51 protein-coding genes and 1 riboswitch (1 of these 52 running past the window's edge) are annotated in these 57,671 nt (G+C 72.1%); of the genes, 41 read left to right on the top strand and 10 right to left on the bottom strand.

Annotated elements, in window-relative coordinates:
- The 3 genes from ACZ4VW_RS00255 to ACZ4VW_RS00245 all read left to right on the top strand — a co-directional run.
- On the top strand, positions 1-279 hold the 3' portion of the coding sequence (locus ACZ4VW_RS00255) for an ATP-binding protein (protein WP_467956795.1). Its footprint begins 225 nt before the window's first position; the window shows 279 of its 504 coding nt (coding positions 226-504); its start codon lies off the left edge, out of view; it ends in the stop codon at positions 277-279.
- Positions 280-634: 355 nt separating this feature from the next.
- Positions 635-1,387 carry a polysaccharide deacetylase family protein gene (locus ACZ4VW_RS00250; protein ID WP_467956793.1) on the top strand — a complete coding sequence of 251 codons (753 nt, stop codon included), beginning with the start codon at positions 635-637 and terminating at the stop codon, positions 1,385-1,387.
- Positions 1,387-2,574 (top strand): YncE family protein, encoded by a 1,188-nt coding sequence (locus ACZ4VW_RS00245; RefSeq protein ID WP_467956791.1) that lies wholly within the window; start codon positions 1,387-1,389, stop codon positions 2,572-2,574. The genes ACZ4VW_RS00250 and ACZ4VW_RS00245 overlap by 1 nt, the downstream gene beginning before the upstream one ends.
- Positions 2,575-2,755: 181 nt before the next feature.
- Here ACZ4VW_RS00245 and ACZ4VW_RS00240 read toward each other — a convergent pair whose 3' ends face one another.
- Entirely contained in the window at positions 2,756-3,394 is a 639-nt protein-coding gene (locus tag ACZ4VW_RS00240; RefSeq protein WP_467956789.1) for a GNAT family N-acetyltransferase, read from the bottom strand.
- 94 nt (positions 3,395-3,488) lie between these two features.
- On the opposite strand from ACZ4VW_RS00240, the gene ACZ4VW_RS00235 reads away from it, so the two are divergent.
- The 10 genes from ACZ4VW_RS00235 (at position 3,489) to ACZ4VW_RS00190 (ending at position 13,753) form a co-directional block, all read left to right on the top strand.
- On the top strand, positions 3,489-3,704 hold the full coding sequence (locus tag ACZ4VW_RS00235; protein WP_355107727.1) for an EF-hand domain-containing protein: 216 nt from the start codon (positions 3,489-3,491) through the stop codon (positions 3,702-3,704).
- A 99-nt stretch (positions 3,705-3,803) separates the two neighbouring features.
- Positions 3,804-4,730, top strand: a complete 927-nt coding sequence (locus ACZ4VW_RS00230; protein ID WP_467956787.1) for a CopD family protein — start codon at positions 3,804-3,806, stop codon at positions 4,728-4,730.
- Positions 4,731-4,900: 170 nt separating this feature from the next.
- Positions 4,901-5,569 carry a GTP cyclohydrolase II gene (locus ACZ4VW_RS00225; RefSeq protein WP_467956785.1) on the top strand — a complete coding sequence of 223 codons (669 nt, stop codon included), beginning with the start codon at positions 4,901-4,903 and terminating at the stop codon, positions 5,567-5,569.
- Positions 5,566-7,251, top strand: a complete 1,686-nt coding sequence (locus ACZ4VW_RS00220) for a WD40 repeat domain-containing protein (RefSeq protein WP_467956783.1) — start codon at positions 5,566-5,568, stop codon at positions 7,249-7,251. The genes ACZ4VW_RS00225 and ACZ4VW_RS00220 overlap by 4 nt, the downstream gene beginning before the upstream one ends.
- A 154-nt stretch (positions 7,252-7,405) precedes the next feature.
- A complete protein-coding gene (locus tag ACZ4VW_RS00215; RefSeq protein WP_467956781.1) occupies positions 7,406-8,107 on the top strand; it encodes an SAM-dependent methyltransferase in 702 nt (233 codons plus the stop codon).
- Entirely contained in the window at positions 8,104-9,537 is a 1,434-nt protein-coding gene (locus ACZ4VW_RS00210) for an SGNH/GDSL hydrolase family protein (protein WP_467956779.1), read from the top strand. Before ACZ4VW_RS00215 ends, ACZ4VW_RS00210 begins: the two co-directional genes overlap by 4 nt.
- A 35-nt stretch (positions 9,538-9,572) precedes the next feature.
- On the top strand, positions 9,573-10,538 hold the full coding sequence (locus ACZ4VW_RS00205) for a formylglycine-generating enzyme family protein (RefSeq protein ID WP_467958109.1): 966 nt from the start codon (positions 9,573-9,575) through the stop codon (positions 10,536-10,538).
- 86 nt (positions 10,539-10,624) lie between these two features.
- Complete coding sequence (gene ribD, locus ACZ4VW_RS00200) at positions 10,625-11,701, top strand: bifunctional diaminohydroxyphosphoribosylaminopyrimidine deaminase/5-amino-6-(5-phosphoribosylamino)uracil reductase RibD (RefSeq protein WP_467958106.1); 1,077 nt, start codon at positions 10,625-10,627, stop codon at positions 11,699-11,701.
- Positions 11,698-12,987: a flavodoxin family protein gene (locus tag ACZ4VW_RS00195; protein WP_467956778.1), complete on the top strand. Its 1,290-nt coding sequence runs from the start codon at positions 11,698-11,700 to the stop codon at positions 12,985-12,987. Before ribD ends, ACZ4VW_RS00195 begins: the two co-directional genes overlap by 4 nt.
- Before the next feature lie 88 nt (positions 12,988-13,075).
- Positions 13,076-13,753: a class I SAM-dependent methyltransferase gene (locus tag ACZ4VW_RS00190; protein WP_467958104.1), complete on the top strand. Its 678-nt coding sequence runs from the start codon at positions 13,076-13,078 to the stop codon at positions 13,751-13,753.
- 69 nt (positions 13,754-13,822) lie between these two features.
- Here ACZ4VW_RS00190 and ACZ4VW_RS00185 read toward each other — a convergent pair whose 3' ends face one another.
- On the bottom strand, positions 13,823-15,157 hold the full coding sequence (locus ACZ4VW_RS00185; protein WP_467956776.1) for an MFS transporter: 1,335 nt from the start codon (positions 15,155-15,157) through the stop codon (positions 13,823-13,825).
- A 221-nt stretch (positions 15,158-15,378) separates the two neighbouring features.
- Here ACZ4VW_RS00185 and ACZ4VW_RS00180 point away from each other — a divergent pair, with 221 nt between their 5' ends.
- A complete protein-coding gene (locus ACZ4VW_RS00180) occupies positions 15,379-16,038 on the top strand; it encodes a TetR/AcrR family transcriptional regulator (RefSeq protein WP_467956774.1) in 660 nt (219 codons plus the stop codon).
- Positions 16,039-16,096: 58 nt separating this feature from the next.
- A complete protein-coding gene (locus ACZ4VW_RS00175; protein ID WP_467956772.1) occupies positions 16,097-19,030 on the top strand; it encodes a BREX system ATP-binding domain-containing protein in 2,934 nt (977 codons plus the stop codon).
- A 34-nt stretch (positions 19,031-19,064) separates the two neighbouring features.
- Here ACZ4VW_RS00175 and ACZ4VW_RS00170 read toward each other — a convergent pair whose 3' ends face one another.
- The 4 genes from ACZ4VW_RS00170 to gcvT all read right to left on the bottom strand — a co-directional run bounded on the left by ACZ4VW_RS00170 (position 19,065) and on the right by gcvT (position 23,469).
- On the bottom strand, positions 19,065-20,435 hold the full coding sequence (locus tag ACZ4VW_RS00170) for an L-serine ammonia-lyase (protein ID WP_467956770.1): 1,371 nt from the start codon (positions 20,433-20,435) through the stop codon (positions 19,065-19,067).
- A 152-nt stretch (positions 20,436-20,587) separates the two neighbouring features.
- Complete coding sequence (locus tag ACZ4VW_RS00165; protein ID WP_467956768.1) at positions 20,588-21,847, bottom strand: serine hydroxymethyltransferase; 1,260 nt, start codon at positions 21,845-21,847, stop codon at positions 20,588-20,590.
- Between the two features lie 24 nt (positions 21,848-21,871).
- Entirely contained in the window at positions 21,872-22,249 is a 378-nt protein-coding gene (gene gcvH, locus ACZ4VW_RS00160; protein ID WP_361850051.1) for a glycine cleavage system protein GcvH, read from the bottom strand.
- Between the two features lie 95 nt (positions 22,250-22,344).
- Entirely contained in the window at positions 22,345-23,469 is a 1,125-nt protein-coding gene (gcvT, locus tag ACZ4VW_RS00155) for a glycine cleavage system aminomethyltransferase GcvT (protein ID WP_467956766.1), read from the bottom strand.
- Between the two features lie 159 nt (positions 23,470-23,628).
- Positions 23,629-23,731: riboswitch (glycine riboswitch) on the bottom strand.
- A gap of 140 nt (positions 23,732-23,871) precedes the next feature.
- Between gcvT and ACZ4VW_RS00150 the strand changes: the two genes are divergently transcribed.
- From ACZ4VW_RS00150 to ACZ4VW_RS00100, 11 genes are all read left to right on the top strand, one after another.
- A complete protein-coding gene (locus tag ACZ4VW_RS00150; protein WP_467956764.1) occupies positions 23,872-24,543 on the top strand; it encodes an AAA family ATPase in 672 nt (223 codons plus the stop codon).
- Between the two features lie 185 nt (positions 24,544-24,728).
- Positions 24,729-25,472, top strand: coding sequence for an enhanced serine sensitivity protein SseB (locus tag ACZ4VW_RS00145; RefSeq protein WP_467956762.1), 744 nt, complete (start codon positions 24,729-24,731; stop codon positions 25,470-25,472).
- A 37-nt stretch (positions 25,473-25,509) separates the two neighbouring features.
- The gene (locus ACZ4VW_RS00140) at positions 25,510-26,253 is read left to right on the top strand and encodes an enhanced serine sensitivity protein SseB C-terminal domain-containing protein (protein ID WP_467956760.1); all 744 of its coding nucleotides are present in this window, start codon (positions 25,510-25,512) and stop codon (positions 26,251-26,253) included.
- 465 nt (positions 26,254-26,718) lie between these two features.
- Positions 26,719-27,708, top strand: coding sequence for an ABC transporter permease (locus ACZ4VW_RS00135; protein WP_467956758.1), 990 nt, complete (start codon positions 26,719-26,721; stop codon positions 27,706-27,708).
- Positions 27,709-27,757: 49 nt separating this feature from the next.
- Positions 27,758-29,521, top strand: a complete 1,764-nt coding sequence (locus ACZ4VW_RS00130) for an ABC transporter substrate-binding protein (RefSeq protein WP_467956756.1) — start codon at positions 27,758-27,760, stop codon at positions 29,519-29,521.
- Positions 29,522-29,639: 118 nt separating this feature from the next.
- On the top strand, positions 29,640-30,641 hold the full coding sequence (locus ACZ4VW_RS00125; protein WP_467956754.1) for an ABC transporter permease: 1,002 nt from the start codon (positions 29,640-29,642) through the stop codon (positions 30,639-30,641).
- Positions 30,638-31,771 (top strand): ABC transporter ATP-binding protein, encoded by a 1,134-nt coding sequence (locus ACZ4VW_RS00120; protein WP_467956753.1) that lies wholly within the window; start codon positions 30,638-30,640, stop codon positions 31,769-31,771. Before ACZ4VW_RS00125 ends, ACZ4VW_RS00120 begins: the two co-directional genes overlap by 4 nt.
- A complete protein-coding gene (locus ACZ4VW_RS00115; RefSeq protein WP_467956751.1) occupies positions 31,768-32,898 on the top strand; it encodes an ABC transporter ATP-binding protein in 1,131 nt (376 codons plus the stop codon). Before ACZ4VW_RS00120 ends, ACZ4VW_RS00115 begins: the two co-directional genes overlap by 4 nt.
- A gap of 370 nt (positions 32,899-33,268) precedes the next feature.
- Positions 33,269-33,943, top strand: coding sequence for a trimeric intracellular cation channel family protein (locus tag ACZ4VW_RS00110; protein WP_467956749.1), 675 nt, complete (start codon positions 33,269-33,271; stop codon positions 33,941-33,943).
- A 26-nt stretch (positions 33,944-33,969) separates the two neighbouring features.
- Positions 33,970-34,818, top strand: coding sequence for a thioesterase family protein (locus tag ACZ4VW_RS00105; protein ID WP_467956747.1), 849 nt, complete (start codon positions 33,970-33,972; stop codon positions 34,816-34,818).
- A gap of 432 nt (positions 34,819-35,250) precedes the next feature.
- Positions 35,251-36,414, top strand: coding sequence for a cysteine desulfurase family protein (locus ACZ4VW_RS00100; RefSeq protein ID WP_467956745.1), 1,164 nt, complete (start codon positions 35,251-35,253; stop codon positions 36,412-36,414).
- Here ACZ4VW_RS00100 and ACZ4VW_RS00095 read toward each other — a convergent pair.
- A complete protein-coding gene (locus tag ACZ4VW_RS00095; RefSeq protein ID WP_467958101.1) occupies positions 36,407-37,057 on the bottom strand; it encodes an N-acetylmuramoyl-L-alanine amidase in 651 nt (216 codons plus the stop codon). The genes ACZ4VW_RS00100 and ACZ4VW_RS00095 overlap by 8 nt on opposite strands.
- Before the next feature lie 61 nt (positions 37,058-37,118).
- On the opposite strand from ACZ4VW_RS00095, the gene mnmA reads away from it, so the two are divergent.
- A complete protein-coding gene (gene mnmA / locus ACZ4VW_RS00090) occupies positions 37,119-38,243 on the top strand; it encodes a tRNA 2-thiouridine(34) synthase MnmA (RefSeq protein ID WP_467956743.1) in 1,125 nt (374 codons plus the stop codon).
- Between the two features lie 149 nt (positions 38,244-38,392).
- On the opposite strand, the gene ACZ4VW_RS00085 is transcribed toward mnmA, so the two are convergent.
- Positions 38,393-39,202 carry an alpha/beta fold hydrolase gene (locus ACZ4VW_RS00085; RefSeq protein WP_467956741.1) on the bottom strand — a complete coding sequence of 270 codons (810 nt, stop codon included), beginning with the start codon at positions 39,200-39,202 and terminating at the stop codon, positions 38,393-38,395.
- Positions 39,203-39,299: 97 nt separating this feature from the next.
- Between ACZ4VW_RS00085 and ACZ4VW_RS00080 the strand changes: the two genes are divergently transcribed.
- The 10 genes from ACZ4VW_RS00080 (at position 39,300) to ACZ4VW_RS00035 (ending at position 50,537) form a co-directional block, all read left to right on the top strand.
- Entirely contained in the window at positions 39,300-39,839 is a 540-nt protein-coding gene (locus tag ACZ4VW_RS00080; protein WP_467956739.1) for an LOG family protein, read from the top strand.
- Between the two features lie 7 nt (positions 39,840-39,846).
- Positions 39,847-40,545 carry an SDR family oxidoreductase gene (locus tag ACZ4VW_RS00075; protein ID WP_467956737.1) on the top strand — a complete coding sequence of 233 codons (699 nt, stop codon included), beginning with the start codon at positions 39,847-39,849 and terminating at the stop codon, positions 40,543-40,545.
- Positions 40,546-40,753: 208 nt separating this feature from the next.
- Positions 40,754-41,752 carry a methionine synthase gene (locus ACZ4VW_RS00070; RefSeq protein WP_467956735.1) on the top strand — a complete coding sequence of 333 codons (999 nt, stop codon included), beginning with the start codon at positions 40,754-40,756 and terminating at the stop codon, positions 41,750-41,752.
- 33 nt (positions 41,753-41,785) lie between these two features.
- The gene (gene ligA, locus ACZ4VW_RS00065; protein WP_467956733.1) at positions 41,786-43,966 is read left to right on the top strand and encodes an NAD-dependent DNA ligase LigA; all 2,181 of its coding nucleotides are present in this window, start codon (positions 41,786-41,788) and stop codon (positions 43,964-43,966) included.
- A gap of 217 nt (positions 43,967-44,183) precedes the next feature.
- Positions 44,184-46,286 (top strand): putative bifunctional diguanylate cyclase/phosphodiesterase, encoded by a 2,103-nt coding sequence (locus ACZ4VW_RS00060; RefSeq protein WP_467956731.1) that lies wholly within the window; start codon positions 44,184-44,186, stop codon positions 46,284-46,286.
- 102 nt (positions 46,287-46,388) lie between these two features.
- On the top strand, positions 46,389-46,685 hold the full coding sequence (gene gatC, locus ACZ4VW_RS00055) for an Asp-tRNA(Asn)/Glu-tRNA(Gln) amidotransferase subunit GatC (RefSeq protein WP_015036350.1): 297 nt from the start codon (positions 46,389-46,391) through the stop codon (positions 46,683-46,685).
- A gap of 4 nt (positions 46,686-46,689) precedes the next feature.
- Positions 46,690-48,189: an Asp-tRNA(Asn)/Glu-tRNA(Gln) amidotransferase subunit GatA gene (gene gatA, locus ACZ4VW_RS00050; RefSeq protein WP_467956729.1), complete on the top strand. Its 1,500-nt coding sequence runs from the start codon at positions 46,690-46,692 to the stop codon at positions 48,187-48,189.
- Positions 48,190-48,194: 5 nt separating this feature from the next.
- Positions 48,195-48,428 (top strand): hypothetical protein, encoded by a 234-nt coding sequence (locus tag ACZ4VW_RS00045; RefSeq protein WP_467958099.1) that lies wholly within the window; start codon positions 48,195-48,197, stop codon positions 48,426-48,428.
- A gap of 16 nt (positions 48,429-48,444) precedes the next feature.
- Complete coding sequence (gatB, locus tag ACZ4VW_RS00040; RefSeq protein WP_467956727.1) at positions 48,445-49,956, top strand: Asp-tRNA(Asn)/Glu-tRNA(Gln) amidotransferase subunit GatB; 1,512 nt, start codon at positions 48,445-48,447, stop codon at positions 49,954-49,956.
- Between the two features lie 203 nt (positions 49,957-50,159).
- On the top strand, positions 50,160-50,537 hold the full coding sequence (locus tag ACZ4VW_RS00035; protein WP_467956725.1) for a DUF1304 domain-containing protein: 378 nt from the start codon (positions 50,160-50,162) through the stop codon (positions 50,535-50,537).
- A gap of 31 nt (positions 50,538-50,568) precedes the next feature.
- Here ACZ4VW_RS00035 and ACZ4VW_RS00030 read toward each other — a convergent pair whose 3' ends face one another.
- The gene (locus ACZ4VW_RS00030) at positions 50,569-51,039 is read right to left on the bottom strand and encodes a DUF4265 domain-containing protein (RefSeq protein ID WP_467956723.1); all 471 of its coding nucleotides are present in this window, start codon (positions 51,037-51,039) and stop codon (positions 50,569-50,571) included.
- A gap of 345 nt (positions 51,040-51,384) precedes the next feature.
- On the opposite strand from ACZ4VW_RS00030, the gene ACZ4VW_RS00025 reads away from it, so the two are divergent.
- The 4 genes from ACZ4VW_RS00025 (at position 51,385) to ACZ4VW_RS00010 (ending at position 57,081) form a co-directional block, all read left to right on the top strand.
- Positions 51,385-53,475 (top strand): phosphocholine-specific phospholipase C, encoded by a 2,091-nt coding sequence (locus tag ACZ4VW_RS00025; protein ID WP_467956721.1) that lies wholly within the window; start codon positions 51,385-51,387, stop codon positions 53,473-53,475.
- A gap of 188 nt (positions 53,476-53,663) precedes the next feature.
- Positions 53,664-55,910: an MMPL family transporter gene (locus tag ACZ4VW_RS00020; protein ID WP_467956719.1), complete on the top strand. Its 2,247-nt coding sequence runs from the start codon at positions 53,664-53,666 to the stop codon at positions 55,908-55,910.
- The gene (locus ACZ4VW_RS00015) at positions 55,888-56,457 is read left to right on the top strand and encodes a GNAT family N-acetyltransferase (RefSeq protein ID WP_467956717.1); all 570 of its coding nucleotides are present in this window, start codon (positions 55,888-55,890) and stop codon (positions 56,455-56,457) included. The genes ACZ4VW_RS00020 and ACZ4VW_RS00015 overlap by 23 nt, the downstream gene beginning before the upstream one ends.
- 39 nt (positions 56,458-56,496) lie before the next feature.
- The gene (locus tag ACZ4VW_RS00010; protein WP_467956715.1) at positions 56,497-57,081 is read left to right on the top strand and encodes a hypothetical protein; all 585 of its coding nucleotides are present in this window, start codon (positions 56,497-56,499) and stop codon (positions 57,079-57,081) included.
- On the opposite strand, the gene ACZ4VW_RS00005 is transcribed toward ACZ4VW_RS00010, so the two are convergent.
- Positions 57,078-57,671 (bottom strand): integrase core domain-containing protein (locus ACZ4VW_RS00005; protein ID WP_467956713.1); only part of this gene is annotated, 594 nt, incomplete at its 5' end. The two genes, ACZ4VW_RS00010 and ACZ4VW_RS00005, sit on opposite strands and share 4 nt — an antisense overlap.

Below are 57,671 nucleotides of genomic sequence, written 5' to 3'. Positions count from 1 at the left end.
GCCGAGCACGCCGTCCTGCTCGTCTCCGAACTCGTCGGCAACGCCGTGCGCCACACCGGGGCCCGGGTCTTCGGGCTGCGCATGCTGCGCCGCCGTGGCTGGATCCGGATCGAGGTCAAGGACCCCTCGCGCGGGCTGCCGTGCCTCATGCCCGTCCATGAGCTGGACGTCAGCGGGCGCGGGCTCTTCCTCGTGGACAAGCTCTCCGACCGCTGGGGCGTCGATCTGCAGCCGCGCGGCAAGACGACCTGGTTCGAGATGCGCGTCGCGGACCGCTGACGCACAAAAGCCCCCGTGCGGGGGCTTCCGTGGGTGGAGCGTCGTGGATCGGGGGGGTGTATCCACGGTGCTCGGACGACCTGGCCCGGGTCAATGGGGGTCGTGTCTCCGACTATGGCAGACAAGACACCATCCCGCCAAAAGGTCCTACTAGGGCAAATTTGGACAGATAGGGATCGATCTCCAGTGAATCGTTGGTGACGTGAAGCACTCGCCTTGCAAATGATGAATAGGTATCGAGTTAACCGGTTGTTTCCTCGCCTCGTCCGCATGATGGACAGCGTCTCCTGGCTTGTAAACGTCCTGGATTGGCCCAATCGTTAGATTTCGGTCATAACCGCTCTTGAATGGTCGAGTGACCTTGACCGACCGCCGTGACGCGCTGCGGGCGGGTGCGGCAGCCGTCGTCGCCGGCGCGCTCACCACCGCCTGCGGTACGCAGCGCCGCCCCGCACCTCGCGGCCCGGCCGCCGCGCCCGCCGCCCCGGCCCCTCGCCGCTTCCCCGGCCACCCCGTCGAGATCGCGCACGGACCCCGCGACCGCCCCCGGGTCGCCCTCACCTTCCACGGCCAGGGCGACCCCGCCCTCGCCCGCTCCGTGCTCGCCGAGGCCGAGAAGGGCGGCGCCCGGGTCACCGTCCTCGCCGTCGGCGACTGGCTCGACGCCCATCCCGCCCTCGCCCGCCGGATCCTCGACGGCGGCCACGACCTCGGCAACCACACCCAGCGCCACCTCGACATCACCACGATGGGCGACGAGGAGGCGTACGCGGAGATCAGCGCCTGCGCCACGCGGCTGCGCCGGCTCACCGGCTCCATCGGCAGCTGGTTCCGGCCCTCCAGGACCCGGCACGCCACCCCGGCCGTCCAGCGGGCCGCCCGCCGCGCCGGCTACCCGCACGTCCTCTCGTACGACGTCGACTCCCTCGACTTCACCTCGCCCGGCGCCGCGGCCGTCGTCCGCAACGTCACCGGACCGATCCGCAACGGATCGGTGGTGAGCCTGCACTTCGGCCACGCGGACACCGTCGCCGCGCTGCCGCCCCTCCTCGCCGACCTCGACCGCCGCGGACTGCGCGCGGTGACGACCACGGAGCTGCTGAGCTGATGCTGCCTCTCACCACGCGTACGAAGAGCCTCCTCGCCGCCGCGCTGCTCGCCGCGCTCGCCGGGTGCGGCACCGCGGACGACGGGGCCGAGCCCCGCGGTGGCGCCGGGAAGGAGGCCGCCGCGGCCCCGGCCGTACCGAAGGAAGCCGCCCCGGACGGCCTGCCCGGCATGCCGCCCGTCCTCGACCCCAAGGACGTCTACGCGGCCGACCGGCCGAACAAGCTCTCACCCGTGGTCAAGGACTTCCCGTCCCGGGTGTACGTGCCCAACACCAACTCCAACACCGTCTCCGTGATCGACCCGGCGACGTACCAGGTCATCGAGACCATCCCGGTCGGCATCCAGCCGCAGCACGTCGTCCCCTCCTGGGACATGAAGACGCTCTGGGTCAACAACAACCGCGGCCACACGCTCACCCCGATCGACCCGGCCACCGGGGCCCCGGGCAAGCCCGTCGAGGTCCACGACCCGTACAACCTCTACTTCACGCCCAACGGCAAGTACGCCGTCGTCATGGCCTCCCTGGACCGCGAGCTCGTCTTCCGCGACCCGCACACCATGGAACGGAAGAAGACCGTCCCCGTCTCCTGCTACGGCGTGAACCACGCCGACTTCTCCGCCGACGGCCGGTACTTCGTCGTCTCCTGCGAGTTCTCCGGCGAGCTCCTGAAGGTCGACACCGAGAAGATGGAGGTCATCGGCCAGCAGAGGCTGCCGTTCGAGGGCGCGATGCCGCAGGACGTGAAGATCTCGCCGGACGGCAAGACCTTCTACATCGCCGACATGATGGCCCACGGGATGTGGGTCCTGGACGGCGAGAAGTTCACCACCCCGCGGCTGATGCCGACCGGCAAGGGCTGCCACGGCCTCTACATCTCCCGCGACTCCAAGGAGATGTACGTGCCCAACCGCGGTGAGGGCTCCATCTCGGTCTTCGACTTCGCCAAGAACAAGCTGACGAAGAAGTGGTGGCTCCCGGACGGCGGCTCCCCGGACATGGGCGGGGTGTCGGCCGACGGCAAGGTGCTGTGGCTCTCCGGACGCTACGACTCCGAGGTCTACGCGATCGACACGGCCACCGGCAAGCAGCTCGCGCGCATCCCCGTCGGCGGCGGCCCCCACGGCCTCGCGGTCTACCCCCAGCCCGGCCGCTACTCGCTCGGCCACACGGGCATCTTCCGCTAGCCTCCGGGGCTCGGTTCGCCTTCGGACGCCCTGTTGCGTGCGTCGACGGTCGTTCGCCCCCTACGCCCCGGGGGCGTGGGAGGTACCCCCGCGCGGTCCCGCGTTCCTCGGGGCCTGTGCGCGTTCTCCCTTTCGACGCCCGCGGCGTCCTTCGGCTCACTCGCCAGGGGGCTTGTGGGTATCACCCGGCGATGAGGAGGGCCTCCGAGGCCACCGGACGGTAGCCCGCCGCCTGGAAGGTGCGGACGCTGCGGGCGTTGCCGGGAGACTGCTGGGCCCAGACCACGCCGTCCGGCGTCAGATGCCGGGCGGCGAGGGCCAGCGCCCGGCCGAGCCCCTGGTGCCTCACCTCCTCGTCGACCTCGATCGCCGCCTCCCAGCGGCCGGCCACGCCCCGCCCCAGGATCAGCACACCGCCGTCGGCCGCCCACACCCGTACGTCGTCCCGGAACTTCAGCGCCCGCGCCACCCGGGGGTGCCCCGTGTCCCGGATCTCCCGCAGCGGCAGCTCGGGGGCGCCGGGCAGCGCGGGCGCGACCGTCAGCAGATCGACCGTGTTCATGCGCAGCCCCGTACGGCGCATGAGGGCGATGAGGAACTCCGGGTTCATGGAGGCGGCCAGCGGATCGCTCGACACCGCCGCCAGCTCCGCCCGTACCCACTCCGGGTCCTCGTCGGTGAAGACGACCGAGTGCGCGGTGAAGGCGAGGACTCCGGCGTCCCGGGGGCTGGGCTGCGGGACCACCGTCGTCGAGCCGTCCGGCGGCGGGAACTGCCCGCGCGCCGCCGCCGCCAGGATCCGTGCCACGTCATCGCTCATGCCTCCATGATCGGCCATGGCCCGGCGCCCCGGCCCGACGGGCCGCCCGATAATCTGACCCCCGTCATCGAAGGACCAAGAAGGGGCGGAAGCTGTGGCGGACATCGAGTCGGCGCGCAAGGCATTCGATCGGTACGACGTGGACGGGGACGGATTCATCACCGCCGCCGAGTACAAGAGCGTCATGGCGCAGCTGGGTGACTTCCACGTCACCGAGACGGTCGCGGAGGCCCTGATCGCCCCGCGCGACGGCAACGCCGACGGCAAGCTGTCCTGGGACGAGTTCTGGGCCGGCCTCAACAAGGCCTGACCCGCCGGGCGAGGACGGGCGGCGCCGTACTCCGTACGGCCCATCGCGTGCGCGTGTACGTGAGTTGCCGCCCGTCCGGCCCTCGGTGACGATCGACCGGTGACGCTTCCCGGTCCCGCAGGCACCCCGATACGTCGGACGACAGCCGCGCTCGTCGCGATCGGAGCCCTCGCGGCCCTCGCTCTCGCCCTCGTCGGCGCCGGACTGGCCCAGACGGGCACCGGCGAACTCCCCATCCCCGCGGCCGGGACCACCAGCGTGCTCCGGGTCCTCCTCCTGGCCGCACTCGCCGTCCATCTCGGCGAACTCACCGGCGCCCGCCTGGCCCGCGCGGGCCCGCTGCCCCGCCGCTGGTCCGCGCCCGCCGCCCTGCTCGGCGCGGCCGCCTCGGCCGGACTCCTCCTGCTCCTCGCCGCGGTCAGCGGACTGGGCCTCACCACGGCGTACGGCCTGCGGGAAGGCCGCCTGCTCCTCGTGACGGCCAACGCCTTCGCCCTCGCGGCCCTGTGCGCCGCCTCCCGCCGCCCCGCCCTCGCGCTGCTCCCGCTCACCGCGGTCGTCGTCGCCGAGGCCCTGCGCGCGCATCCGGAGACGTACAGCCCGGCGGTCGGCGTCACGCTCACCGTCGTCCACCTGGCGGCGGCATCCCTCTGGTTCGGCTCCCTGCTGTACGTCCTGCGGACCATGCGGCTGCGCGGGGGCGGGCGGGACGTGCTGGGCCGTTACGCCCGCGCGGCGGCCTGGATCTTCGCCGCGCTCGTCGTCACGGGCACCTGCTCCAGTCTGCGCCGCCTTCCCCTGGAGGCCGTCCTCAGCACGGCGTACGGCAGGGTCCTGCTGGCCAAGCTCGCCCTGGTCGGCGTGGCGAGCCTGCTCGCGCTGACCGCCCGGCACCGGATGCTGCGGGGCGGGGACGCCGAGGCGCCCGCCCGGATCGAGCTGGGAGTCCTCGCGGCGGTCGTGGTGATCTCGGCCCTGCTGACGGTGGTGCCCGACCCGCACTGGCTCGTGTGGAGCCGCGGCTGAGCCACCGGCCACCCCCAGGGCCGCCGCCCGGTGTCAGCGGCGTCTCGTGGTTCGGTACTGAACCTCAAATGTCTCGGTGCCGATACCGGTCCACCCCTGCTGTGCGCGGCCCCGCGGTTGCAGATGCTGGGTCCATTACATGCACAGGATCCAACGGGAGGGACGATCACGTGCGCAACACGTTCAAGGGTGCGGAGCCGCCGGTGACCTCCGTACTGACGAATCCCACGAGCCGGACCCGGGCCCGTGTCGAAGTGCCCGTGCGACTGGCCGACGGAGGCTGGAAGACCGCCGAGATGGTCACCTTCTCCGAACTCGGTGACGGGCAGGAGCACATCGCCGTCACCTTCGCGCCGACCACGGACGTCCCGCTGGTGCGGCTCCACTCGGAGTGCCTGACCGGAGACGTCTTCGGGTCCGCCCGCTGCGACTGCGGACCGCAGCTCGAGGAGTCGATGCAGCTGCTCGCGGAGTCCGGCGGCATCCTGCTCTATCTCCGCCAGGAAGGCCGGGGCATCGGGCTCTACAACAAGTTGGACGCCTACCGCGTCCAGGACGAGCTCGGCCTCGACACCTTCGCCGCCAACCGCGAGCTGAACTTCTCCGACGACCTCCGCGACTACCGTCCCGCCGCCGAGATGCTCCGCGCCCTCGACGCCCCGCGGATCAGACTGCACACCAACAACCCCGACAAGGCCGCGCAACTGACCTCGTACGGCATCGTCATCGACGAAGTGATCCCGACCGGGATCTTCCAGACCGAGCGCAACCGGCACTACCTGCGCGCCAAGGTCGAGCGGAGCGGCCACACCATTCGACTCGCGGGGGAGTCCATATGATCCAGCACCGGGGCCCCATCAGCGGCATCGCCGCCTGGCGGGACGCGTACGTCGCCACCGCCGGTTACGACAACCAGGTCATCTGCTGGGACCAGCGCACCGGCCGGGCGCTGGCGCGCTCCTTCCACGACCACCTGGCCAACCAGTGCGCGTTCTCGCCCGACGGCCGGCACCTGCTCACCTCGTCCAGCGACTACACGGCCCGCCTGTGGACGGTGCCCGACCTGCGGCTGGTCGCGGTCTTCGCCGAGCAGGAGGACGACGTCGAGATGTCGGTCTTCCACCCGTCGAAGGAACTGATCGCCACCGCCTCCCGCGACCACAGGGTGCGCGTGTACGACTTCACCGGGCGGCTCGTCGCCGTCTTCGCCGGCCACACCGCCGACGTCATCTCCGTCGAATGGAACCGCGACGCCGACGAGGTGATCTCCTCCAGCGACGACGGCACCATCAAGCGCTGGTCCCTGGAGACCGGCGGGATGATCGCCAACCTCGACATGGGCGGGGTCGAGACGGACACCATCGCCATCTCCTCCGGCGGCACCATCTTCGCGGGCAACGACGAGGGCCGCATCGTGGTCGTCGGACCCACCGGGCAGAAGGACGTGCCGGCCCACGACGCGGGTATCAAGCGCCTCGTCCTCGACGACTCCCGCCACCTCCTGGTCAGCCTCAGCTACGACCGGACCATGCGGCTGTGGGACGTCTCCTCCGGCCGGCCCGAGCTGCGCGACACCAGCGGTCTGCCCGACGACGTGTGGCCCCGCTCGTGCGCGTTCGCCGGCGACTCGCGTCTGGTCTTCGCCACCTTCGGGGCCGGCTACCGGGGCTACGACTACGAGGAGCGGGTCTGGGACACCGCCGAGGTGCCGCCCACCGGCGGGGTCAACGCCGTGCTGCCCGCTCCCGAGGGCCCGCTGACGGTCGGTGACGCCGGACTGGTGCGCCGGGACGGTGTCCAGGTGGCGGAGACCGGCAGCCTGTGCAACTTCCTCACGCCGCTGGGCGCAGTGGTGCTCTCCGGCGGACAGCTCGGCAAGGTCTTCGACGCGCTCACGGGGCGCGAGCTGTACCAGCACCGCTCCCCGCTCAACTGCGGCGCCGCCTTCGAGCGGGACGGCGAACGGTACGCCGTCGTGGGGGCGTACACCGGCGAGGGCCTGCTGCTCCGGCTGCGCGGCACGGACCGCGTCGAGCACGTCGCGGACCTGCCCCTGCACGTGAACGCCGTCAAGGGCGTCGCCGTCTCCGGGGACTTCGTCTTCTCCGTGGCGGCCGACGCCTCGGCCACCTGGTACCGGATCTCCACCCTGGAGAAGGTCGCCACCGTCGAGGACGCCCACGACAAGATCGCCAACGGCTGCGCGGGCCTGGAGGACGGCTGGTTCGCGAGCGTGAGCCGTGACCTGAAGCTGCGGCTGTGGAACCCCGAGCGGCGGGCCGAGGTCCTGCCGACGCCGCACACCCACTCCATCAAGTGCGTCGCGGCGTCCGACGACGGCAGGTTCGTGGCGACCGGCAGCTACAACGGCCGCGTCGCGGTCTACGACCGGGTGGAGCGCGGCTGGACCGAGGTGGTCCGGCCCACCACGGCGGGCATCTCCTCGCTCGCGTACGACGCCGGGCGCAAGGTCTTCGCCGCCGCGTCCTACGACGGCCAGGTGTACACGATCGGCGGCTGAGTCGCCGTCGTCCCGTACGGCGCCGGGGGAGGTGAGGGGGACCCCGCCTCCCCCGGCGCCGTGCCACGGCCCCTGGGACCGCTTGGCTCCCCTCGGGACCTCTCCCGGGGGCTTCTCCCTGCTTCCCCTCCTCTCCGAGAGGACTCCACACCCCATGGACAGCCATCCCATAGCCGACCGCTACACGATCACTCCCGCCCGTACGCCGCAGCTCGACGAGGCGGCGTACGCGGCCGTGCTCCACTCCGACTTCCAGGACCACTACGCCACCGGGCGCGACCTGTGGACCGGCGAAGAGGCGATGCGGGAGGCGCCGCGCCTGCTGTCGAGCGCGCTCGGTGACACCCAGGACGCGCACATCCTCGACATCGGCACCGGTCATGGCCGCGACGCCGAGATGCTGCTGGCCGACGGGCACCGCGTCACCGGCATCGACCTCATCGCCTCCCCCGAGTGGGACGCCCTCGTGGCTCGCCGGCCCGGCCGGGCCCGCTTCCTCGTGACCCCCCTGACGGAGCTGGCGGGCACGGCGGAGTACCAGGCCGTGCTGGACAACGGCTGCCTGCACCACCAGCACCCGGACAGCTATCCCCGCCATCTGCGGCGCGTCCGTGAACTGCTCGTCCCCGGCGGCCTGTTCACCGTCTCCGTCTTCCAGGCGGCGGGCGACGCGGGCAGCCTCTACGTCAACGCGGGCAAGCGCCTCTACCGCGAGTTCACCCCCGGCGAGCTCCACTCCCTCGTCACCGCCCACGGCTTCGAGCCGGTGGACGTGCGCCGGGTGCCGCGCGGCACGGCGGGGCTCACGTACCTTCTGGGGACCTTCCGGCGCACGGCGGACGGCGAGCCGCGATGAGGCGGTGCGTCACCCTGCTGACGGCGGTCTCCGCGGCGGTCTGGGCGACGGGGTTGCTCGTCGAAACTCCCACCTCTCCCGCCTCTCCGGCTTCCCCCGCCGGCGCGTCCTCCCCCGCCGGCGCGTCCTCCCGGGCCGAGGTGTCCGGCTGGGCCGGCTCCTGGGGTACGGCTCCGGCGCCCGCCGCGCCCGAGGGCATCTCCCGGGACGGGCTGGACGACCGGACGGTACGCATGGTCGTGCGCATGTCGATCGGCGGCGACCAGGTACGGCTGCGGTTCTCGAACGCGTACGGCACACGGCCGTTGACCCTGGGCCGGACGACCGTCGCGCTGCCGCTGCCGGGCTCCCCGGCGGCGGCCGTACCCGGCAGCACCCGGGCGGTCACCTTCGACGGCGGCGCGGCCCGAACGACCCTGCCGACGGGATCGGAGGCGCTCAGCGACCCGGTCGCCTTCGACGCGCCGGCCGGGGCGGACCTGATGGTCGGCGTCCATCTCCCGGAGCCCACCGGACCCACCACCTGGCACTGGCTGGCGCAGCAGCGCAGCCATGTCTCCGAAGCGGGCGACCACACCGCCGACGCGACCGGGGCCGCGTTCCCCCGCACCGAGACCTCGTGGTTCTTCCTCACGGGCGTGGACGTGCGCGGGACCGACGCGCGCGGGACACGGGCGCGCGGCGCGGTGGTCGCGATCGGCGACTCGCAGACCGATGGGGTGGGCTCCACCCTGGACGGCAACGGCCGCTGGACCGACGCCCTGGCGCGCCGCCTCGCCGCCGATCCGGCGACCCGCGGCCTGGGCGTGCTCAACAAGGGCATCGGCGGCAACCGCGTGCTGCGCGACGGCACCGAGACCGACCGGCCGCAGCGCGGCACCAGCGCCCTGGGACGGCTCGACCGGGACGCGCTCGCCCAGGCGGGGGTACGGACCGTCGTGCTGTACGAGGGCATCAACGACCTCCAACTGCCGCCGCACGCAGGCGCGGACGAGGTCCTGAACGGACTGCGCACGATGGCCCAGCGCCTGCGCGAACGAGGCATCCGCGTGCTGGTGGGCACCCTGACACCGTTCAAGGACTCGCCGTTCTGGACCGAGGACGCCGAGCGCGCCCGTACGGAACTCAACACGGTGCTGCGCACGGCACCTGAGTTCGACGCGGTCGTGGACTTCGACGCGGCGGTCCGCGACCCCGCCGACCCCCGGCGCGTGCGCGCCGGCTTCGACAGCGGCGACCACATCCACCTCAACGACGCGGGCTACCGCGCCCTGTCCGACGCGGTGCCGACGACGGAGCTGACCGAGACGCCGGTCCGCTCCGGGGCCGCGGCTCCCGCCCGAGCCGCAGGCCCCGTCCCGGCCGCGGCCCGAGGCTCAGGCACCGGCACCGCGGACCGCGCTCCCACGACCGACCGGAGGCTTCCTTGACCAGCACCACGCCTCCCGCCGCCCCGCCGGCGGTCATGGCCAACCCCAACACCCTCTCCGACCGGGCGGCCATGGGCCTGCCCGACTCCTTCACCGCCCGCACGGGACCCTGGGCCCTGCAGGCCCACCCCGATCTCCTCGGCGCTCCCGCCGTGACCCTCGTCTCCGTCGCGGAGGACCCCGGCCGGCCCTTCTCCCGGCGCTACGCCGCCGGCACGGTCCTCGGCCTCGTCGGGGACCCGCGCATCCGGCCCGACGATCCTCCGATGGCCGACGTCCCGGGGGCCCGGGTCCGGCTCGGCCTCGAACCGGAGGAGGTCGGGCCGGTCACCGCCCGCTGGCGGCACGCGGGGGTGGAGGAGGAGTGGATCGCGAAGGAGTGCCCCGCGTACGAGACGGACATCGCGGCCTTCCGGATCGCGCTCCACCCGGTGACCAACGCCGAGTACCGCCGCTTCCTGGAGGACACCGGCAACACGTGGCTGCCGACCTCCTGGCGGTTCGGCGTCTACCCCGAGACGCTCGGCAACCACCCGGTGTGGACCGTTCCGCCCGAGGCAGCCGACGCGTACGCCGCCTGGCTCGCGGACCGTACGGGCCGGGCGTTCCGGCTGCCCACGGAGGCCGAGTGGGAGTACGCGGCCTCCGGCGGCGACGGCCGGGAGTTCCCGTGGGGCGGGGAAAGCGCCACCGACCGCGCCAACACCGTGGAGCACGGCCCGCTGACCACCACCCCCATCGGGGTGTACCCCGGCGGGCGTTCGCCGTTCGGGGCGCACGACATGGCGGGCAACGTGGAGGAGTACACGGCGGACGAGTACCGCCCGTACCCCGGCGGAACGGACGTCGCCGACGACCTCGCGCGCACCCGCGGCGCCTATCGCATCGCCCGGGGCGGCAGCTTCACCCGCTTCGGCGACCTCGCCCGCTGCCGACGGCGGCACGGCTGGTACGCGCGGGACATCTACGCCATGGGCTTCCGGCTCGCGGAGACGCCGTGACGGCCGGCATCCCGGCGGCGGCGTCCGGCACGCCGGAGGCCCGGAACGCACCCCCCTCGTCCGTGCGTCCGGCCGAGGAAGCCGCCATGCGCCGCGCGATCGGCCTCGCCGCCACCGCGCTGGGCGAGACCAGCCCCAACCCCGTCGTCGGCTGTGTCCTGCTCGCCCCGGACGGCACCCCGGTGGGCGAGGGGTACCACCGGGGAGCGGGACACCCGCACGCGGAGGTCGAAGCCCTCGCCGTCGCGGGAGACCGGGCTCGGGGAGCGACCGCCGTGGTCACCCTGGAGCCCTGCGCGCACCAGGGCCGTACGGGACCGTGCGCGGACGCGCTGCCGCGCGCGGGCGTCGCCCGGGTCGTCTACGCCGTGCCCGATCCGAACCCGCACGCGGCGGGCGGTGCCCGGCGGCTGCGCGCGGCCGGTGTGGAGGTGGTCCCGGGCGTCCTGCGCGCGGAGGCCGAGCGCGGCAACGAACTGTGGCTCACCGCGGTCCGCGCCGCCCGGCCCTGCGTGACGTGGAAGTTCGGCGGCAGCCTCGACGGGCGGTCGGCGGCGCCCGACGGGACCTCACGGTGGATCACCGGACAGCGGGCGCGCGAGGACGTGCACGCCCTGCGCGCCGCGCACGACGCCGTACTGGTCGGCTCGGGGACCCTGCGTGCCGACGATCCGCACCTCGGGCTGCGGCACGCGGTGTCCGGCCGGCCGCCGCTGCGCGTGGTCCTCGACCGGGCCGGTGACGCCGTCCCGTCCGGCGCGCGCGTGCTCGACGACGCCGCCCCCACGCTGGTCGTCATCGGCCGGGGCGCGCCGAGACCCCGGCTGCCGCGGGGCCACGAGGTGCTGGACGTGCCCGTCGTGGACGGCGGTCTCGACATCCGGGCGCTGGCCGGCGAGCTGTACGCGCGGGACGTGCGCTCCGTGCTGCTCGAGGGCGGCGCCCGGCTGGCCGCGGCCTTCGCCGCCGCCGGCCTCCTCGACCGGGTCGTCGCCTATGTGGCGCCGCTGCTGCTCGGGGCGGGAGGACGACCGGTCCTGGACGACCTCGGGATCCGGACACTCGGCGACGGGGTCCGGCTGCGCCTCGACGAGGTGAGCCGGGTCGGTGAGGACGTACGGCTCGTGCTGCGTGCCCGGCCGCTGCCCGGGGAGGCACCGTGAGGCCCCGGGTCGCCGTCGTCTACCACAGCCGCCGGGGGACGATGCGCGCCCTCGCCCTGGCGGCGGCCGAGGGCGCGAGGGCCGGCGGTGCCCGTGTGCGGGTGGTGCGGGTGGCGGACGAGGGTGGGGGCGGCGGCCGCTGGCCGGAGCCCCTCGCGGCCCCCGACGACGTGCTGTGGGCGGACGGCCTGGTCCTCGCGACGCCCACGTACTTCGGCAACGTGTCCGCCTCCTTCAAGCGGTTCCTGGAGACGACCAGCCCGCTGTGGCGCCAAGGTCTGCTCGCGGACCGGCTGGTGACCGGGATGACCGCATCCACCTGCACGAACGGGGGCCGCGAGGCGACGCTGCTGTCACTCCATCAGACGCTGTACCACTGGGGCTCCTGGGTGGTCGGCGCCGATCCGGCGGACCCCGCGGCCCGCGCGGCGGGCGGCAATCCGTACGGCCTGTCGGTCGAGCCCCGGCCGCGCGGCACGGACGGGACGGACACCGTCCCCGGCGATGCGGCCGGCACCGGCACGCGGACCGTCGTGGGCGCGGCCGAGCGGGAGGCGGCCCGGGCGCTGGGCCACCGGCTCGCCGAGCTGACGGCGCGGGCGCGTCCGGCGCCCGCCGCGCCCACCGGCCCGGGCCCGGTCAAGGTGACCGTCGTGCACGCCGCCGACAGCGGGCCCGCCCGCCTCCTGGCGCAGGAGTGCGCGGCGGGTGCCCGCTCGGTGGGGGCGCGGGTCCGGCTGCGCAGGGTCGTCGGCACCGGCGGCCGGGCGCGCGCGGACGCGGCCGGCCGGCACGGGCCCCCGGCGGCGCTCGCCACGCCGGAGGACATCGCCTGGGCGGACGCGGTCGTGTTCGGAGGGCAGGCGCGGTTGGGCGCCATGGCCCCGGCGCTGCTGGAGTTCGTCCAGTCGCTGGAACCGGCCGTCGGCCCGGGCCCCCTGTCCGGCAAGCCCGCGAGCGGCTTCGTCGTGACGGAGCGCCCGCACGCCGGCAGCGAGTCGGCGCTGCTCGCCTTCCACCACGTGCTGCTCCACAGCGGGGCGGTGGTGGTGCCGCCCGGCTACACCGACCCGGCGGTCTTCGCGGCCGGCGGGAACCCGTACGGCACCTCGCATCCGCTGACGGCGGGCGACGTGCCGACGCCGGCCGTACGCGAGGCCGCCCGCCATCAGGGGCGGCGCGCGGCGCTCAGCGGCGACCTGCTGCGCCGGGCCGCGAGCGCGAGCACCGACAGCGCCGCCGGCCAAGGCGCCCGGGGCACCGAGAACACCCGAGAGATCGCATGACGAGGAGGTCGGCCAGGTGAGTGCGCAGCGCGATGCACTGCAGTACGACGACATAGGGGAGGCGTACGAGGGGTTCAAGGCGCTGCCCATGGCGCGCTACCCCGAACGGGCCAGTTTTCTGCGGCTGCTCGGAGACGTCCGGGGCAGGTCCGTCCTCGACCTGGCCTGCGGCACGGGCTTCTACACCCGGCGGATCAAGCGCCTCGGCGCCGCTGACGCGCTCGGGGTCGACATCTCCGGCGAGATGGTGGCCGCCGCCCGGCGCATCGAGGAGCGGAACCCGCTGGGCGTGCGCTACACCGTGGGTGACGCCGCCGAACTCGCGCTCTCCGAAGCTCCCTTCGACGTGGCGACCGCGGTGTACCTGCTCAACTACGCCGATGACGCGGCCGCCATGGAGCGCATGTGCCGCGGCGTGCACCGGAGCCTGGCGCCGGGCGGCGAGTTCCTCGTCCTCACCCAGGCGCCCGGCTTCCGGTTCGACGGGCCGTCCACCGCCAAGTACGGCTTCCTCTACGTGCCGGTGGGGGAGGGGGCCACCGGGCCGCGCGTCCGCATCACGGCGCTGCTCGACCCACCGGTCGAGTTCGTCACGAACTATCCGCGCCGCGAGGTGTACGAACAGAGCCTCCGGGCCGCCGGTTTCGGCGAGGTGACCTGGGTGCCGCTGGAGGTGCCCGCCGAGGGCGTCCGGGCCATGGGTGAGTCGTTCTGGGCTGACTTCCTGGCCAATCCGCCGCTGGTGATGCTGCGTTGCCGCGCCTGAGGGGCGCCGTCGGTCACGCATGAGGGGGCTCCGCGGATCGCCGCGGAGCCCCCTTCGTATGGCCGACGGTCACTTCGCCGCGGCCGCGGGGCGGAGCCGCCGGGAGAGGAGGATGCCGATCAGGGCGAGCGCGGCGGTGAGCGCGAAGACACCGAACAGCGCGGTACGGGTGGTGGAGTCGTAGTGCTGCGCGATCGCGATCGCCGCGCCGCCGAGTCCCGCGATCAGCGCCGTCGCGAGGGTCTGGGCGAGCTGGAGCGCGCTGCTGACCTCGCCCTGACGCTCGGCCGGCGTCTGCTCCAGGGTGTCGGTGGTGGCGGCGTTGAACGCGACACCCATGCCGAGGCCGCCGATCGCCCAGCCCAGTACGGCGATCCAGGCGGGGACCGACTCGGTCAGGATCGCAAGGGCCATGACGGCCACACCGGCCAGCAGTACGACGAAGCCGAGCGCGACGCCGGCGGTGCGGCCGGCCCCGTTCCGGCCGTCCCGCTTCGCCTGCCACGCGGACCCCAGTACCCAGGTGATCGCGCCCGCGGACAGGCCGAGACCCGCCTCGGTGGCGCTGGAGCCGCGCAGTTCCTGCAGGCCGAGCGGCAGGAACGCCTCGCTGCCGAAGTACACGCCACAGAGCAGGCCGCGGATCACGACACCGGCGCCGAGGCCGGCCCGGGCGCTCAGGGTGCCCTCCGGCGTCACCTGGCGCAGCGCCGGTACGGCGATGGCCACGCCCACCAGGGCGAGGACGACGAGAAGGGCGAGGTTCTCGAGCAGCAGCGCCTGCAGCAGCAGACCCGTGCCCACGGTGAGCAGGACGGCGCCGGCCAACGGGCTCTTCCACCAGGGCAGCTGCGCGGCGGGGGCTCCGGAGTCCGCCGGGCCCGCCGTGTCGCGCGTGCGGTCCAGGCGGCGCAGGCCGGGGAGGGTCAGGACGGCCGCGATCACGATGAGCGGGAGCATGAGCAGGAAGACCGCGCGCCAGTCGGTCAGGTCCGACAGGGTGCCGGCGACGACGGGGCCGATCAGCGAGGGGATGGTCCACGCCGAGGACAGCAGGGCGAACATGCGCGCCCGCAGATGCTCCGGGTAGGCCAGACCGATCACGGTGTACGCCATGGCCATGACGGCGCCGACGCCGAGCCCCTGGGTGAACCGGCCGAGGAGGAACAGGGGCCAGGACGAGGCCGCGCCCGCCACCGCGCAGCCCACGGCGAAGACGGCCAGGCCCACCGCCATCGGCCGCCACGGACCGCTCCGGTCGGCGGACCGGCCGGCGAGCACCGTACCGATGATGTTGGCGAGCATGAGCGCGGACAGGCCCCACCCGTAGGCGCCGAGGCCGTCCAGCTTCCGTGCGATGTCGGGCAGCACGGTGGCCACCCCGAGCGATTCGAACGCGACCATGCTGACCGAAAGGATCACGCCTAAGGTGAGCGCCCGGTAGCGCCCCGCGAAGACGCTCTCCGCGGGCGCGGCCCGCGTGGCGGCGGCTGGGCTCGGCGACCCGCCCGATCCGCTCGACCCCTCGGCCACTTCGTCGACACCGTGAGACATGGAGTCACTCCTTGAGCCATTTTCGTTTCGTACCGGAACGGAACGGTGGTGAGCATACCTATACTGGCGCCATGGTGAACACCCCGAACGCCGCCGAGACCGACGTGCGGACCCCCGGTGGGCAGCGCACCGGGCGGCCCCGCGACAGCCGTATCGACGTCGCCGTGCCCAGCGCGGTGATGGAGATCCTCAACGAGGCGGGCTACGGGAAACTGACCATGGAGGCGGTCGCCGCCCGGGCCGGCACGAGCAAGCCGGCCCTGCGCCGCCGCTGGCGGTCGCGGCAGCACCTCGTGGTGGACACGCTCGCCGCGGCGATCGGCACCACGCCCACCCCGGACACCGGCTGCACGCACTGCGACCTCATCGCCGGGATCGGCACGCTCAGTCAGGCGTTCACCCACACGGTCGGGCGGCGGGTCCTGCCCGCCCTCGTCGCGGACCTGGCCGACGACCCGGAGCTGGAGTCGGAGTTCCTGGAGAAGTTCTTCCACGTGCGCCGGGCCTCGACGGCCGAGGCGCTGCGGCGCGGGATCCAGCGGGGGGACATCCGCCGGGACGCGGACATCGACCTGCTCCTGGACATGCTGGCGTCCACCACCTACTACCGGGCCCTGTTCGGGCACCTGCCGGTCACCGCGGCGCTGGCCGAGGACGTGGTCGAGGTCGTGCTCGCGGGAGTGGCCACCGACCGGTGGCGCAGCCTGCACAGGGGGCCGGACGGCGTCTGAATCGCACCTTCACGCACCACGAGCGACAACGAAACCCTGGGGCGAAAAGGGAGTTGCTGTGCTCAGTCGAGATGGCGAAGTGTCCGCCCTGGAAGAGGCGCTGGCCGCGGCGGCCGGCGGGATGGGGGCCAGCCTCCTCCTGGAGGGCGGCATCGGCACCGGAAAGTCCTATCTGGCGAGGGCCGCCCTGAGGACGGCTCGGGCCAGGGGCTTCGCGGTGGTGTCGGCCCGCGCCCGGCAGGCGGAACGAACACTTCCGTACGGCGTGCTGCACCAGGTGCGCGACCAGCTCCTGGGCGCGCACGACGTACCCGCCGCACACACCGCGCACGACGGCCGCCGACCGGGCGAACCGCTCGCGCCGCCCGGGTCTCTCGTGCCGCCCGGGTCTCCCGGACCGTCCGCCGTCGCCCCGGCCTCCCCGCCCGAGGCCGCCGCGGCCCAGCTGCACCGCCTCCTCACCGGACACACCACCCGGCAACCGCTGCTGCTCGTCGTCGACGACCTGCAGTGGACGGACGCCCGGTCGCTCCACTGGCTCGGCCACCTCATGGCCCGCCTCGAAGGGCTCCCGGTCGCCCTGCTCGGCACCCTGGCACGGGACCACACGGAACCGGGCGACGAGGAGCCGCAGGGGCCCGACACGACCTCGGTGGCCGCGGTCGCCGCCGAGTTCCACCGTCGCGTGGTGCTGCGCGGACTGAACGTCGACGCCGTCGGCTACCTGCTGTCGTCCTCCTTCGGTGTACCGATGGACACCGGCCTCGCCCGCGCCTGCCACGCCGTCACGGGCGGCAACCCGCTGCTGGTGCAGGCCCTGCTGCGGGAGTTGCAGCGCGTCGGCGTCGGCCCGGGGGAGCTGTCCGCCGAGCGGATCGCCGAACTGGGGTCGGCGGAGGTGGCGGAGACGTTCGTCGCCCGCTTCGAGAGCTGGTTCCCGGGCATCGGCCGGGCCCTCGGCACCGTCGCGATCCTGAGCCGGGCGCACTCCGCCGAACTCGTCGCCGAACTGGCCGGTCTCGACCCCGGGGAGACCGCCGACGCCCTCCACACCCTCGTCCGCTCCGGCGTCCTGGACGCGACCGAGGAAGGCGTCAGGTTCAGCCGCCCCATGGTCCGTACCTCGTTCCTCGCCGCCCTCCCGCCCAGCGAACGCGCGCGTCTGCACGCGGAGGCGGCCAAGGCCCTCCACGCCGCGGCCGCCCCGCGCGAGGAGATCACCGCCCACCTCCTGCACTCCGACCCCGTCTGCGCCCCCTGGGCCTGCCAGATCCTCGTCGACGCGGCCGACGCGGCCCTCGCCGCCGGCGCCCTGAAGGAGGCCCGGGCCTGTCTGGAACGCGGCATGGAGGAGTGCGGGGCGGAACGCGAACCGGAGCTGCTGCGGCGGCTCGGGCACGTCGAGCTCGCCGACGACCTCGACGCGGCCGTGCCCCGGCTGCGCTGCACGCTCGACCTCATACCCCAGGCCGGCGACCGGCGGTCCGCCGCGCTCGCCGACCTCGTGCAGGCCGTCGTGCTGACCGGCGACATCCCCGAGGCCCTGCGGATCATGGAGGCCGAGGTCGCCGCCCTCGAACGGCAGGACACCGAGAAGGAGTTACGCACCGGGACCGGCGCCCTGCTGGAGCTCCTGCGCCTGATGGACGGCCGAAGCACCCGGTCGGGGCCTCCGGCGTCCCGGGCGGCGCTCGCCGAGGTCGCCCGCACCCCCTGGGTCCGGCGGGCCGAGGCGGCGGTGCCCGCCCTGCACGCCCAGTGGCGGGGCAGGCGACGGGAGGAGGCCGTGCAGCTGGCCCGCCTGGCGCTCGGCGAACCGGTGGGGACCGTCAACGAGGACGCGGCGCTGCGGATCGCCCTCCTCCTCGCCCTGGCGCGCGCCGGTGAGCACGAGGAAGCGCTGGAGACCGGCCGGGCCCTGCTCGCCCAGGCGACGGCGGAGGGCTCGCACACCGTGGCCGCACTGGCCAGGGCCGCGCTCGCGGAGTGCGCGTTCCGGATGGGCCGCCTCCAGGAGTCGGTCCAGGCGGCGTACGCGGCACTGGACCACAATCCGGTCGTGCCCGGCCGCGAGTGGCTGGGGTCCGCCCAGGCCCGCTGCTGGCTGGGAGCGGCGCTCCTCGAGTCCGGCGACCTCGAACAGGCTCAGCGGGTCCTCCTCGACGACGGGCTCCCGAGCTGCCCGCCCGGGATCACCCTGCCGGGCCTGCTGTTCCACCGCGGCCGGCTGCACCTCGCGCTCGGCCACGCCAGGGCGGGCCTGGCCGACCTGGAGGAGTGCGGCCGTCGGCTGAGGCTGCGCGGCTGGGCGGACTCCGTCGTGTACCCCTGGCGCTCCGAGGCCGCCCTCGCCCACAGCCGCCTCGGCAACGCCGCCCTCGCGGACCGCCTCGCCCGCGAGGAGCTGGACCTGGCCCGCGCCTGGGGCGCGCCGCACGCCGTCGGAGCCGCCCTGCGCGCCCTCGGCCTGCTGGCCGGCGGCGACCGACGGGTCACCCTCCTCGCCGAGGCGGCCGCGATCCTCCGGGTCTCCGGCGCGGCCCTCACGGAGGCGCGGACCCTGGGCGACCTCGGCCGCGCCTCCATGCGCACCCGCAAGATCCGCAAGGCGCGGGAGCAGCTGCGCGCGGCCATGGCCCTGGCCGAGAAGTGCGGCGCCGCGGCGCTCGTCCGGGAGCTGCGTCAGGACCTGATCGAGACGGGCGCCAGGCCACGCCGGGACCGCGAGACCGGGCCGGCCTCGCTCACCCCGGCCGAACGCCGCACCGCCCTGCTCGCCGCCGGCGGACTGACCAACCAGGAGATCGCGAACCGGCTGTACGTCACGCGCCGCACGGTGGAGATCCACCTGAGCAGGGCGTACCGGAAACTGTCGATCTCGGACCGGCGCGAGCTGAACGGCATGATCCAGGACGACACGCCCCCGCCCCAGCCCCCCACCCCGCGCCGGCCGCCGGCCACCGCCTCCGCCCCGACCCGGTCCTGTGCCTGAGGCGCCGACGGCGCCTGAGCCGGGTCGTCGAACCTCAGCACTCGATGATGTTCACCGCGAGCCCGCCCCGGGCGGTCTCCTTGTACTTGACCGACATGTCCGCGCCGGTCTCCTTCATCGTCTTGATGACCTTGTCGAGGGAGACCAGGTGGCTGCCGTCGCCGCGCATCGCCATCTTCGCCGCGGTGACGGCCTTGACCGCCGCCATGCCGTTGCGCTCGATGCACGGGATCTGGACCAGTCCGCCGACCGGGTCGCAGGTCAGGCCCAGGTTGTGCTCCATGCCGATCTCGGCCGCGTTCTCGACCTGCTCCGGGGTGCCGCCCAGGACCTCCGCGAGGGCGCCGGCCGCCATCGAGCAGGCCGAGCCGACCTCGCCCTGGCAGCCGACCTCGGCGCCGGAGATGGAGGCGTTCTCCTTGAAGAGCATGCCGACCGCGCCCGCCGCCAGCAGGAAGCGCACCACGCCGTCCTCGTCCGCTCCCGGCACGAAGTTCATGTAGTAGTGCAGCACCGCCGGGATGATGCCCGCCGCGCCGTTCGTGGGGGCGGTGACCACACGGCCGCCCGCCGCGTTCTCCTCGTTCACGGCCATCGCGTAGAGGGTGATCCACTCCATCGCGAGCGCCTGCGGGTCGCCCTCGGAGCGCAGCTTGCGCGCGGTGTTCGCGGCGCGACGGCGGACCTTCAGGCCGCCCGGCAGGATGCCCTCGCGGGACATGCCGCGCGCGACGCACGCCTGCATGACGCGCCAGATCTCCAGGAGCCCCTCGCGGATCTCCTCCTCGGTGCGCCAGGCCTTCTCGTTCTCCAGCATCATCGCGGAGATCGACAGGCCGGTCTCCTTCGCCAGGCGCAGCAGCTCGTCACCCGTGCGGAAGGGGTACTTCAGGACCGTGTCGTCCGGCACGATCGGGTTCTCGCCCTGGACGGCGTCCTCGTCGACGACGAAGCCGCCGCCCACCGAGTAGTACGTCTTCTCCAGGACGAGGGCGCCCTCGGCGTCGTACGCGAAGATCGTCATGCCGTTCGCGTGGTACGGGAGCGCCTTGCGGCGGTGCAGGATCAGGTCCTCGTCGAAGTCGAAGGGGATCTCGTGCGCGCCGACCAGGTTGATCCGGCCGCTCGCCTTGATCCGCTCGAACTCCTCGTCCGCCGACTCGACGTCGACCGTGCGCGGAGAGTTGCCCTCCAGGCCGAGGAGAACGGCCTTCGGGGTGCCGTGGCCGTGCCCCGTCGCGCCGAGCGAGCCGTACAGCTCGGCCCGTATCGCGGCGGTGTGGGCCAGCAGGCCCTCGTTCTTCAGCCGGCGGGCGAACATCCGGGCCGCCCGCATGGGGCCCACCGTGTGGGAGCTCGACGGACCGATACCGATCGAGAACAGGTCGAAGACCGAGATGGCCACGGGAGACTCCTTGTGGGGGTGGTAGACGCCGTTGTCTGCCGGGGTGGAGCAGAAAAGCGCTGGAACACGGGGTGGGGCACCGCGCTCACTGTCCAGTGTGCGCGGTGCCCCGGAGCTTCGTACGAACGAAACTGGAACTAAAGCGTACGAAATTACTTCAGGCCGGGGTACAGCGGGTGCTTCTCGGCGAGAGCGGTCACCCGGGCCGCCAGCGACTCGGCGTCGAAGCCGGGCTTCAGGGTCTCCGCGATGATGTCGGCGACCTCGGCGAAGTCCTCGGTGGTGAAACCGCGGGTCGCGAGCGCCGGCGTGCCGATGCGCAGACCCGAGGTGACCATCGGCGGACGCGGGTCGTTCGGGATCGCGTTCCGGTTGACCGTGATGCCGACCTCGTGGAGACGGTCCTCGGCCTGCCGGCCGTCGAGCTCGCTGTTGCGCAGGTCGACGAGGACCAGGTGCACGTCCGTGCCGCCGGACAGGACCGAGACACCGTGCGCGGTGACGTCGTCCTGGACCAGGCGCTCGGCCAGGATGCGGGCGCCGTCCAGGGTGCGCTGCTGGCGCTCCTTGAACTCCTCCGAGGCCGCGATCTTGAACGAGACGGCCTTGGCCGCGATCACGTGCTCCAGCGGGCCGCCCTGGAAACCGGGGAAGACCGAGGAGTTCAGCTTCTTCGCGAACTCCTTCTTGGCGAGGATGATGCCGCCGCGCGGGCCGCCGAGGGTCTTGTGCGTGGTGGAGGTCACCACGTCCGCGTACTCGACCGGGTTCGGGTGCAGACCGGCCGCGACGAGCCCGGCGAAGTGGGCCATGTCGACCCACAGGTACGCCTCGACCTCGTCGGCGATCCGGCGGAACTCGGCGAAGTCCAGCTGACGCGGGTAGGCGGACCAGCCCGCGATGATCACCTTGGGGCGGTGCTCCTTGGCGAGGCGCTCCACCTCGGCCATGTCGACCAGACCGGCGTCGTCGACGTGGTACGCGACCACGTTGAACTGCTTGCCCGAGAAGTTCAGGCGCATGCCGTGGGTCAGGTGGCCGCCGTGGGCCAGGTCCAGACCGAGGATCGTGTCGCCGGGCTGGGCGATCGCGAAGAGCGCGGCCTGGTTCGCCGAGGCGCCGGAGTGCGGCTGGACGTTGGCGTACTCGGCGCCGAACAGGTCCTTGATCCGGTCGATGGCGATCTGCTCGGCCACGTCGACGTGCTCGCAGCCGCCGTAGTAGCGGCGGCCCGGGTAGCCCTCGGCGTACTTGTTGGTGAGGACCGAGCCCTGGGCCTCCATGACCGCGACCGGAGCGAAGTTCTCCGAGGCGATCATCTCGAGGGTGGACTGCTGGCGGTGGAGCTCGGCGTCGACAGCGGCGGCGACGTCGGGGTCCAGCTCATGGAGAGGGGTGTTCAGAAGCGACATGAATCGATCCCTAGGGGGTCTCGGTTAGCCGGCGGTGAATGCGGTGTACTCGTCGGCGGTGAGCAGGTCCTCCGGCTCGCCCTCGAGGCGCACCTTGAACAGCCAGCCACCCTCGAACGGTGCGGTGTTCACCAGGGAGGGGTCGTCCACGACGTCCTGGTTGGCCTCGACGACCTCGCCGGTCACCGGCGCGTACAGGTCGCTGACGGACTTGGTGGACTCCAGCTCGCCACAGGACTCGCCCGCGGTCACCGTGTCACCGACCTCCGGGAGCTGCACGAACACGACGTCGCCGAGGGCGTTCGCCGCGTGCTCGGTGATGCCGACCGTCGCGACGCCGTCGACGACGTCCGACAGCCACTCGTGCTCCTTGCTGTAGCGAAGCTGCTGGGGGTTGCTCATGGCGTGATTCTCCTGGATCGGGGGAGTGCTGGTGTACGCGGGTCTTACGAGATGAGACGAGAGATGAGACGAGGGGTGAGAAGCCGTGAGACGCGTCACTTCTGGCGCTTGTAGAAGGGCAGCGCCACGACCTCGTACGGCTCATGCGTGCCACGGATGTCCACACCTACACCCTGCGCGCCGGGCTCGGCGTGCGCCGCGTCCACGTACGCCATGGCGATCGGCTTTCCGAGGGTCGGGGACGGGGCGCCGGAGGTGACCTCGCCGATGACCCGGCCGTCCGCGACGACCGCCATGCCGGCGCGCGGGACCCGGCGGCCCTCGGCGATCAGGCCGACGAGCTTGCGCGGCGGGTTGGAGGCGGCGCGCTCGGCGGCGGCCTCCAGGGCCTTGCGGCCCACGAAGTCGCCGTCGTTCGTCGTCTTCTCGAACTTCACGACCCGGCCGAGGCCCGCGTCGAAGGGGGTGAGGGAGGTCGTCAGCTCGTGCCCGTACAGCGGCATGCCCGCCTCCAGGCGGAGCGTGTCACGGCACGACAGGCCGCACGGGATCAAGCCGACCGGCGCGCCCGCCTCGGTCAGCGCCGTCCAGACGCCCTCGGCGTGCTCGGGCTTCAGGAACAGCTCGAAGCCGTCCTCGCCGGTGTAGCCGGTACGGGCGATCAGCGCCGGGACCCCGGCGACTGTGCCGGGCAGGCCGGCGTAGTACTTGAGCCCGTCCAGATCGGCGTCGGTGAGCGACTTCAGGATGCCGGGGGACTCCGGGCCCTGGACGGCGATCAGGGCGTACGCGTCACGGTCGTCGCGCACCTCGGCGTCGAAGCCGGCCGCGCGCTCGCTCAGCGCGTCGAGGACGGTCTGCGCGTTGGAGGCGTTGGCGACGACCATGTACTCGGTCTCGCCGAGCCGGTACACGATCAGGTCGTCGAGGATGCCGCCGTCCTCCTGGCAGATCATCGTGTAGCGCGCGCGGCCGAGGCCCACCGTGGAGATGTTGCCGACCAGCGCGAAGTCGAGGAGCTCGACGGCCTGGGCACCGGTGACCGTGATCTCGCCCATGTGGGAGAGGTCGAAGAGGCCCGCCTTGGTGCGGACGGCGTTGTGCTCGTCGCGCTCGCTGCCGTAGCGCAGCGGCATGTCCCAGCCGGCGAAGTCGGTCATGGTCGCGCCCAGGGAGCGATGCAGCGCATCGAGGGCAGTCAGACGGGGGGCAGTGCTCATGGGTGTGGCTCCCGGGTCCCAGGGCAAAAAATCATGACGGACGAGGACGATCCTCCCCATCTGTCATGGAACCTGAGAGGTTCACCGAGGGCATCCTCGGCTTGCACCTTGGGTGGAGCCGCGCCGGGCACGCCGGGACGGTTCACTTTTCAGATCTGCCTCATCCACGCGGTACGGGGCCTGAGAGATTCAAGGGAGGGTCTTGCTCCTTCGGCGCCCGGGGCCCACCGTGGTGGTTCCGGGACTCTCCCGCGCGGATTCGAGCGGCCGGTATGAGGTTGTGTGCGCTTGGCGCGCACATCATTGCATGGCGGGTCTGATCGGCAAATCGCTTGTGCCTTATTACCGCTTCTTTACACTTCATGGGCAAGGGGTCCTCGGAACCCGACTGGGGGAGAAGCGATGACGTTCCAGCACACCGGCGCCTACGCCACGGGCACGGGCATAGCGGCCCAGCGTGCCCGGGCCAGGACCAGGAGACGCCGCTCCGCCACCCCCCTCCTGCGTGATCTGCGCGAGCGCGGCGGCCGGGGCCCCCGCGTGCTCTCCTTCGCCACCGGTGACCTCGTCGTCGTCTCCGGGCTGCCCGGCAGCGGCAAGTCGACGCTCATGCGGCGCGCGGCCGAGGGCCTGGGCATCGATTCGCAGGACGCCCGCGAGCGGTGGGAAGCGCGTCTCCCCCGCTTCCTGCCGTACGCCGTCTACCGTCCGCTGGCCCGCGTCGCGCACTACGCGGGGCTGCGCCGCGCGCTGCGCGCCGGCCGGAGCGTGGTCGTCCACGACTGCGGCACCCAGTCCTGGGTGCGCAACTGGCTCGCCCGGGAGGCCCGCCGCCGGGGCAGCTCCCTGCACCTCATCCTGCTCGACGTCACCCCGGCCGCCGCCCGCGAGGGTCAGCGCGAGCGCGGCCGCGGCGTGTCGGGCTACGCCTTCGCCCGGCACCGCCGGGCGGTCGGCCGGCTGCTGCGCGCCGTCGAGTCCGGCCGCCTGCCGCGCGGCTGCGCCTCGGCGACCCTTCTGGACCGGGACGCGGCAGGCGCCCTGCGCACCATCGGATTCCGTGACGCGGAGTGACGCGTCACCGTGCGGAGTGACGCCGGGAGGCGTCCGGCCGCCGCCGGACGCTGATGCGGACCGGCATACTCCGTACGCTTTTGGCCACGACGGCACCGGGGCGGCGTTAGGGTTCTGCCCCGAGGGCGCCGTGACCAGGGCGTGCAGGATGCGACCAGGGCGCGCGAGAAGGGGAACCGAGAACCGTGGACGTCACATGGCCGGGCAATGAGCTCGAAGAGGTGCTGGCAGCCTCGCTCGGCAACCCCGCCGCCGGAGGCCGGCTCGTCGAGGTGCTCGGACGGAGCCCCGTCTGGGTGCCCCTCCCCAACGGCGGCAGCCCCGAGAGCCGCGACCTGGACCTGCCCACGATGGAGATCGACGGACTGCCCTACGTCCCGGTCTTCAGCTCCGAGCAGCAGTTCCTGGCCTGCGTCGGCTCCCACATGTCCTTCACCGTCGCCCCGGCCCGCGACTTCGCCCGCGGTCTGCCGCCGCAGCTCGGCATCGCCGTGAACCCCGGCGGCACGGTCGGCGCCCCCCTGCCCCCGCCGGCCGTCGCCGAGCTGTGCCGGGTCGGCCGCACCCCGCTGGACGGCCCCGCGACCGGCGGCCGGGTCCGGCTGTTCGAGCCCGACTGGCAGGACGACCCCGTCGATTTCCTCGCCGCCGCGTCCGCCGAGTTCGAGGCCACCGGAGTCGTCGTCAGCGCGCGCCGCGCCCTGGCCAGTGTCGAGGGCACGGAACCCGCGCTCTTCGTCGGTGTCCAGCTCGCCACCTGGGACGGCGTCGACCGCAACGCGCCGCTCGACGCGCTCGGCCGCGCACTGGGCCGGGTCGAGGTGGCCTGGCCGGTCAATCTCATCCTGCTGGATGTCGCGCAGGACCCGGTCGGCGACTGGATGCTGGAGCAGGTGCGCCCCTTCTACCAGCGGGGCTCCGCGTCATGAAGCGTGATCGGTGGACGGAAGAGGGGCGGGACCAAGGGTGAGCGCGTCAGGCACCGCTGCGGCCGGACAGATCGAGCACATGCTGCGGCAGGTGGCACCCGGACGCTACGACGCGTACGAACAGCTGCTGCACGCCCTCGCCGACGGCACGGTGTGGATGCTGCTCTGGCAGGGCGCCCCCGGCTCGCCGGACGCCCAGTACGGGAACATGGAGGTCGACGGCTTCGGGTACGCCCCCTGCGTCACCTCCGCCCAGGAGCTCGCCGCCTCCGGCTGGAACCGCGCCCACGAGGTGGTCACCGGCGGCGACATCGCCCGCACGCTCTACCCCGACCGCTGGGGCATCTGGCTGAACCCGCACGACCCGGGCGGCGGCGTCGGCATCCCCTGGGCCGATCTCCGGCGGATCGCCACCGGTCTCGACCGGATGCCCGCCGGGCCCCTGCGGCTGTCCGAACCCGCCCTGGAGATCCCGCAGTTCTACGCGCTCCTGACCCAGAACGCCCACCGCACCCCGGCCGTACGGGCGTTGCGCCGCGCCTGGGTGCAACCCGCGCTGGGATCCCCGTACCTCGCCATCGGGCTCGACCTGTACGACACCTCCGCCGCCTCGGTCGAGGCGGTGCGGGCGATGATGCGTCAGTCCGTCTCCGCGGTCCCCGACGGGCTGCCCGTCTCCACGGTCGCGATGTCCGACGAGTACGACCCGGTGGCGATGTGGCTGCGGGCCAACGCCCGGCCGTTCTACGACCGCGACGCGCACGTCCCGGTCTACCGCTGAGACCTCCGCGAGACCTGACCTCGCGTCCGTATCGCGAGACGACTGTCCGAAAAGGCCGCACCGAGAACACTCGGTGCGGCCTTCGTCGTCCTCGGCGAATCCACCCAAAAAGCAGCCCGGAAGGCCCTGTTGGCCGTGATGTCCGTTCCGTGCCGAAGGGGTGGTGTTGCTTCGCTCAGCAGAGCTGCCGGTCCGGATAACGGAAGGCTTCGGGCCACATCACGGTTGCGCATCACATCTCCGGCAGGTCTGGCGGGTGATCGTGAGCCCGATGAAGACTCCCCCCAACCGAGAGCCGGACGGCCCGCGACCACCAGCTCTTCACACGCACTTCAGATGCTCTTCGCGGCACTCCGTACGTCCCAGCAGCACCTGTACGCACCATCAGCGACACCGACGTGAGACAAGCCGCTACAGCGGCGGGCATGGGCCGGCCACCGTCGGCCGAGAGGGGTCCCCACCACGATGACGGCACCACTGCACGACACAGCCGCGGACGAAATCGCTGCTGTCGCCGCCAAAGTCCCTGCCAAGGCCATCGAGGGCCGTTCCCCCGGCCGTATCGCATGGACGCGCCTCAAGCGCGACAAGGTCGCACTGACGGGCGCGTTCATCGTGCTCTTCCTCATCCTCGTCGCCGTCTTCGCGCCGCAGATCGTCAGCCTCCTCGGGCACCCGCCCAACGAGTTCCACGAGGACATGCTCGACCCCGACCTGGGCACCCCCAAGGGCGCCTTCGGCGGGATGAGTTCGGACTTCCTCCTGGGCGTGGAGCCGACCAACGGACGCGACGTCTTCAGCCGCATCGTCTACGGCGCGCGCATCTCGCTCCTCGTCGCCTTCCTGGCCGCCTTCGTCTCCGTGGTCATCGGCAGCGTCCTGGGCGCCGTCGCCGGATTCTTCGGCGGCTGGGTCGACGCGATCATCAGCCGGCTGATGGACCTGCTGCTCGCCTTCCCGCAGCTGCTCTTCACCATCGCGCTGGTCTCCGTGGTCCCCAACTCGCTCTGGGGCCTGACCGGCACCGGCGTCCGCATGGGCGTCCTGATCGTCGTCATCGGCTTCTTCGGCTGGCCGTACATCGGCCGCATCGTCCGGGGCCAGACGATCTCGCTGCGCGAGCGGGAGTACGTGGAGGCCGCCCGCTCCCTGGGCGCCGGCCGCGGCTACATCCTCCGCAAGGAGCTCCTGCCCAACCTGGTCGCCCCGATCCTCGTCTACACGACGCTGATCATCCCGACCAACATCCTCACCGAGGCGGCCCTGAGCTTCCTGGGCGCCGGCGTCAAGCCGCCCACCGCGTCCTGGGGAAAGATGCTCTCCGACGCCGTCCCGATCTACCAGGCGGACCCGATGTTCATGGTGGTCCCCGGTCTCGCGATCTTCATCACCGTCCTGGCGTTCAACCTCTTCGGGGACGGGCTGCGTGACGCACTCGACCCCAAGGGCAGCTGAACCGATTCACCTGATTCACCTGAATCCATTCCTGGGAGGTTGGAACACAGTGATCCGCAGAAAGAAGGCAGCAGCGCTGACCGCGCTGGTCGCCGCGCTCTCCCTGACCGCGGCGTGCGGCGGCGGCGGCAGCGACGACAGCGGCAAGGGCAACAGCGCCGCCGGAGCAGGCTTCGACGCGGCGACCAAGGGCTTCGTCAACGTCTCCGACAAGAAGGGCGGCGAGCTCAAGCTCTGGTCGCCCCAGGACGTCGACTACCTGGACCCGGCGCGTGCCTACTACGGCTTCGTCTGGAACCTGCAGCGCCTGTACGTCCGCCAGCTGCTCGCGTACGACAGCAAGCCGGGCGACGCGGGCACCAAGCTGGTCCCGGACCTCGCCGAGGCCCTGCCGGTCCTCAGCAACGGCGGCAAGACCTACACGCTGAAGCTGAAGGACGGCGTCAAGTTCGAGGACGGCACGCCCGTCACCTCCAAGGACATCAAGTACGGCATCGAGCGCGTCTTCGCGCAGGACGTGCTGTCCGGCGGTCCGACCTACCTGATCGACGTCCTCGACCAGGGCCAGAAGTACCCCGGCCCGTACAAGGACAAGGCCGCCGACAAGCTCGGCCTGAAGTCGGTCCAGACCCCCGACGACAAGACCATCGTCTTCAACCTGGCGAAGCCGAACTCGGACTTCTCCTACCTGCTGGCGATGCCGTCCTCCTCGCCGGTCCCGATGGCCAAGGACACGGGCGCCAAGTACACCAACAAGCCGCTGTCCACCGGCCCGTACAAGGTGACCAGCTTCACCGCCGGCAAGGGCGCGACCTTCGAGCGCAACCCGCACTGGGACCCGAAGACCGACACGATCCGCAAGGGTCTGCCGGACAAGGTCTCCTTCACGGTGACCACCAACCCGGACGACATGGACCAGCGTCTGCTGTCCGGTGACATCGACCTCGCGGTCGACGGCACCGGTGTCCAGAACGCCGCGAAGATCAAGATCCTGCAGGACCCGAAGCTGAAGGCCAACGCGGACAACCCGTTCACGGGTTACATCCGCTACATGGTCTTCCCGCAGACGGTCGCGCCGTTCGACAACATCGAGTGCCGCAAGGCCGTCATCTACGCGGCCGACCCGAAGTCCCTGCAGACCGCCCGTGGCGGCCCGACCTCCGGTGACCTCGGCGCCAACATGCTGCCGCCCGGCATCCCCGGCTCGGACAAGTCGTACGACCCGTACGGCCTGACCGGCGGCAAGCCGCAGGTCGACAAGGCCAAGGCCGCCCTGGCCGCCTGTGGCAAGCCGAACGGCTTCAAGACCACGATCGCGGTCCGCAACAACCGCGCCCCCGAGGTCAAGACCGCCGAGTCCCTGCAGGCCGCGCTGAAGGCCGTGGGCATCGACGCCTCGATCGACCAGTACGACGGCAAGCTCTCCTCCTCCACGATCGGTTCGCCCGAGAACGTGAAGAAGAAGGGCTACGGCATCATCGTCATGGGCTGGGGTGCCGACTACAACTCCGGCTCCGGCTTCCTGCAGCCGCTGGTGGACGGCTCGTTCATCCTGCCGAACGGCAACAACAACTACTCGATGCTGAACGACCCCGAGGTGAACGGCCTGTTCGACAAGGCCGCCGACGCCCCGACGCCGGCCGAGGCCGCGCCGTTCTACACCGAGATCAACAAGAAGATCATGGAGAAGGCGCTCTACCTGCCGATCAACTTCGACAAGGCGCTCGTCTACCACAACCCCCGCCTGACGAACGTCTACTTCAACGAGTCGATGGGCAAGATCGACCTCGCCACCGTGGGCGTCGTCAAGTAACAGCAGGACATGTGCCTTCACCCCACATGCGCTAGTTCGAAGGGCAGGTGAAGGCCGCAGGCGGCGGCTGTCGTCCCCACAAGGGGCGGCAGCCGCCCGCCCCGAGCGGCCGACTGCAGTGCTCGTCTACCTCATCCGGCGGCTTTTCAACGTCGTCGCAACGCTGCTGGTGGTCTCCGCGGTCACCTTCGGCATCTTCTTCGCGGTGCCGAAAATAACCGGCAGCGACCCGGCGCTCATGTACGCGGGCCGCGAGACCAACGAAACCGCTCTTGCGGGCATCCGCGTGAAGATGGGCTTCGACAAGTCCATCCCCGAGCAGTACGGACTGTTCCTCAAGGGCATAGTCGCCGGCCGCGACTACAACCAGGGCACGGAGGTGACGCACTGCCCCGCGCCGTGCTTCGGCTACTCCTTCAAGGCGGAGCAGCCGGTGTGGGAGCTCCTGCTCGACCGCATCCCGGTCACGCTCTCCCTCGCCAGCGGCGCGGTGATCCTCTGGGTGATCGGTGGTGTCCTGACGGGCGTGATCTCCGCCTTGCGCAGGGGCACGATCTGGGACAGGGCGACGATGGTGTCGGCACTCGCCGGCGTCTCGCTGCCCATCTACTTCACGGGCATGCTGGCCAGCGCGATCTTCGTCTACTCCCTGGAGTGGCTGGAGGCCAGCAACTACCGGCCCTTGGCGGAGGATCCAGCGGCCTGGTTCAACAGCATGATCCTGCCCTGGGTGACGCTGGCGTTCCTCTTCGCCGCCACGTACGCCCGCATCACCCGCGCCACCATGCTGGAGGTCCTCGGTGAGGACTACATCCGCACGGCCCGCGCGAAGGGGCTCAAGGAGAACGTGGTCATCGGCAAGCACGCCCTGCGTTCGACCCTGACCCCCGTCATCACCCTCGTCGGACTCGACCTCGGTGCCCTCATGGGCGGCGCCGTGCTCACCGAGACGACCTTCAACTTCCAGGGCCTCGGCACCGCCGCGGTCGGCGCCATCGGCGCCGGTGACCTGCCCGTCATCATGGGCGTCACCCTCATCGCGGCCTTCTTCGTCGTCATGGCGAACCTGATCGTGGACATCATGTACTCCGTCGTCGACCCGCGCGTGAGGCTGACGTGACCGAGACCCCGCTGAACAACGACAGCCCCGCGGGCGCCACCACCGGTCCGGTCGGCGTTCCCGTCCAGGCCGGCCCGCCGAGCGACGCGTACCTCTCGGTGCGTGACCTCAAGGTCCACTTCCCGACCGACGACGGCCTGGTCAAGTCCGTCGACGGCCTCTCCTTCGACCTGGCCCGCGGCAAGACCCTCGGCATCGTGGGCGAGTCCGGCTCCGGCAAGTCGGTCAGCTCGCTCGCCATCATGGGCCTGCACCGCACCGGCCACAGCCGAAACCGCCCCGTGATCGAGGGCGAGATCTGGCTCGACGGCGAGGAGCTGATCGGCGCCGACGCCGATGCCGTACGACGCCTGCGCGGCCGGAAGATGGCGATGGTCTTCCAGGACCCGCTGTCCGCGATGCACCCGTACTACTCGGTCGGCAAGCAGATCGTGGAGGCGTACCGCACCCACAACCGCGTCGACAAGAAGGCTGCCCGCAAGCGCGCGGTCGAGATGCTCGACCGGGTCGGCATCCCCGAGCCCGACAAGCGCTTCGACGCCTACCCCCACGAGTTCTCGGGCGGTATGCGCCAGCGCGCGATGATCGCGATGTCGCTGGTCAACAACCCCGAACTGCTGATCGCCGACGAGCCGACCACCGCGCTCGACGTGACCGTGCAGGCGCAGATCCTGGACCTGATCCGGGACCTGCAGAAGGAGTTCGGCTCGGCCGTCATCATGATCACGCACGACCTCGGCGTCGTCGCCGAGCTCGCCGACGACATCCTCGTGATGTACGGCGGGCGGTGCATCGAGCGCGGTCCGGCCGAGGCGGTCTTCTACGAGCCGCAGCACCCCTACACCTGGGGTCTGCTGGGCTCGATGCCGCGGATCGACCGGGAGCAGACCGACCGGCTCATTCCGGTCAAGGGCTCGCCCCCCAGCCTCATCAACATCCCGAGCGGCTGTGCGTTCCACCCGCGCTGCCCGTACGCGGACGTGCCCAAGGGCGGCATCACGCGCACGGAGCGTCCCGAGCTGCGGCTCGCGCCGAGCGGTGAGGGGCCCGGCCGTCACTACTCCGCCTGCCACATGTCGGCGGAGGAGCGGACCCGGATCTGGACCGAAGAGATTGCGCCGAAGCTGTGAGCGACAACAAGACGACGGGGAGCAGCCCCGAGCCGCTGCTCAAGGTCAGCGGCCTGGTGAAGCACTTCCCGATCAAGAAGGGTGTGCTGAAGCGCCAGGTCGGGGCGGTCAAGGCGGTCGACGGCATCGACTTCGAGGTGCTGCCGGGTGAGACCCTCGGCGTCGTCGGCGAGTCCGGCTGCGGCAAGTCGACGATGGGCCGGCTGATCACCCGGCTCCTCGAACCGACGGGCGGGACCATCGAGTTCGAGGGCGTGGACGTCTCCCACCTGGGTGTGGCGAAGATGCGTCCGCTGCGCCGCGACATCCAGATGATCTTTCAGGATCCGTACGGCTCGCTGAACCCGCGGCACACGGTCGGCTCGATCATCTCGGCGCCGTTCAAGCTCCAGGGCGTGGAGCCCGAGGGCGGCGTCAAGAAGGAGGTCCAGCGCCTGCTGGGCCTGGTCGGCCTGAACCCGGAGCACTACAACCGCTACCCGCACGAGTTCTCCGGCGGTCAGCGCCAGCGCATCGGCATCGCGCGGGCGCTCGCCCTGAAGCCGAAGCTGGTCGTGGCCGACGAGCCGGTCTCCGCGCTGGACGTCTCCATCCAGGCGCAGGTGGTGAACCTCCTGGACGACCTCCAGGAGGAGCTGGGCCTCACGTACGTGATCATCGCCCACGACCTGTCGGTCATCCGGCACGTCTCGGACCGGATCGCCGTGATGTACCTCGGCAAGATCGTGGAGCTGGCGGACCGCACGTCCCTGTACGAGTCGCCGATGCACCCGTACACGAAGGCCCTGATGTCGGCGGTCCCCGTGCCGGACCCGCGGCGCCGGGGCGCGAAGAGCGAGCGGATCCTGCTCCAGGGCGATGTCCCCTCGCCGATCGCCCCGCCGCCGGGCTGCCGCTTCCACACCCGGTGCTGGAAGGCGACGGAGATCTGCAAGACGCAGGAGCCCCCGCTCCTCGAACTCCGTCCGGGCCAGCGCGTGGCCTGCCACCACCCGGAGAACGCGGAGGGGGTGACGGTGCCGTCGGCGCGGGAGTCGGTGGAGGTCTCGATCACGAAGCGGGACGCTCCGGAGTCCCTCTCCGAGGAAACCCCTGAGGTTCCCGAGGGCGACACGCCCAAGGCGTAGCACCGCGTAGGCGAGGCCCCCGCTGCCCTGCGGCACGGGGGCTTCGCGCTGCGCACACGAGCTCCAGGCGTCACGGCACCCCCGCGGCGCGGGGGTGCCGTGGGCGCTACGGTCCGGCGCGTCCGGCTCGCGGCGCGCGGGGTGCCGGCTTCGTGGGGCTACGGTCCAGCCCGCCCGGTCCGCGGGGTGCCGCCCTCGTGTGCGCTACGGTGCGGCCCGCCCGGCTCGCGGCGCGCAGTTGCCGCGCACCCCCGGGGTTCCGGGGCGGAGCCCCCGGTCCCGTCAGGGGTTCGGGGAGGGGCGGGGTGGGGGAGTCCGCTCGCCCACAGCGCGCGGCCCCCGCCCCGCGAGGACCCGGCACAATTGGGCGGTGCTCCACGACCTGTTCAGCCCCTCCGTACAACACGCCCTCGATCTCGTCGGCATCTTCGTCTTCGCCATCTCCGGCGCCCTCCTCGCCGTGCGCAAGAACTTCGACGTCTTCGGCATCGCGGTCCTCGCCGAGGTCACGGCCCTCGGCGGCGGCCTCCTCCGCGACCTGATCATCGGCGCCGTACCCCCCGCCGCCTTCACCGATCTCGGCTACTTCCTCATGCCGCTCGTCGCCACGGTCCTCGTCTTCTTCCTGCACCCCCAGGTGGAGCGCACCCAGAGGGCGGTCAACGTCTTCGACGCCGCCGGCCTCGGTCTCTTCTGCGTCACCGGCACCACCAAGGCGTACGACTACGGCCTCGGCCTCACCTCCTCCGCCGCGCTCGGCCTCGCGACCGCCGTCGGCGGCGGTGTCCTGCGCGACGTCCTCGCCAACGAGGTGCCCTCCCTCCTCCGCTGGGACCGGGACCTCTACGCCGTGCCCGCGATGGTGGGCGCCGCGATGGTCGCGCTCTGCATCCGCTTCGACGTCCTCAACGCGTACACCAGCGGCACCGCCGTCGTGACGGCCTTCGTGCTCCGCCTCCTCGCGATGCGCTACCACTGGCGCGCGCCCCGTGCCTGGAACCGGCGTTCGTCCGCCCAGGAGGAGCCCGAAAAAGCTACCGCTTAGTATTTCACTGCTGTACCGTCGTTGCCATGAGCACGAGCATCGAGACGACCGCGGGAACGAGCGAGTTCGACCGCGACACCGCCGTCACCCTCCGCGCCCCCGGTGTCTACGACGCCGAACTCTCCGCAGGTTGGACGATCATCAACGCCGTCAACGGCGGCTACCTCCTCGCCCTGCTCGGCCGCGCCCTCGGCGACCACCTGCCGCACCCGGACCCCTTCACGATCTCGGCGCACTACCTCACGCCCTCCGTGCCCGGCCCCGCCGTGATCCGCACCGAGACGGTCCGCACCGGCCGCACCCTCTCCACCGGCCAGGCCTCCCTCTTCCAGTACGCCGAGGACGGCACCGAGGTCGAGCGCATCCGGGTCCTCGCCTCGTACGGAGACCTCGACGCGCTCCCCGACGACGTCCGCACCTCCGCCACCCCGCCGGCCATCGCGCCCATCGAGAACTGCTTCGGCGCCTCCGACGGCCCCACCCCGCAGATCCCCGGCTCCAACGCCATCACCGAGCGGCTCGCCCTCAAGCTCGACCCGGCCACCGTCGGCTGGGCGATCGGCGCGCCCTCGGGCCGGGGCGAGATGCGCGGCTGGTTCGGCCTCGCCGACGGCCGTGAGCCCGACGCGTTCTCCCTGCTCCTCACCGTCGACGCCCTGCCGCCGACCTCCTTCGAGCTGGGCCTCAAGGGCTGGACCCCCACCGTCGAGCTCACCACCCACATCCGCTGCCGCCCGGCCCCCGGCCCGCTGCGCGTCTCCATCACCACCCGCAACCTCGCCGGCGGCTTCCTGGAGGAGGACGCCGAGGTCTGGGACAGCGCCGACCGGCTCGTCGCCCAGTCCCGCCAACTGGCCCGCGCCCCGCGGGGCTGATCCCGCGCGGCTACCGCGGGCCGGTGAAGTCGGACCGGCTGCTCTCCCTCCTGCTGCTCCTCCAGACCCGGGGCCTCGTCCCCGCCACGGAGCCCGAGCACGGGGAGGCGGAGTGGACCGAGGTCGAACCGGCTCTCGGCGAACCGGGCGAGGCCCGCCCCCTCCTGGCCCTCGGCGGCAGCATCGAGGTCCTGGAACCGGCGGAGGTCCGCGCGTTGCTGGCGGAGGCGGCGCGGGAGGTCGTCGCCCTCTACCAGGGCTCCGAAGCGGCCGATGGAGTGGCGGCGGACGAAGGTCCTCCAGGGAGGGGGGCGGGCACCCCCCCCCGGGCCCCGGCGCGCGTACCGGTCCACCCAACCAGGGCCCGCCGCCGGCGCCGTAAACCGGCCAGGGGCCCGAGGCGCGGCACCCGCCTCGTAGAATCGAGAAACCATGGCATACCTCGACCACGCCGCGACCACGCCCATGCTCCCCGAGGCGATCGAGGCGATGACCGCCCAGCTCGCCGTCACGGGCAACGCCTCCTCGCTCCACGCGGCCGGGCGGCACGCCCGGCGGACCGTCGAGGAGGCGCGCGAGACCCTCGCCGCCGCCCTGGGCGCCCGGCCCAGTGAGGTCGTCTTCACCTCCGGTGGCACCGAGGCCGACAACCTCGCCGTCAAGGGCCTGTACTGGGCCCGCCGCGACGCCGACCCCGCCCGCACCCGCGTCCTGGCCAGCCCTGTCGAGCACCACGCCGTCCTCGACGCCGTGGACTGGCTCGCCACGCACGAGGGCGCCACCGTCGAGTACCTGCCCGTGGACCGGTACGGCCGCGTCCACCCCGACGCCCTGCGCGAGGCGATCGCGCGCGAGCCGGAGACCGTCGCGCTCGCCACCGTCATGTGGGCGAACAACGAGATCGGCACGATCATGCCGGTACGCGAACTCGCCGATGCGGCCCGCGCGTTCGACGTCCCCCTGCACGCCGACGCGGTCCAGGCGGTCGGTCAGATTCCGGTCGACTTCGCCGCCTCCGGCCTCGCCGCCCTCACCGTCTCCGGCCACAAGATCGGCGGCCCGTACGGCATCGGAGCACTGCTGCTGGGCCGGGAGTACAGCCCCGTACCCGTCCTGCACGGCGGCGGACAGGAGCGCCACGTCCGCTCCGGCACCCTGGACGTCCCCGCCATCGCCGCGTTCGCGGTCGCCGGCCGGCTCGCCGCCGAGCGGCGCGAGGAGTTCGCCCGGGAGGTCGGCGCCCTGCGCGACGACCTCGTCGCCGCCGTCTTCGCCGCCGTCCCCGACGCCGTCCTCGGCGGCGACCCGGTCGACCGGCTCCCCGCCAACGCCCACTTCACCTTCCCCGGCTGCGAGGGCGACTCCCTGCTCCTGCTGCTCGACGCCCAGGGCATCGAATGCTCCACCGGCTCCGCCTGCACGGCCGGCGTCGCCCAGCCCAGCCACGTGCTGCTCGCCACCGGCACCGACCCGGACCTCGCCCGGGGCACCCTGCGCTTCACCCTCGGCCACACCTCCACGAAGGAGGACGTCGCGGCGGTCGCCGGAGCCATCGGCCCGGCCGTCGAGCGGGCGCGGACCGCGGGCCTCATGTGACCTGCCGCGAAGCCTCCCGTACGAGCCGCATGTAACCGTTCCAGTCCCAGTGCGGGCCGGGGTCCGTGTGGTCCGTCCCGGGCACCTCGACGTGCCCGATGATGTGCTTCCGGTCGACGGGGATGCCGTACCGGGCGCATATCCCGGCGGTCAGCCGCGCCGACGAGGCGTACATCGCCGGCGTGAAGTCCTGCGGCCGGTCGACGAAGCCCTCGTGCTCGATGCCCACGCTCCGCTCGTTCATGTCCCGGTTCCCGGCGTGGAAGGCCACGTCGAGCTCCCGGATCATCTGCGCGACCTGCCCGTCCTTGCGCACGACGTAATGGGTGGCGGCGCCGTGCCCCGGGTTCTTGAAGACTTTCAGGGCGGTCGCGTAGCTGCCCTGGACGACATGGATCACCACCCGGTCGATGGTGAAGTCCGCGGGCCGGTCCGCCCGCCGCCAGTTCGCCCGGGACGCGGCGTACCAGGCGGCGCCCTTGTGATCGAGCTCGCCCTCGACCCGGTCCTTCTCCGTGCCCGGCAGCCGCCACCAGGCGCGCGCCAGCTCGTCCCGGGCCAGCGCGCCCGTACCCAGCACCGCGATGCCACCGCCCAGCAGGACGGCTCGCCGTCCCACCCCCCGCTTCTTCTCGCTCCCCATGTGCAGGACAACGCTCACACACGTGATGGCGGTTCCCGGCGCCCCGTACCCTGGTAGAGCTATGACTGAGACTCCCCAGCGCCGCCTCCGTGTCCTTGCCGCCATGTCGGGTGGCGTCGACTCCGCCGTCGCCGCCGCCAGGGCCGCCGAAGCCGGGCACGACGTCACCGGCGTGCACCTCGCGCTCTCCGCGAACCCGCAGTCCTTCCGCACCGGCGCGCGCGGCTGCTGCACCATCGAGGATTCCCGCGACGCCCGCCGGGCGGCGGACGTCATCGGCATCCCCTTCTACGTCTGGGACCTCGCCGAGCGATTCCGTGAGGACGTCGTCGACGACTTCGTCGCGGAGTACGAGGCGGGCCGCACCCCCAACCCGTGCCTGCGCTGCAACGAGAAGATCAAGTTCGCGGCGCTGCTCGACAAGGCGCTCGCGCTCGGTTTCGACGCGGTCTGCACCGGCCACTACGCCACGGTCGTCCTGAACGAGGACGGCACGCGCGAGCTGCACCGTGCCTCCGACATGGCCAAGGACCAGTCGTACGTCCTCGGAGTCCTGGACGAGAAGCAGCTGGCCCACGCGATGTTCCCGCTGGGCGACACCCTCACCACCAAGGACGAGATCCGGGCGGAGGCGGAGCGTCGCGGGCTCGCGGTGGCGAAGAAGCCCGACAGCCACGACATCTGCTTCATCGCCGACGGCGACACCCAGGGCTTCCTGGCCTCCCGGCTCGGCCGGGCGGAGGGCGACATCGTCGACGAGTCGGGTACGAAGGTGGGCACCCACGAGGGCGCGTACGGCTTCACCATCGGCCAGCGCAAGGGCCTGCGGATCGGCCACCCGGCACCGGACGGCAAGCCGCGCTACGTCCTCGACATCTCGCCCGTGAACAACACGGTCACCGTCGGCCCGGCCGAGGCGCTCGACGTCACCGCGCTCACGGCGATCAAGCCCCGCTGGTGCGGCACGGCCCCGGAGGGCTCCGGCCGCTACACCGCCCAGCTGCGCGCCCACGGCGGCGAGACCGAGGTGACGGCCTCGCTGGAGGACGGCGAGCTGAAGGTCTCCTTCGACGAGCCGGTCCGGGGCGTCGCCCCCGGCCAGGCGATCGTGCTGTACGACGGCACGCGCGTGGTGGGCTCGGCGACGATCGCGACGACGGCACGACGCACGGAGGCGGGCGTCTGACGAAGGAGTCCCTTAGGGGGAGGGCGTCGGAGGCGGGCGTCTGACCAAGGCGTCCCTTAGGGGGAGGGCGCCCCTCCGAGGGAGGGCGCTCGGAGGCGGGCGTCCGACGAGGACGTCCACCCGAGGGGGGCGCTCGGCACGTCCCCGGCTCACTCCTCCTCGTAGAACTCCTCCAGCACCGGCGCGAGCACATGCGGCGCCACCATGTGGGTCTGACCCGTCAGCGTGCGGTGCCGGGCCCGGGGAACGGCCGTCGACACACCCAGGGCCGCGCGGCGCATCCACGCCGGGCTCGAACCGCCGTCGACCACCAGCACGCGCGCGTGGATCCGCCCCAGCCACTCGGCCGGCACCCGGCCGTCGCCCAGGACCGCGTGGTCGTACGCCAAGGTGTGCGCCACCGCCTCAAGCCGCGGCCACAGCTCCGAACTCCGCATCCCCGCCAGCGTCTCCGGTGCCATCGCGTCCGCGAGAAACAGCTCCAGGGCCGCCGTCCGCTGCCCCCGCTCCAGCAGTCCGGTCAGCCGGCGCCGGTGGTCCCCGAACGTCTCACGGGCCCCGGCCTCGGCCGAGAACGGCGGCTCGTAGACCGACAGCCGGTCGATCGGCAGCCCGGCGGCCGCCGCGGCGAGAGCCAGCGCCCCGCCCGAGGACGTGCCGTGCACGGCCACCCGGTCACCCACCTCGTCGATCAGCGCCGCCAGATCGTCGATCTCCCGCTCCACGGTGTACGGCCCGGTGTCGCCGCTCCCGCCGCGCCCCCGCCGGTCGTACGTCACCACCGAGAAGCGCGGCGCGAGCAGATCGGCCAGCGGCCGCTCCGTCTCGCCGGTGCACAGGGCCCCGCCCACCAGGATCACCGGCGCCCCCTCCCCGCGCCGCTCGTACGCGATCCGCGTCCCGTCCCCCGACGTGACCCGACCCCGGGACCTGCTCAGCGTGCCGCTCATCTCGTCCATGCCAGTGATGACCGAGGGCGCTCCCGGAACTCATCGGCGCCGTGCGGGAATTCCTGAGAAAATCTCGAAAGCCGAGGTCACGGATACGGTGGGTGCCATGAACATCTGCGTCTTCCTCTCCGCCGCCGACCTCGACGAGCGCTACACCGGCCCCGCCCGCGAATTCGCCGAACGCCTCGGCAAGGCCGGCCACACCCTGGTGTGGGGAGGTTCCGACGTCGGCCTGATGAAGGTCGTCGCCGACGGTGTGCGGGAGGCGGGCGGGCGGCTCGTCGGCGTCTCCGTCGACTTCCTCGCGGCCAAGGCCCGGCCGGACGCCGACGAGATGGTCTTCGCCAAGGACCTCGCCGAGAGGAAGGCGCTGCTCCTCGCCAAGTCCGACGCGATCGTCATCATGGTCGGCGGTACCGGAACGCTCGACGAGGCCACCGACGTCCTGGAGTTGCGGAAGCACGGCAGGCACACCAAGCCGGTGGTCCTGCTGAACACGGCCGGGTTCTACGACGGCCTGAAGACGCAGTTCCAGCGCATGGAGGCCGAGGGCTTCCTGCCCCTGCCGCTGACGGACCTCGTCTTCTTCGCGGAGGACGCCGTCTCCGCCCTCGCCTACCTGGAGGAGTCGGCGGGCATCGTGTGATGGGAGCATGGCTCCCATGGCTACTCATGTGATCACCGGGGCGGGTTCCGGCATCGGCGCGGCCGTCGCCCGCCGTCTCCACGCGCGCGGGGACGACCTCGTGCTCCACGCGCGCGACGCGGGCAGGGCCAAGGAGCTGGCCGCCGAGTTCCCCGGCGCCAGGACGCTCGTCGGCGACCTCGACGACCCCGACCGGATCTCCTGGGCGTTCTCGCACCAGAACCTCCCCGAGCGGGTCGACACCCTCCTGCACATCGCGGGCGTGGTGGACCTCGGGCCGGTCGGTGACCTCACCCCGAAGACCTGGCGCCACCAGCTGAACGTCAACCTCATCGCCCCCGCCGAGCTGACCCGGCACTTCCTGCCCCAGCTGCGGGTCTCCCACGGCCACGTGGTGTTCGTCAACTCCGGCGCCGGGCTCAACGCCCACGCCGAGTGGGGCGCCTACGCCGCCTCCAAGCACGGCCTGAAGGCGCTCGCCGACTCCCTGCGCCACGAGGAGCACGGCAACGGGGTGCGGGTCACCTCCGTCTACCCGGGCCGGACCGCGAGCCCGATGCAGGCCAAGGTGCACGCGCAGGAGGGCAAGGAGTACGACCCCTCCCGCTGGATCGACCCGGAGTCGGTCGCGACGACGATCATCACGGCCATCGACCTGCCGCGCGACGCCGAGATCAACGACCTGACGGTCCGCCCGGGTCGCTAGCCACGACGACGACGGAGCGGGGCCGAGGGCCGGGCCGTCGGGCCTCGCCCTCGCCACCCGCCGGGGCTCGCCCTCGCCGCCCGTCCGGCCGGGTGGCGACAGGGACGGGTCTCGCCCTCCCCACCCGTCGGCCCTCATCCTCCCCACCCGCCGGGCTCGCCCTCGCCGCCCGTCCGGCCGGGCGGCGACAGGGACGTACGCTTCCGGGGTGACTGACAAGAACCTGTGGGGCCCCGCCACCGGCGTCGGGTCCATGCCCGGCGGGGACGCCCGGGAGGCGGCCAGGACCGTCGCCGGCTCCTTCGAGGACTTCCCCTTCCTGGCGGAACTCCCGGCCCGTGGCCCGGGCGCCGACATGGTCGGGCGGACCATCGGGATGCTCGTCGAGATGTACGCGCACGTGGAGCCGAGCGGATGGCGGGTCAGCGACCGGCCCGGCCGGGACACCCGGCGCGCCCGCTCCTGGCTCGGCGAGGACCTCGACGCCCTGGAGGAGTTCACCCAGGGTTACGAAGGCGCGCTCAAGGTGCAGGCCGTCGGCCCCTGGACGCTCGCCGCCGCCCTGGAGCGGCGCGGCGGTGAGGCGGCGCTCGGCGACCCCGGCGCCTGCCGGGACCTCGCCGGCTCCCTCGCCGAGGGCCTGCGCGACCACCTCGCCGAGCTCCGCAAGCGGGTCCCCGGTGCCCGGCTCGTGCTCCAGCTCGACGAGCCCTCGCTCACGGCCGTGCTGCGCGGTCACGTCCGTACCGCCAGCGGCTACCGCACGTACCGCGCGGTCGACCGCCAGGTCGTCGAGACGGCCCTGCGCCAGGTGATGGAGGTCCACGACGGCCCGGTCGTGGTGCACTCCTGCGCTCCTGACGTCCCGTTCGCCCTGTTGCGCCGGGCGGGCGTCGAGGGGGTCTCGTTCGACTTCGGGCTGCTCACCGAACGTGACGAGGAGACGATCGGCGAGGCCGTGGAGTCCGGCACCAAGCTCTTCGCGGGCGTGGTGCCGTCGACCGACGCCCCATTGTCGGACCCGGGCGGTAGCGTCATGGGTGTCAGGACGCTGTGGCGCAGGCTGGGGCTGAATCCGGGGACTCTCGCCGAGTCCGTCGTGATCACCCCGACGTGCGGTCTCGCGGGCGCTTCACCGGCATATGCCAGGGCGGCGCTCGCGCACTGCGCCAAGGCGGCGAGATCACTCGCGGACAACCCTGAGTGACTTCGGTCCGATGCAACGGGAGGACGAGTAACGGTGGCAGTCGAACAGGGGGCCCTGCCCGCCGAGGCACGGGAGAAGCATGCCGAGCTGGCCGAGCAGGTCGAGGAGCACCGCTTCCGGTACTACGTGAAGGACCAGCCGGTCATCAGCGACGCCGAGTTCGACCGGCTCCTGCGCGCGCTGGAGGCGCTGGAGGAGGAGCATCCCGAGCTGCGCACGCCGGACTCGCCGACCCAGAAGGTCGCGGGCCAGTACGAGACCGAGTTCACCTCCGTCGAGCACCGTGAGCGGATGCTCTCCCTCGACAACGCCTTCGACGACCTGGAACTGGCCGCCTGGGCGGAGCGGATCGGCCGTGACGTGGGCACCTCCGACCACCACTTCCTCTGCGAGCTCAAGGTCGACGGCCTCGCCGTGAACCTCACGTACGAGCACGGCAGGCTGACCCGCGCCGCCACCCGCGGCGACGGACGGGCGGGCGAGGACATCACGCCCAACGTACGGACGATCGCGGACATCCCGGACCGGCTGCGCGGGGACCGCATCCCGGACCTCGTCGAGATCCGCGGCGAGGTCTACTTCCCGATGGAGGCGTTCGAGGGCCTCAACGCCCGCCTGGTCGAGGCGGGTGACAAGCCCTTCGCCAACCCGCGCAACGCGGCGGCCGGTTCGCTGCGCCAGAAGGATCCCAAGGTCACCGCGACCCGCCCGCTGCACATGGTCGTGCACGGCATCGGTGCCCGCGAGGGCTTCGACATCTCCCGGCTCTCCGAGGCGTACGGGCTGCTGCGCGAGTGGGGCCTGCCGACCGCCCAGCACAACAAGGTGGTCGGTTCGCTCGACGAGGTACGGGAGTTCATCGCGTACTTCGGGGAGAACCGGCACTCCGTGGAGCACGAGATCGACGGGGTCGTCGTCAAGCTGGACGAGATCCCGCTCCAGGGCCGGCTCGGCTCCACCGCGCGCGCCCCGCGCTGGGCGATCGCCTGGAAGTACGCGCCGGAGGAGGTCAACACCAAGCTCCTCGACATCAAGGTCGGCGTCGGCCGGACCGGCCGCGTCACGCCGTACGCGCAGGTGGAGCCGGTCACGGTCGCGGGCTCCGAGGTCGAGTTCGCCACCCTCCACAACCAGGAGGTGGTGAAGGCCAAGGGCGTGCTGATCGGGGACACGGTCGTGCTGCGCAAGGCCGGTGACGTCATCCCGGAGATCCTCGGGCCGGTCGTCGACCTGCGCGACGGCAGCGAGCGGGAGTTCGTCATGCCCGCGGAGTGCCCCGAGTGCGGGACGCCGCTGCGGGCCATGAAGGAGGGTGACATCGATCTCCGTTGCCCGAACGCCCGGACCTGCCCCGCCCAGCTGCGTGAACGTCTCTTCTACCTGGCCGGGCGCGAGTGCCTGGACATCGAGAACTTCGGCGCGGTGGCCGCCGCGGCGCTGACGCGCCCCCTCGAACCGGCCGAGCCGCCGCTGGTCGACGAGGGTGATCTCTTCGACCTCACCATCGAGCAGCTGCTCCCCATCAAGGCGTACGTCCTGGACCCGGACAGCGGACTCCCCAAGCGGGACCCGAAGACGGGGGAGGAGAAGGTCGTCACGGTCTTCGCCAACCAGAAGGGCGAGCCGAAGAAGAACGCCCTGGCGATGCTGGCGAACATCGAGGCGGCCAAGGCGCGGCCGCTGGCCCGGTTCATCAACGGCCTGTCGATCCGCCATGTGGGGCCGGTCGCCGCGCAGGCGCTGGCCCGCGAGTTCCGGTCGCTGGAGCGGATCGAGCAGGCTTCCGAGGAGGAGCTGGCGGCCGTCGACGGGGTCGGCGGGATCATCGCGGCCGCGGTGAAGGACTGGTTCTCCGAGGAGTGGCACCGGGAGATCGTGCGCAAGTGGCGCGCGTCAGGGATCCGGTTCGAGGACGAGGGCGCCGGTGAGGATCAGGGACCGCGGCCGCTGGAGGGCCTGACCGTCGTCGTGACCGGCACCCTGGAGAACTTCACCAGGGATGGCGCAAAAGAGTCGCTCCAGAACCTCGGAGCGAAGGTGACCGGTTCCGTTTCGAAGAAGACCGACTTCGTGGTTGTCGGTGACAACCCAGGTTCCAAGTACGACAAGGCCATGCAGCTGAAGGTTCCGGTTCTGGACGAGGACGGCTTCGCGGTGCTGCTCGCAGAGGGTCCGGACGCCGCTCGGGAGGCGGCTGTGCCGGCCGAAGGGTAAAAGCGGAACCTCACCCGTTCGGCGCATACCAGATCGTTAGGGGTGGCCGGGTCGCATTCGGGCAAGACATGGAGAGCGCTGCCCGTCGGAGCCCTCCGCAGCCTAGTGTTGAGACCGTGCGTCTGTCGTGCACGGCCGTGTGAGGGCTCTGCCGGTCGTGCGGCATGACAACGGCCCATTGCGTGACAACGGCACCGCCGGCTGTGAGAGGGACGGAATGAAACCGACCGAGAGTGCCGCCCCGGTCTCACGGCCGCTGGGCCGGGCGGCCTTCGTGGGCATCACCTCCGGGCTGCCCGGAGTGGTGGTGGGCGTCGCCGCCGTCGTGCTCGCCACCGGGCTCTACCGGGCACTGAGCACCGGCCACGGCCTCTTCCCCGGCGGCACCGCGGGCTGGTCCCTCGCCGTCCTGACCGGGTTCATCGTCGGACACCTGGTCGCCCTCGGCCGCGACCGCTGGTGGGGCGGCACCGGCTCCGGCGCCGCCCTCACCCTCGCGGTCCTGCTGCTGTACGGCTGGGTGCCCGCCGGCCTCGTCTCCATGGCCGTCGTCGTCCTGGTCGGCGCGGCCCGCCGCCACCGCTGGCGCCAAGGGCTGCTGCACGGCGCCGTGGACGTCCTCGGCATCGGCGCGGCCGCCCTGGTCCTCGCCGTCTTCGGAGACGTCCCGAGCGTCGAACAGCCCTGGCGGCCCCCCGACTGGGGGATCGCCGACGTACCGGAAGTGGCGCTCGCCGCGGGCGCCTACCTCGTGGCGACCCGGCTGCTCCTGTGGTACACCCTTTCGCCCCAGGGCGGCGGCCTGCCGACCGTCGCCCGTACGGCCCTGCTCCGGCAGGGCCTCGTCGCCGTCGCACTCCTCGGCATCGCCCCGCTGATCTGCGTCGTCGCGGTCTCGCAGCCGGTGCTGCTGCCGCTCTTCGCCGTCCCGCTCATCGCCCTCGACTCCACCCTCTGGATCGCCCGCGCCCGCGCCGAGGAGCAGCTGCGCGACCCGCTGACCGGGCTGCCGAACCGGCAGTGGCTCCTGGAGCGGGCCTGGACCGCTCTGGAGGAGGCCGAAGGAGACGGTGCGCGCTCCGCGCTCGTCCTGATCGACCTCGACCGTTTCCGATCGGTCAACGACACCCTGGGACACCTCGCCGGCGACCGGCTGCTGCTCCAGATCGCGGAGCGGCTCAAGCTCGCCCTGCCGCGCGGAGCGGAGGCCGCACGACTCGGCGGCGACGAGTTCGCCGTCCTGCTCCCGACGGCCGACTCCACCACCAGCGCCCAGCGGGTCGCACGCCACCTCGTCGCCGCGCTCTCCTCGCCGCTCGACCTCGACGGCCTCACCCTCGTCCTGGAGGCGAGCGCCGGCGTCGCGGTCTTCCCCGACCACGCGCTCGACGCCGAGGGCCTGCTGCGCCGGGCCGACGTGGCGATGTACCAGGCGAAGCGGGACCGTACGGGCGTGGAGGTGTACGAGTCGAAGCGCGACTCCAACACCCCCGACCGGCTCGGCCTCCTCGGCGACCTGCGCCGCGCCCTGGACGCCGGCGAGGTGGAGCTCCACTACCAGCCCAAGGTCCGCTTCGACGGGCAGGTCGCCGGCCTGGAGGCCCTGGTCCGCTGGGTGCACCCCGAACGCGGCAGGGTCCCCCCGGACGAGTTCATCGCGATCGCCGAGTCCTCGGGCCTGATGCCGCACCTCACCGAGTACGTCCTCGAGACCGCGCTCGCGCAGGTCGCCCGGTGGCGCGCGCAGGGCTTGAACGTTCCTGTGGCGGTCAACGTGTCGCCCCGGGACGTCCACACCCCCGGCTTCGCCGGCGCGGTCGCCGCCCGCCTCGCACGCCACGGCGTGCCGGCCGGGGCGCTCCAGCTGGAGATAACGGAGCACGTGCTCCTGGAGGACCCGCAGCGGGCCGCCGACACCATGGCCGGTCTGACCGGCCACGGCGTCAAGATGTCCCTGGACGACTTCGGCACCGGCTACTCCTCCCTGGTGCACCTGCGGCGCCTCCCGGTGAGCGAGCTGAAGATCGACCGCTCCTTCGTGGCCCGGCTCGCCGTGGACGCGGAAGACGCCGAGATCGTCCGCTGCACCCTCGACCTCGCCCACTCGCTCGGCCTCCTCGTGGTCGCGGAGGGCGTCGAGGACGACGAGACCTGGGAGCGCCTGCGCGACCTGGGCTGCGACGCGGTCCAGGGCTGGCTCGTCGCCGCCGCCATGCCGCCCGCCGAGACCACGGCCTGGCTCCTCGCCCGCGGCGAGCACGGCTGGCGCCGTCCGGCCGACCTGGCGGCCGAGCTGAACACCGACCAGGTGGTGCAGTGAACGCCGGGCCCCGAGCGCCCGGAGGCAAACCGTTTCACGGGTAGCGGTGCGAGCCCCATAGGATTGGGCCAACACCATCAAAACCCACCCCGTGAGGAACGCATGCCTGGCATCACGCGCGAGGAGGTCGCCCACCTCGCACGGCTGGCGCGTCTGGAGCTGAAGGGCGAAGAGCTCGATCACTTCGCCGGTCAGCTCGACGACATCATCGGCGCGGTCGCCCGCGTCTCCGAGGTCGCCGACCAAGACGTACCGCCGACCTCCCACCCGCTGCCGCTGACCAACGTCATGCGCGCGGACGAGGTCCGTCCGTCGCTCACCCCCGAGCAGGCGCTCTCCGGCGCCCCGGCCCAGGAGCAGCAGCGTTTCAAGGTGCCGCAGATCCTGGGGGAGGACTAATCACATGACGGACAGCACCATCATCAAGCTCACGGCCGCCGAGATCGCCGGGAAGATCGCCGCGGGCGAGCTCACCGCGGTCGAGGTGACCGAGGCCCACCTCGCCCGCATCGAGGCCGTCGACGAGAAGGTCCACGCCTTCCTGCACGTCGACCGCGAGGGAGCCCTCGCCCAGGCCCGCGCCGTGGACGAGAAGCGCGCCCGGGGCGAGAAGCTCGGCCCGCTGGCCGGCGTCCCCCTCGCGCTGAAGGACATCTTCACCACCGTCGGCATCCCGACGACCGTCGGTTCGAAGATCCTCGAAGGCTGGATCCCGCCGTACGACGCGACCCTGGTCAAGAGGCTCAAGGCCGCCGACGTCGTCATCCTCGGCAAGACCAACATGGACGAGTTCGCCATGGGGTCCTCCACCGAGAACAGTGCCTACGGCCCGACCGGCAACCCCTGGGACCTCACTCGGATCCCCGGCGGCTCCGGCGGTGGCTCCTCCGCCGCCCTCGCCTCGTACGAGGCCCCGCTCGCCATCGGCACGGACACCGGCGGTTCGATCCGTCAGCCCGCCGCCGTCACCGGCACCGTCGGCGTCAAGCCGACCTACGGCGCGGTCTCCCGCTACGGCATGGTGGCCTTCTCCTCCTCCCTCGACCAGGGCGGCCCCTGCGCCCGTACGGTCCTGGACGCGGCGCTGCTCCACGAGGCCATCGCCGGGCACGACCCGCTCGACTCGACCTCCATCGACGCCCCGGTCCCGCCGGTCGTCGAGGCGGCCCGCAACGGCTCCGTCGCCGGCATGCGCGTCGGTGTCGTCAAGCAGTTCCGCGGCGAGGGCTACCAGGCCGGTGTCGTCCAGCGCTTCGACGAGTCCGTCGAGCTGCTGAAGTCGCTGGGCGCGGAGATCGTCGAGCTGGACTGCCCGACCTTCGACCTCGCCCTTTCGGCGTACTACCTCATCGCGCCGTCCGAGTGCTCCTCGAACCTGGCCCGCTTCGACGCCATGCGCTACGGCCTGCGGGTCGGCGACGACGGCACCAAGTCGGCCGAGGACGTCACCGCCCTCACCCGTGAGGCCGGCTTCGGCCCCGAGGTCAAGCGCCGCATCATCCTGGGCACGTACGCGCTGAGCTCCGGCTACTACGACGCCTGGTTCGGCTCGGCCCAGAAGGTCCGGACCCTCATCACCCGCGAGTTCGAGAAGGCGTTCGAGCAGGTGGACGTGATCGTCTCCCCGACGACCCCCACCACCGCCTTCCCGATCGGCGAGCGCGCCGACGACCCGATGGCGATGTACCTCGCGGACCTGTGCACCATTCCGACCAACCTGGCGGGCAACGCCGCCATGTCGCTGCCCTGCGGTCTCGCGTCGGAGGACGGCCTGCCCGTCGGCCTGCAGATCATCGCCCCCGCCCTGAAGGACGACCGGCTGTACAAGGTCGGCGCCGCCGTCGAGGCCGCCTTCGTGGAAAAGTGGGGGCACCCGCTGCTCGAGGAGGCTCCGTCGCTGTGAGTGCCATGGCAAAGAAGGCCAAGAACTTCAAGAAGTCGAAGACCGGCGTCTACGTGTCGCTGGCCACCACCGCGTTCGGCGCGGTCAGTGTCGCGAAGCAGGCGAGGCTGGCCCGCAACGACGGCGACATGCTGCGGCTCGTCGACGCCGCCGTGTCCGCCGCCGCCATCGTTACCGGCCTGGCGATCCTCTACCGGGAGCTGAAGCGCCTGGGCGACGACGACGTCCTGCTGGGCTGAGAGGGAAAGTCTCACCGTGACCGTCACTGAACTGCTGTCGTACGACGCGGCTCTCGCTGCGTACGACCCCGTCATGGGCCTGGAGGTCCATGTCGAACTCGGTACGAAGACCAAGATGTTCTGCGGCTGTTCGACCGAGCTGGGCGCCGAGCCCAACTCGCAGACCTGCCCCACCTGTCTCGGCCTGCCCGGCTCGCTCCCGGTCGTCAACGCGATCGGCGTCGAGTCGGCCGTCAAGATCGGTCTCGCGCTGAACTGCGAGATCGCCGAGTGGTGCCGCTTCGCCCGGAAGAACTACTTCTATCCGGACATGCCGAAGAACTTCCAGACCTCGCAGTACGACGAGCCGATCGCCTTCAACGGCTATCTGGACGTCCAGCTGGAGGACGGCGAGATCTTCCGCGTGGAGATCGAGCGCGCCCACATGGAGGAGGACACCGGCAAGTCGACGCACATCGGTGGTGCCACGGGCCGTATCCACGGCGCCTCGCACTCCCTGCTCGACTACAACCGTGCCGGCATCCCGCTCATCGAGATCGTCACCAAGCCGATCGAGGGCGCGGGTGAGCGTGCTCCCGAGGTCGCCAAGGCGTACGTCGCCGAGCTGCGCGAGCTGATCCGCGCGCTGGGCGTCTCCGAGGCGCGGATGGACAAGGGCCAGATGCGCTGCGACGTGAACCTGTCGCTGCGCCCGCACGGCACCAAGGTCTTCGGCACCCGCTCGGAGACGAAGAACGTCAACTCGCTCCGTTCGGTGGAGCGGGCGGCGCGCTTCGAGATCCAGCGCCACGCGGCCGTCCTCGAGTCGGGCGGCACGATCGTGCAGGAGACCCGTCACTTCCACGAGGACGACGGCTCCACCACCTCCGGCCGGATCAAGGACAACGCCGAGGACTACCGGTACTTCCCGGAGCCCGACCTCGTGCCCGTCGCCCCGGCCCGCGAGTGGGTCGAGGAGCTGCGCGCCGGGCTGCCCGAGCTGCCGCGGGTGCGCCGCAACCGGCTCCGCGAGGAGTGGGGCGTCTCCGAGCACGACATGCAGTCGATCCTCAACGCGGGCGCGGTCGACCTGATCGTCGCGACCACGGACGCCGGTGCTCCGGCGGACCAGGCCCGCAAGTGGTGGATGGGCGAACTGGCCCGCTCCGCCAACGAGTCGGGCACGGCCCTGGACGAGCTGCCCATCACCCCGGCGCAGGTCGCCCGGGTGACTGAGCTGGTGGCCTCCGGTGACCTCACCGACAAGCTGGCCCGTCAGGTCATCGAGGGCGTGCTCGCCGGTGAGGGCGGCCCGGACGAGGTCGTCGAGAAGCGCGGCCTGAAGGTCGTCTCCGACGAGGGTGCGCTCGGCACGGCGGTCGACGAGGCCATCGCGTCGAACGCGGCCATCGCCGACAAGATCCGCGGCGGCAAGGTCGCGGCGGTCGGCGCCCTGGTCGGCGCGGTCATGAAGGCGACCCGCGGCCAGGCGGACGCGGCGCGCGTGAAGGAACTCATCCTGGAGCGCCTGGGCGTCTCCGAGGGCTGATCCGCTGGATCGTGTACGGGTAGGAGGGCGGCGCCCCGGGTCTCACGGCCCGGGGCGCCGCCTTCTTCGTGGCATCGGGGCGTGGGGGGAGCGCGGCCCCGGCACGATCGTCCGGTGCGCGTTCACGCGGGTGGTTCCGGCGAGCGGGTGAACCCGCGCGGCGTACCCGTCCCGCCCTCCCCGCGCCCGGGACCATGTGCGCCATGCATGCCGTCAGCCAGGTCTTCGCCCTGATCGCCGCCGCCGTCCACGTCTTCGTCTGGCCGCTGGAGAGCTTCCTGTACTCCCGTCACGCCGCCGTACGCGTCTTCCTCACCGGCAGTTCCGCCGACGCCCCCGAGGTCCGCCTCTGGCGCTTCAACGTCGGTTTCTACAACCTCTTCCTGGCCCTCGGCATGATCGCCGGCTTCGTCGCCCTCCATCTCGACCACGAGACCGTCGGCCGGACGCTGATCCTCTACGTCTCCGCGTTCATGGTCGGCGGCGGCGTCATGCTCGCCGTCTCCGACCCCAAGCTCTGGCGCGGCGCCCTGGGCCAGGCGATCCCGGGCGTGGTCATCCTCCTGACCGAACTCCTCTAGAACCGGGCGCTCACGTCTGCCGCCCGCCCGCTCAGGCCGCCTCCCACGCCTCCGTCCGGCACCCGGTCTCCCAGTGCCACCACCCCTCTCTCTGGCCTCGGGCGAGCAGCTCCTTGATCTCGGCGAACGGCGCGTCCGCCGGGACGTTCAGGGCCACGAGCGGGAAGTCCTCGCTGAAGGACTCGCCGCCGAGGCCGAACGGGGCGAGCCGCCGGTGGACCGCGGCCGCGCTGGGGCCCAGCGGGCCGGACGGGACCGGGAGGACGCGCAGCGTGCAGTTCTCGGACGCCGCCACGCGTTCCGCCGCCCAGTGCCTGCCGTCCACGTCCGTCGTGTAGCGGACGACATCGCCCTGGGCGACGCCGTTCTGAAGGAACGGCACGTTGTCCACGCGTGCCGTGTCGGGGCCGACCGGCGTCGCCCAGAGGCCCTCGGTGTCCTGGGGGAGCCAGCCCTCGCGCGGCACGAAGCGGAACCAGACCTTGATGCGTCCTTCGCTCATCACGACAGCATCGCTCACCGCGCTCCCGCCCACCCGCGCACCGCTCCCTGGTGCACCCGCCGACCCGGCCACCCCACCCGGACACCCCGGCCCGCGCACCGCCCACCCGGACACCCCGGCCCGCGCACCGCCGACCCGGGCACCTCCACCCGGGCCCCGCCGACCCGGACACCTCCACGGGCCCCGCGTCCGCGCACCGACTTGGACTCTCGGCACCCAGGTGTTGGACGTTCGCCGCCCGGTCGGCGCGAGGTCTTCTCTCCGTCACCCGGTCTCACTACCGTTCCCCGGCGAACCACCCAATGGCTCGAAGGCGAACCATTGGCCGTCGTCTGGAGGTCGTTCGTGTCACCCGAGATGTCTCGCAGAAGGCTGCTCGCACTGGGTGGAGGCGCCCTCGGCGCCGCCGCCGCAGGATCGTTGCTTCCGCCGTCGCTGCAGGCGGCCATGGCCGCGGGGCCGCCGGCCGGCGGGATGGCGGCGGTGAAGCACGTCGTGATCCTGATGCAGGAGAACCGGTCCTTCGACCACTACTTCGGCACCCTGCGCGGCGTCCGCGGGTTCGGCGACCGCAACGCCATCGAGCTCCCCTCCGGCAAGCCGGTCTTCGAGCAGCCGGCCGCGCTCGGCCGGACCGTGCTGCCGTTCCCGATCCGGGGCGCCGCCGAGACCCAGAAGAAGGACCTCCAGTACATCGGCGACCTCGACCACTCCTGGAGCGGCGGCGCCAAGGCATGGCACGAAGGCTGGATGGACGGCTGGGTCTCCGCCAAGACCGCGGCGACGATGGCGTACTACGACCGGCAGGACCTGCCGCTGCACTACGAACTCGCCGACACCTTCACCATCTGCGACGCCTACCACTCCTCCATCCACACCTCGACGAGCCCGAACCGGAACCACCTGTGGTCCGGCTGGTCCGGCTTCGAGGCCGACGGCAGCCGTGCCGTCACGAACGCCGCGTACGCCGAGGGCACCCACCCCGGCTACGCCTGGACCACCTACGCCGAGCGCCTGGAGGCGGCCGGGCGGAGCTGGAAGACGTACACCGAGTGGGAGAACTTCACCGACAACAACATCGAGTTCTTCACCAGCTTCAAGAAGATCGCCCGCAAGGCGCTCGCCACCACCGGCGGGCACACCTTCATGGAGTCCTTCTACGCGGCCGTCCGTGACACGCAGGACCCGGACGAGCGGGCCAGGCTCCTCGCCGCCCTCGAGGACGGCGTCACCACGCTCACCGACGCCGAGCGCTCACTCTTCGAGCGCGGACTGCGCCGCGTGGAGACCGGCACACTGGCCGACGCCTTCCGCGCCGACGTGGCCGCGGGGACGCTGCCGGAGGTCTCGTACCTCGTCCCCTCCGCGATCGACTCCGAGCACCCCGGCTCCTCCTCCCCGATCGCCTCCGCCACCCTCGTCTACAAGGTGCTCGACGCCCTCGGTTCCCACCCCGACGTCTGGCGCCACACCGCCGTGCTGATCAACTACGACGAGAACGACGGCTTCTTCGACCACGTGCCGCCGCCCGTCCCGCCCGCCGACACCACGGACGAGCGCTGGAAGGGCCTGCCCACCGGCCTCGGCATCCGCGTCCCGCTGCTCGTCGTCTCCCCTTGGTCGGTCGGCGGCTACGTCTGCTCCGAAACCTTCGACCACACCTCCGTGGTCCGCTTCCTCGAACGGCTCACCGGCATCCAGGAGCCGAACATCACCCCCTGGCGCCGCGCCGTCACCGGCGACCTGACCTCCGCCTTCGACTTCCGCCGCGGTCACCGCCGGCCCGAGGTCGAGCAGCCCGGCCCCATCCCGCCGTTCTCCGGCCGCTGGCGGCCGCAGCCCCCGCTCGTCCAGCGGATGCCGGCGCAGGAGCCCGGCACGCGTCCCGCCCGTCCGCTGCCGTACCAGCCGGACGCCGTCGCGCGGGTGGGGGAGAAGGAGATCACGGTCAGCCTGAAGAACAGCGGGAAGGCGAGCGCGCACTTCGCGCTCTACCCGTACGCCGGAGAGTTCGCCGTACCCCAGCACCGCGATGTCAGGGGCACGGCGCAATGGGCGGTCCCTCTTACGCGTGATCGTTACCGGTTCACGATCACCGGCCCGAACGGCTTCCGCCGCGAGTTCGAGGGGCCGGCCGCGGGCGGTGCCGAGGTCACCTCGTCCATCGACCACCACGACCGTGACCTGCACATCACCGTCCACAACACCGCGGACGCCCCGCTCGCCTTCACCGTCCGGCCGCTCGGCTACGTCGACTTCGACGACCTCGACGACTGGACCCGCACCGTCACCGTGAAGCCCGGCCGGAGCCGTACCCTCGTCCACTCGGCCGCCGACGCGCACGGCTGGTACGACCTCGAGGTGACGGCCCCCGGCGGCTTCCGCCGGCGGCTGATGGGACACATCGAGAACGGTCGTCCGAGCGTCTCCGGCTGAGATCCCCGCACCCGGTGTGTGCGCGGGGCCCGGGCCGGCAGCCCGGGCCCCGCGCACCACTGTGAGTATCGCCACGAAAGGGACAAACGATCTTTTAAGGCTGTAACAGTGGCCTCAGTAGGTCATGTGTTCTTTGCGGGCTGTTCCCCGGTAAAGATCCACGAACCACCCACCAGGGAGCACCCCCTTTGGCAGCCATCGCACGGTGGTGCATCAAGCACCGCCTCGTCGCCGTTCTGCTCTGGCTCATCGCCCTCGGCGGAGCCGTCGCCGGAGCATCGGTCGCGGGCAACGCGTACTCGAACGACTACGAGGTGCCGGGTACCGAGTCCGGTCGTGCCACCGCCCTCCTCGAGAAGGGCTTCCCCGGCGCCGGCGGCGACAGCGACACCATCGTCTGGCACACCGACACGGGCAGCGTCCGCGCCATCGGCGTCGAGCAGCGCATGACCGAGATGCTCGACGAGGTGGCCGAGCTGCCCGGCATCGCCGCGGTGACCTCCCCGTACGGCGACCATCCGGCCGCCCGTGCCCAGATCAGCGAGGACGGGCACACCGCCTACGCCGCCGTCCTGTTCCACGAGCAGGCCGACGACATCCCGAAGGCCGAGGCCCAGGCCCTGGTCGACACGGCCCGCACGGCCGCCGGCGACGGCGTCCAGGTCGAACTCGGCGGCAGCGCCGTCGCCCTCACCGAGGCGCCCGGCGGGCACATGGCCGAGGCCGTCGGCGTCGTCGTCGCGGCCCTCGTCCTCTTCCTCGCCTTCGGCTCGCTCGCCGCCTCCGCGCTCCCCATCGCCACCGCCCTCGTCAGCGTCGGCATCGCCTACTCCGGGATCGCACTCCTCGGCCACGTCATGACGGTCGCCGACTTCGCCCCGATGCTGGGCCTGCTCATCGGCCTCGGCGTCGGCATCGACTACGCGCTGTTCATCGTCACCCGCCACCGCAAGGGCCTCAAACGCGGTCTGCCGGTCGCCGAATCCGCCCAGATCGCGGTGGCGACCACCGGCCGTGCCGTCGTCTTCGCGGGCGCCACCGTCTGCATCGCGCTGCTCGGCATGCTGATCCTCAGACTCAGCTTCCTCAACGGCGTGGCGATCGCCGCCTCCCTGACCGTGGTCCTCACCGTCGCCGCCTCCGTCACCCTGCTGCCCGCCCTGCTCTCCCTCATCGGCATGCGGGCGCTCAGCCGGCGCGAGCGGCGGCAGCTCGCCGAACACGGCCCGCAGCCCGTGCTGCCGACCGGCTTCGCCGCCCGCTGGTCCGCCTTCGTCGAGCGCCACCCCAAGCTGCTCGGCGCGGTCGCCGCCGTCGTCATGCTCGTCCTGGCCCTGCCGACCCTCTCGCTCCACCTCGGCACCTCCGACCAGGGCAACGGCCCGGGCACGGCGACGACCCGGAAGGCGTACGACCTGCTCGCCGAGGGCTTCGGCCCCGGCGTGAACGGGCCGCTCACCCTCGTCGCCCAGATCGACGGCGCCGACGACCGGGTCGCGCTCGGGGAGCTCCCGGCCGAGCTGGCGAACACCCGTGGCGTCGAGTCCGTCTCGCCGATCGCGTACAACGGCGCGGGGGACACGGCCGTCCTGACCGTCGTACCGGAGTCCTCGCCCCAGTCCAAGTCCACCAGCGAGCTCGTCGACCGGCTGCGCCAGGACGTCCTGCCCTCGACCGAGCAGGGCACCTCGCTGGACGTGCACGTCGGCGGCGTCACCGCCTCGTACGACGACTTCGCGGAGATCATCGTCGGCAAGCTGCCGCTCTTCGTGGGCGTCGTGGTCGCGCTCGGCAGTCTGCTGCTCCTGCTCGCCTTCCGGTCGATCGGCATCCCGCTGAAGGCCGCGCTGATGAACGTGGCCGCCGTCGCCTCCGCCTTCGGGATCGTCGTCGCGATCTTCCAGTGGGGCTGGGGCAGCGAACTGCTCGGGCTCGGCAGCGCGGGCCCGATCGAACCCTTCCTCCCCGTGATCATGGTGTCCGTGCTCTTCGGACTCTCGATGGACTACCAGGTCTTCCTGGTGAGCCGGATGTACGAGGAGTGGCTGGAGACCGGCGACAACCGGCGGGCGGTCAGGGTCGGCCTCGCCGAGACCAGCCGGGTGATCAACTCCGCGGCGGTCATCATGATCTCCGTCTTCCTCGCCTTCGTCCTCTCCGGCGACCGGGTGATCGCGATGTTCGGCATCGCGCTCGCGGCCGCCGTCGCCCTCGACGCCTTCGTCCTCCGTACGCTGCTCGTCCCCGCGCTCATGCACATGCTCGGCGGGGCGAACTGGTGGCTGCCGCGCTGGCTCGACCGCCGGCTGCCCAGGATCAGCATCGAACCCCCCGAGTCCCGCGCCGTCGCCGACGCCCGTGCGAAGATCCCCACACAACGTGTGACGATTTCGACGGCGGAGGACGACGAGGATGTTCGCGATATCGCTGGGTGACGACGGCGCCGAGCTGAGGCCCCTGGAGCCTTGGCACGCCGAGGAGTTCCTCACCCACATGGACCGCGGTCGGGAGTTCGTGGGGCAGCACATCGGCCTCGCCGACGCCGCCGCGGATCTCGACTCGACCCGTGCCTTCCTCCGGACGTACGCCGAGAAGGCCGCGAGCGACACCGGCCGCATCTACGGCATCTGGACCGAGGGCACCCTGGTCGGCGGCGTGCTCTTCCGCACCATGGACGTGAAGCACGGCACGGCCGAGGCCGGCTGCTGGCTGGAGCCCTCGGCGGTCGGCAAGGGCCTGATCACCCGCGCCTCGCGGACGATCATCGACTGGGCGATCCTGGAACGCGGCATCCACCGGGTGGAGTGGCTGGTCTCCACGAAGAACGAGGCCAGCATCGCGGTGGCCCGACGGCTGGGCATGACCAAGGACGGCGTGCTGCGCCAGAGCTTCCCGTACCGGGGCGAGCGCCAGGACCTGGAGGTCTGGTCGGTGCTCGCGCCGGAGTGGAAGGCGCTCAGGGCGGGGCAGGCGTCGTCTTGATTAAGGCCCCTCTCATGAGCGGCACCTAGCGTGCGGCTCATGAATGCCAAGACTGACGAGACCGCCGAGACCGCCGAGACCGCCGACGCGGCTCGGATCGCCAAGAGCGACGAGACCGAGCGCACCACGGACGCTGTGGACGCCGTGGAGGCCGTCGACACCTTCGAGGACGAACACGACGAGCACGACGAGCGGGACGAGCTGGATCAGCGGACCGAGCGGAACGGCGCCGACGCCGGGAAGGGCCTCGCCCCCTCCGGCGTCGGCGCGGCCGCCGCGGCCGTCGTCTCCGCCGGCCTCGGGCTCGCCGCCCTTTCCGGCACCTGGGTCGGAAAGATCGCGAGCGAGCGCGAGACGCTCATCGGCCAGATCAAGGCCCAGGGCGGCACGGCGGCCCAGCAGATCTCCGAGATCTACGGCGACGCCTGGCACACCACCGCCCTCGTCAACGGCGTCTTCTCGCTCCTCGCCCTGATCACCGCGGTGGTCGTCCTCACCCGCCCGCAGCGGCCCGTCTGGGTCCGGGCCGTGGCGGTCGCCGGCGCCGTCCTGGGCGGAATCGGCCTGTTCCTGTCGGCGGGCATGTACCTCGACCTGTTCCTGAGTCTGCCGACCGCCTCCTAGGTGTATTGACCCGCAGGGTTGTTGACGCGGGTGATGGGTGGGTGTCCGTCGAGTGCGGTGTGGCAGCGGTGGTGGTTGTAGGTGTGGAGGAAGTCTGTCAGGGCTTTGGTTCGCTCGGTGTTGCTGCTGTACGGCCGGATGTAGGCCCATTCGTCGAGCAGGGTGCGGTTGAAGCGTTCGACCTTGCCGTTGGTCTGGGGTCGGTAGGCGCGGGTGAGCTTGCCGGTCGCGCCGAGTTCGGCCAGGACTGCCTTCCAGGCAAGGCCCTTGCGGTAGGCCCAGGCGTTGTCGGTCAGGACCCGTTCGATGCGGGTGATGCCGTGGGTGTGGAAGAACGCGGCCGCGCGGGTGAGGAAGGCCGCGCAGGTCGCGACTTTCTCGTCGGGGTGGATCTCGCTGTAGGCGAGTCGGGAGTGGTCGTCGACGGCGGAGTGGACGTAGTCGAAACCCATACCGCGGATCGGCCGGCCGGCCTCGCGGCCGTTGGTCTTGTGGCCGCCGCCGTCGGGGATCCGGCCGAGTTTCTTCACGTCGACGTGGATCAGCTCGCCGGGCCGTTCGCGTTCGTAGCGGCGGATCAGGGTGCCGGT

The organism is Streptomyces sp. NPDC029139, from assembly GCF_055564335.1.
This window is presented reverse-complemented; position numbering and strand designations above follow the sequence as displayed.

Bases quoted from the DNA above. Each gene is read 5' to 3' on its own strand.
- ACZ4VW_RS00180 (WP_467956774.1), top strand. From the start codon at position 15,379: ATGGTGAACACCCCGAACGCCGCCGAGACCGACGTGCGGACCCCCGGT.
- ACZ4VW_RS00030 (WP_467956723.1), bottom strand. From the start codon at position 51,039: ATGAGCGAAGGACGCATCAAGGTCTGGTTCCGCTTCGTGCCGCGCGAG.
- ACZ4VW_RS00165 (WP_467956768.1), bottom strand. From the start codon at position 21,847: ATGTCGCTTCTGAACACCCCTCTCCATGAGCTGGACCCCGACGTCGCC.
- ACZ4VW_RS00215 (WP_467956781.1), top strand. From the start codon at position 7,406: ATGGACAGCCATCCCATAGCCGACCGCTACACGATCACTCCCGCCCGT.
- ACZ4VW_RS00220 (WP_467956783.1), top strand. From the start codon at position 5,566: ATGATCCAGCACCGGGGCCCCATCAGCGGCATCGCCGCCTGGCGGGAC.
- ACZ4VW_RS00105 (WP_467956747.1), top strand. From the start codon at position 33,970: ATGAGCACGAGCATCGAGACGACCGCGGGAACGAGCGAGTTCGACCGC.
- ACZ4VW_RS00010 (WP_467956715.1), top strand. From the start codon at position 56,497: ATGAATGCCAAGACTGACGAGACCGCCGAGACCGCCGAGACCGCCGAC.
- ACZ4VW_RS00080 (WP_467956739.1), top strand. From the start codon at position 39,300: ATGAACATCTGCGTCTTCCTCTCCGCCGCCGACCTCGACGAGCGCTAC.
- ACZ4VW_RS00045 (WP_467958099.1), top strand. From the start codon at position 48,195: ATGGCAAAGAAGGCCAAGAACTTCAAGAAGTCGAAGACCGGCGTCTAC.
- ACZ4VW_RS00060 (WP_467956731.1), top strand. From the start codon at position 44,184: ATGAAACCGACCGAGAGTGCCGCCCCGGTCTCACGGCCGCTGGGCCGG.
- ACZ4VW_RS00150 (WP_467956764.1), top strand. From the start codon at position 23,872: ATGACGTTCCAGCACACCGGCGCCTACGCCACGGGCACGGGCATAGCG.
- gcvT (WP_467956766.1), bottom strand. From the start codon at position 23,469: ATGAGCACTGCCCCCCGTCTGACTGCCCTCGATGCGCTGCATCGCTCC.
- ACZ4VW_RS00035 (WP_467956725.1), top strand. From the start codon at position 50,160: ATGCATGCCGTCAGCCAGGTCTTCGCCCTGATCGCCGCCGCCGTCCAC.
- ACZ4VW_RS00095 (WP_467958101.1), bottom strand. From the start codon at position 37,057: ATGGGGAGCGAGAAGAAGCGGGGGGTGGGACGGCGAGCCGTCCTGCTG.
- ACZ4VW_RS00015 (WP_467956717.1), top strand. From the start codon at position 55,888: ATGTTCGCGATATCGCTGGGTGACGACGGCGCCGAGCTGAGGCCCCTG.
- ACZ4VW_RS00135 (WP_467956758.1), top strand. From the start codon at position 26,719: ATGACGGCACCACTGCACGACACAGCCGCGGACGAAATCGCTGCTGTC.
- ACZ4VW_RS00210 (WP_467956779.1), top strand. From the start codon at position 8,104: ATGAGGCGGTGCGTCACCCTGCTGACGGCGGTCTCCGCGGCGGTCTGG.
- ACZ4VW_RS00205 (WP_467958109.1), top strand. From the start codon at position 9,573: ATGGCCAACCCCAACACCCTCTCCGACCGGGCGGCCATGGGCCTGCCC.
- ACZ4VW_RS00100 (WP_467956745.1), top strand. From the start codon at position 35,251: ATGGCATACCTCGACCACGCCGCGACCACGCCCATGCTCCCCGAGGCG.
- ACZ4VW_RS00245 (WP_467956791.1), top strand. From the start codon at position 1,387: ATGCTGCCTCTCACCACGCGTACGAAGAGCCTCCTCGCCGCCGCGCTG.
- ACZ4VW_RS00190 (WP_467958104.1), top strand. From the start codon at position 13,076: ATGGCGCGCTACCCCGAACGGGCCAGTTTTCTGCGGCTGCTCGGAGAC.
- mnmA (WP_467956743.1), top strand. From the start codon at position 37,119: ATGACTGAGACTCCCCAGCGCCGCCTCCGTGTCCTTGCCGCCATGTCG.
- ACZ4VW_RS00240 (WP_467956789.1), bottom strand. From the start codon at position 3,394: ATGAGCGATGACGTGGCACGGATCCTGGCGGCGGCGGCGCGCGGGCAG.
- gatA (WP_467956729.1), top strand. From the start codon at position 46,690: ATGACGGACAGCACCATCATCAAGCTCACGGCCGCCGAGATCGCCGGG.
- ACZ4VW_RS00085 (WP_467956741.1), bottom strand. From the start codon at position 39,202: ATGGACGAGATGAGCGGCACGCTGAGCAGGTCCCGGGGTCGGGTCACG.
- gatC (WP_015036350.1), top strand. From the start codon at position 46,389: ATGCCTGGCATCACGCGCGAGGAGGTCGCCCACCTCGCACGGCTGGCG.
- ribD (WP_467958106.1), top strand. From the start codon at position 10,625: ATGCGCCGCGCGATCGGCCTCGCCGCCACCGCGCTGGGCGAGACCAGC.
- ACZ4VW_RS00075 (WP_467956737.1), top strand. From the start codon at position 39,847: ATGGCTCCCATGGCTACTCATGTGATCACCGGGGCGGGTTCCGGCATC.
- ACZ4VW_RS00185 (WP_467956776.1), bottom strand. From the start codon at position 15,157: ATGGTCGCGTTCGAATCGCTCGGGGTGGCCACCGTGCTGCCCGACATC.
- gcvH (WP_361850051.1), bottom strand. From the start codon at position 22,249: ATGAGCAACCCCCAGCAGCTTCGCTACAGCAAGGAGCACGAGTGGCTG.